We start from the raw sequence: 56,953 nt of genomic DNA, 5'->3' as shown, positions 1-56,953 counted from the left end.
AGCACGCCCCCGCCCGCTCCGAGCAGGAGCACTCCCAACCCGGCGTGGACGCCTGTGTCGCTCGCACCGATCCGCGCGAGTTCGCCGCCCGGACGGCCGCGCTCGTGTTCCATGGGACTCGGCGCGACAGGGTTCGTGCCGGGCTGCGGTTCTCCGCCCTCGGGAACGGACGGCGTCGGAACCGTCGGCGAGGGTGTGGCCGGTCCCGCCGGTCCCGCCGGTCCCGCCGACCCGGCGGGGGAGGGGGCCGAGGGAACCGGAGCGGCCGGTGTGTCGGCCGACGGGTCCGGCTCCGGCGTCTGCCGGGGGACGCAGTCCCTGGTGCCCCCGTTCCACGCGGCGATCAGCCGCTCCTTGATCACTGGCCGGTCGGGCCCCTGGGGCAGCGGGCCGTGTCGCCTCCCGTCTCGGGCGTCGAGGAGCCCGTCGTACACGACATCGTCCCGGTACAGGTCCACCTGCCCGAAGCAACCGGCGTCCGGCACGGCGATCCGAAGCACTCCCGTGGCTTGGCCCGCGACGGTGATCGTGTCCCAGTCGTGGAAGACCTGGAGTCCGGAGGACTTCCAGGTGGCGCCGTGCGTACGGTACGAGGCCAGCGAGGCGACGCAGGTCTGGCGTCCGGCCGAGCGGACCCGGACCCGGACGGTGCCGTCCTTGCCGGACTTCAGGCGGGCGGGCCCCAGCTTCACCTGTCCCCGCCAGACGACGCCGTCCACGGAGAACTCACAGGCGCCAGCGGGGGACACCACGCCCGCGCCGTCTCCCGGTTCGTAGCCCGCCGCGTCCCCGGCCTCCCAGCCCCGGCCCGGCGGGGGGCCGTCGGCCCGGGCGGTGCCGGAAGCGCCGGCGAGCAGGCGCAGAGACAGGCGGCGTCGCGGGTCGTTCATGGACTTCCCCATCCTTTTCTCGTCAGGGTGTTCACCACGACCGATGCGCTCGCCTTCCACACCTCCTGCGGATTTATCGAACCGTTATTCGTTGCCGCCGAGGTGGAAGGAGGTTGCCGGCGCCAGGAGGCGCAGTTATGGGGCAAATAGCCTGAACGCCATGAATCGGTTGAGGTGACGTCGGAGGCGACCATCAGTGACGGCGGCCATGACAAGCGGCTCTGATCCACTTGTTGTGGAGCGGTTACGAAGGGTGATGGCGCTCAGTCTGCGGGGAGGATCCGTCGACGAAGCAGCTCGAACCCGGCCCGACCGTACCCGTCCCTCTTGATCCGCTTCGCTCTGTTGACGTTGCCCTCGACCTTGCCCGAGCTCCACTCCAGGGTGAGTCCGGCGGTGACGGTGTCGAAGTCCTGCCGCAGGCCACGGGCCAGACTCCGTAGCGGCTTCAGCCCGGTGTTCTCGGCGCGGGTGAGCCAGTCGTCGAGTTCGCTGCCTCGACGCTCGGTCACCATCCGGGCGAAGTCCCTCACGCAATCAGCGACAGATTCCAACTCTGGGCAGCGGGCTAGGAGGTGCTTGCGCCTGGGCGCGTTGCTCTCGTCGATCTTGTCGGGGCGCGGTGATCAGCCAGGTGGCTTTCCGGACCGTGAGCTCCTTGGGCTTCTCGGGTGCGGGTTTGCCGCTGGCGCGAAGCTGTTCCAGGTGACGGCGGACAGTCCGCTTGCTGCCGAGGTAGCCAAGCTCGGTGATCTCGGCGTGGAGCCGGGCGGCGTCCGTGCAGCCTTCGTTCCAGCGCCGGTGCAGGTAGGGCGAATAGGCGTGGATCTGGCCGTAGCGGCGGGAGCCGGTGCCAAGGGATGCGTCCTCGGGGGTGGCGGCGTGCGCGTAACGGCGCACGGCCTTCGTGTCGAGGCCAAGAGTCTTGGCGATCACTTTGATCTCAGGCCCTTGTCGTACAGGACGTGCACCGCGGAGTGCCGCTCGCGTCGCTTGATCACGCGGAGCCCCTCCATGACTTCCGGTACGTCGTCGACCTCCGTGATGGCGGTGTCCGCGGTCGAGCCTCCGGTGAGCTCGGCGAGGCACTTGCGGTGCTGAGCGACGCACTTCTCGACGGCCTCGCACAGGTTCTTCCACAGATGGAAGCGGTCACCGCGACCTGGACGGCATCAGGGCAGGCGGAGCGGACGGCCTCCGCGTAGGCGCTGGCGCGTTCCCGACAGACGATCTCTCAGAGCAGCCACCGAGGCCGGGTACATGACGGCTGTCACCGAGGAGCGCATCGAACCCAACGAGCCGGAGCCCGTGCGCAACGACGTGGAGGTCGCGGCTTCGCCAGGGATCAGCGGGAGTGCCATTGCGCGGCTACGGCCGACGAGCGATGGGCACGACTGTGCCGGATCGGTCGGTGAGTTCGGCGCGTAGAGCCTGGTTGTCGTGGTGGAGGGCGGCGATCGCGGTCGCGGCGGCCTTCAGCTTCATCTCCAGCTGCGTGCATTCCTGTGTCTTGGCGGCGAGGCGCTTACGGAGGCGGGTGATCTCGGCGTCCCGGCGGGCCTCTCCTGCCGTGGTTTTGCCCCGCTCGGCGATGTGGGCGTCCCATTCGGTGAGAATCGGCTGGGCGCGGTTCATCGTGGCCCGGCTGACCTGGGCTTCTCGCCACAGGTTCTCTTTGGTGAGCCGTCCGTCGGTGCGCTGGGGCTTGCCGGTGAACAGACGCTGCATCGCGGCCCGCAGGGCCCTCGCCGTCTCGGGTGAGACGCCGTCGGATGTGACGCGGCTTGGGGTGGTCATGCGGATGTGCCTCGAATCTTGTCCAGGACGGCTTGGGCGCGTTCGGCCTCTCTGGAGATCAGGGCCTTGCGGCCGGCGGGCAGGCCCGGTGTCTGTAGGAGTTGGAGCTGGGTGCGGTGGTGGGAGTCGTACAGCGCGACGTGCTCGGTGCCGATCATGCTGTTGGGGCAGCGGTCGGGGCGGCAGCGGTCCTCCAGCGGGCCGGCGTGCCCCTCGGGGACGACCGCGTTCTCCAGGCAGACGGCCCCGGCCGGGTTGCGTTCGTCGAACAGGCAGTTGTTGAGCGTGCCGAACCTGATGGTGATCCGGGCCTTGTGCAACAGGTCGTCCTCGACGCGGGCGTCCCCGTGACGTGCCTTGACTGTCGCCGTGATCTGGTCGAAGGCGGCCTTGAGGCGTTCGGCTGCCGGGCCGAAGCCGATTTCCTCGCCCCTGCTGTGGACCCCGTAGAGGTCCTTGAGCCGACGGAACCGGGCGGCGTGGACCGCGTCGTCAAGGTACTTGGCCCACGTGGCATCGGGCGCGGCGTAACCGCGGGTGGCGCGGTTGGCCAGGGCCCGAGTGGCGATGTGCTTGAGCTGGATGCCCAGCGCGATCTCGGAGCCGGCGAACTGGTCGGTGAGCATCGCCATCGTGCGGCGGAACATGTGGGGACGGACGGTGCCGGCAGGAATCGGCTCAAGCCCCGAGAAGGTGTGTCCGGCGTTGACGGCGGTGATGAACGAGTCGACCATGTGGCCGCCGTTGAGCTCCTCGTTGACCGCCCTCGGCGTGAGCGTCGAGAACACCCTGGTGGGGTGAGGTGAGACGGCCTCGGCGACCGCGATGGCCTCGGCGACCGGCTCGCTGATCCACCAGTGCTTGCGCGGCCGCCCGTCGTGGCCCTTGACGAGGGTGGAGGCGATGGCGGGCGCGTCGTAGTGCTCCACCACGCTCCCGCGGACGATCTCCTGCAACTCCGAGTCCCGCATCATCGACAACGCCGCCACCAGCACGAACGCGGCATTTCGGAGGGTGGTCGCCAGGACGGACAGCTCGTAGAGGTCGAAGCCGGGATGCCACGGCCCGCGGCTGCCGTTCGCACGGGTCACCTCGACCAAGGACATGGGGAAGCCGAGGTGGTAGCAGCCGTCGGCAACGGCGCGCAACACCTTCGCCCGCCGGCTGCGCGACGCTGCCGAAGACCGTCCGAACAGCGCCCCGCAGCGACGCTCGTTCACGCCCAGCAGCAACGCGAGCATCGACCAGTTGACCTCCGGCGGCAGGTCCCCCGGCCATTCCGGGTCGTAGTGGCAGGGCACCTTCCATTCCGGGTCCGTCAGGCAGGCATCCAGCGCGGCGTCCCTCCCGGCAGCCGACGCGGCGGCGGCCTCCTTCAGCTGCTCGACCTGGCGAAGGGCATGGAGGATGTCAGGGGCGAAGGTGTGCACGTAGGTCCAGGCCGCCCGTACCAGCGGAAACCAGATGTCCGGCGGCACGGCCCTCGTGGACAGTTCGCCGTCCCGTACGTCCTCGGCGACCTGTCCCGCCGTCTTGCCCGGCCACGGGTCCTCGGCCGGCCAGGCACAACTCAAGGCCGGGGCGAAGAGGGACAACTTCTTCAGGAACGCGACATGCCGGGTCAGCGTCGGGGCCTTGACCGTCGTCCTCAAAGCTGTGATCCGCCGGCGCAGATCGGCCACGTTCCAGTACGCCGGGTCATCGTCCAGGCCCTCGCTTCGTGCCCACGCGATCAGCCCGCGCAGGCAGCCCATGTTCAAGTTGATGGTGCCGATGTCCCAGGGAGCGAAGCCGAAGTGGAGGCCGTGGGCTTGCAGCGTCTCGTGCTGAGGGTTGGCCAGGATCATCACCACCTCTCGAGCGAGCAGGTTCCAGTGCGGCTCAGCCAGCTCCCCGGCAAGGCGAATGCGCCACCACGCCGGATTGCGGTTGGCCGGCTTGGCCACCACCCCGTTGAAGTCGAGGACTTCGATGTCTCCGAAACGTGGCTGCCGGGCGCCTTCCTTGCGGGCCTCCGGCAGCAGGGCCCGGCCCTGGACGATCGGCTCGTCCGGCCGGAACAGGGACTGCGTACGAGCAGTCGGGCGGGGAATGATCATGCGTCGAACTCCACGTGAGCGGACAGTGGCAGGTCCAATCGGACCAGTCCGTCGTTGATGTGCTGCCGCGCCAGGGCCTTCTCCTGCTCGCTGCGCTCTTCCAGTACGGCACGGAGGTTGACGTAGGACTGGCCCCACCGCAGGGTGAAGGCTCGCGGATCGAGCCGGAGGCGTACCCTCTCCAGGTGCTCGGCGAGCAGCATCAGTTGCGGCAAGTGGCTGGGCAGGACCCAGGCGTTGCGGCACTCCATGCAGCGCAGCGGCGCGACCGCGCAGAGCTCCCCGGGGTTGCTGAACGGTGAGTCCCACGGGTTCTTGCAGTGGGAGACGCCCATGTCGAGTTCGCCCTGGACGATGCCGTCCGCCTGTTCCGCCTCCAGTCCGAATTCCCGCAGTCGCTCGCTGTTCTCGGCGATCTCGGCCGCCTCCGGGGCGATCACGGTCGGCCCGTTCACCGCCCGTTCGAACCAGTGGGCCTGGGCCGTGGTGATGACCTTGCCGGACAGGATCCGCAGTGTGGTGCCCTGGGCGTAGTGGCCGGCGAAGGTTTCCTCAAGGTGGTCGTCGGCGGCAGCGCTGATACGGCCACCGGAGACGATGGCCTTCTCCACCTTCGTGGACTTCCGCAGCCGCCCGATGTGCGCCGGGCCGTCGATCGTGACCCCGACCGAGCCCAGCCAGTCGGTGAACCGCTGCCCTGCGGCGTTGGCGTCCCAGCGTCCGAACCTGAGGTCGTAGTACACCAGTGAGGGGCGCACGAACAGGGTGTCGGTCACCTCCGGGCACTGCCTCCGCGACTGCTCCGTGACCTTCACAAGCCGGCGCACGATCGCGCTCGCCTCACGTCGCGGTCGATCGAGCGTCTCCTCGATCTCCGGCTCGTCATCCCCGGGGGCGTCGCGGAAGGCCCGGTGCCGCACGCGGTGGGCGCGCTCCTTGACCAGCGTCAAACGCACACCCTTCGGGAGGAACTCGATATCCGACAGGCCGAAGCTGGTGACCTCCTCCGAGGCGTGCCCGGTGGCATCCATCAGCAGGACTCTGAAGGCGTGAAGATCCAGGTTCGTCGGGTAGAGGCGGCGCACCAGCTGCCAGATCAGATCCCGCCGGGCCCGCCGAGGCGCGACGGTCCCGTCCTCGCGCTGGATCATCTCGCGCAGCACTGTGGGCCACAGCGCGGTGGTCGGCGGGAGCCTGTCGCCGATCTGCCGGGGCAGGATCGCTCCCCGCGACAGGCCCCACAGCAGATCCGGCACGTGCAGCCAGTCCCCCTTGTCGGGATGCCGTCCCTGCTCCGCCAGGGCCCAGCCCTCGGCCAGCCGCTTCTCCAGTGCGTGCACCGACGACCACGCGGCCTTGAGCAGGGCCTGTTTGTCGGCCCGGCTGAATTCGTCCCGTTCGGCACCCTCACCCCACCCGGTGAGAGTCTGGCCGCGGGAGAACCTCGCCAGCGACTCGTCGACCCGGCGCTCCGCATGGTCGTCCCGCCGCACGATCAAAATCCGCACGCCCGAGGCCGCCATCCCCGGCTGCCGCGAACCCTCCTTGTACGCGGCGGGCAAGGTGCGCTCCCACCGGGCCAGCAGCGGCATCAGATCCACGGACTCCAGTGACAAGGCGGCCGAGTCCTCGGATGCGGCGTCCATGGCCGCGCACACCAGATCAACAGCCCGCACGTAGTCCCGGGACGCCGAGGCCGACAGACCAGTCGCGTTGACGTACTCCACCCACTCGTCAGCCAACTGCGCGGCCAGCTTCGAACACTGGTAGTCCCCGGGATCGATGTACTGCAGCCGCTCCCGCCCCTGGTCATTGACCGCCACCACGTGCACCCCGATCCTGCCGTCCCCACCCGGAGCCCCCAGCGCCTGCCGCAGATGCGCCGTCCACTCAACAGACCTCCGCCGTTTCACGCGCGCCATCAACACGCCCCTGCCGACTGCTTCTCCAACTGGAAGGCCCTGGCGGCGATCTGCGCGTAGGTAGCCTCTTCACCGGGGTCACCAAGCCACCCGGCGAACGCCGCCTCGTACTCGTGCACCAGGTCGTCGGTGTACTCGAGGTACGCGTACGTGGTCTCCGGGCTGGAATGACCGAGCCTGCGGCTGACGATCAGCAGAGGGTTGTAGCGGATGTGCCCGCTCAAGTAGGAGCGATGTCGACGCCGGCGCGCCACCAGGTCCGGCTCGGCCCCATCCATCTGACGCTCCAGATAGGTCAACAGCTGCAAGGCGTACGTGTGGCGCAGATCGTGCCAGCGCCACCTCTTGGCCGGCAGCCGCGGCGTCGTCTCATCGGCCAGCGCCACCATCCGGCGCCACGCGGCGTGCCGGTACCGCTTCCACGAATCCGCCCCCGGCATGAGACCGCCCCGCCCGAGAAACACCGTCATGGCCTCCAGTCCGAACTCGCCCTCCCAGACCGTGATCCGGCGCATTTTCGGCGGAATCGCCTGCATTGCGAACACCTGCCGTTCACCGTCGAGCACGCCGTGAACCCGGCCCGTTTCCGGCTCGGCACGGGAGACGACGAACAGCTCCCGGTGCCGGCGCTCCAGCCGCCGGGCCGCGGCCGCGGTGAACTCCGGCCGTTCCAGCAGGCAGTAGGTCTCCACGGATTGCACGGCCTGCTCAGGGACGAAGACTCTCCGTGCCTTGCCGTACTTCGCACACGCCTGGACGGTGAAGTCGGCCTCGTCGCCGGGGCGGTCCACACCCATGCCGAGCTCGGGCAGCAGCACAGTCGCCCACTCCTGCCACCGCATCCCGCTGCACACCGCCAGATCAGCCCCAGCCCGGTCACGATGCGGGGAACTCCCCCGATAGGACCGGTTCAGCCGCGCGTCCGGGCCCTGTCCGCCAAGCCCGACATCCCGGAAGTACCGGTACTGCTCCAGACTCAGATGCCGGATGTCCATCCCACGCCGCGTCCTCGGACTCAGCGCGTTCCGCCCCCGTGACGCCACCCGCACGGGCCGACGTCGCAGGTACCTCTGCTCCACCGCGAAGGCGAAGAACTGGTCCAAGACCGATGATTCCTTCGACCACGCCGAAGAACCGATCGGCTTCTCCTGCAGCTGCGTGCGCGACTTCTTGTAGGACACGAGGTCGGCCTCGGTAGCCATGAGCACCTCACGGTCACGCTCGACCTGATGGGCGCCGAACCGGGCCATGATCCGCCCGTAGTCCTTCAACGTGCCCTCGGCCAGATCCGCGTACGACATGCTCCGGCCCCACGCGCACAGGGGCTCCACCGGCATCATCGTCTCGTCATCTAGGAAGACCGGCGTGCCGTCGGAGATCCCGTGGAGCTCCAGCAAACGCGCTGCGTCAGTGCCCGTGAGAACTGGGCTGTCCAAATGTCGGCGCACCAGCGCCATGTCAACCGCGAACAACTGCATGCTCGTCACTTCTCGAGATAACTGGGAGAAGAGAGATAGCAGTCAGCGGAGAGCCAAGCGGACACCATCCACCGGCAGGAGGGACGTGGCTTGAGACAAATCTGAAACGCCCCAAGAAATCGATCGCTGGGTGGTGCCCGCGGCACCGGCGCAGGCCAGCTGCAGGAACAGCGCCGCTCCGATCGCAACCTGCCACCGAAGGCCGGGAGAGGCGAGCAGCAGCGGGATCTGGGTCAGCGGGGTGATCGCGAGCGCGGTGAGCATCATCGGCCCCGGGCCCCACCGGCAGGCGAGGGCCGGGGCGGTCAGTGCCCCGGCGGCGGCGCCCAGGGCGCCCAGGCCGAGAACCACCCCGAAGACGGTCGCGCTCACCGCGAGAGTCCGCAGGAGGTACAGCGCCCACAGGGTGTTGAGCAATCCGAGCGCGAAGGAGGTGGTGGCGTTGACCAGGGTCAGGGTCAGCAGCCGCTCATCGCCGTGCACGTACCTCAGGCCCTCGCCGATCTCCTCACGCAGCCGACGGGACTTTGGGCGAGCCCGGGCGGGTTCGCGGGCCTGGATGCGGGCGGTGCATCCGGCGCTGATTAGGAAGGAGGCGACGTCACCGAGGAGGGCCCGGGCGGGGCCGAGTACCGCGGTCAGCGCGGCGCCGAGGTGGCTTCCGGCGGTCGCGGCGATCGCGAACAGCGCACCCACGCGGCTGTTGCTCCGCTGGATCAAGGACCGGTCAACGAGGCTGGGCAGGAGGCTGATGGCCGCCGCATCGTGCAGCACGCTCGCCGCTCCCTGCACCACGGCGACGATCATGAGCTGCGTCAGGGTCAGCGTGCCCAGCGCGGCCGCCACCGGCACCGTGGTGAGCATTGCGGCGCTGACCAGGTCACCGGCGATCATTTGCCGGCGTTTGGAGTACCGGTCGGCGAGCGCGCCGGCGTGCAGGGCGAGCAGCGCGGGCGGGAGCTGTCCGACGAACGCCAGCCACGCGACCTGGGCGGTTGTGGCGTCCAGGTGGAGCACGGCCAGCACCGGCAGCGCCATCTGGGTGATCGAGCTGCCTGCCACGCTCGCGGCCTGGCCGGTCAGGTACCGGCGGAAGTCGCGGTGCCGCCACAGCGAGGCGCCCGGGACGGAGGGGGTCTCAGCGCAGGACGTCATGGAGCACCTCCTCGGCTTCGTCCAGGCGCTCCCACAGCACGCCCGTGGCCTCGTGCCGGGCGCGCCCGTACGCCTCCAGCGCCGGGGTGACCGAGGCGGGATCGTTCAGCGGCTCGGACAGGGGATAGACCGAGCAGGCCAGGTACCCGGCGGCAACCCGCGGCACGGCGAGGAGGTCCTCGGCCGGAAGCTGCGGGTTCGCCGCCCGGTAGGCACCGACCGCGCGGGCCAGGCCCGGGATCCATTCGTCAGGCCGCGCCAGGACGGTGCGCGGGTCCAGCACGATCCGGCCGAGCTCCCAGGCGGCACTGCGATGCCCAGGGGGCCGGAAGTCGATCACCGCGGCGACCGCTTCGCCGCGCAGCAGCAGGTTGGGCGAGGCCAGGTCGCCGTGCACAACCTGCGTCATCAGGGTGGCTGGCAGCTTCTCCAGGCGGGCCGCAACCTCCGGAAGGGCGGCACGACGCTGCTCTGCGGTGTGGGTGCACCAGGCGGCGAACCCGCCGGGCGACGGTGGCGCGGCCTCCCAACGGGCGAGGAGTTCCTCCAGCCGCCGCCCGGCCCGCGCGACGTCGCACACTGCGCGGGCCGCAACAGGGCGCGGCGGGCCGGCCGGGTGGCTGGCCAGGACCCGGTGCATCCGGCCCACGGCCTCACCCACTGCCGCCCACCTGCCGCCGCACAGACCGCCCTCGGCGGTCTGTGCGTCCGCGATGTACTGCGCCACGGACACCGACAGCCCTGCGGCTGAGGCGATCACGTCGCCGCTCACCGTCCGCCGCACGGCCGGTACCGGCACCCCGGCTCGTCTCGCCGTCTCACCCAGTGCCAGCGCCTGACGCTCCTCGGCCACATCAGTGCCGGGCGGGTACGCCTTCACGAACCACCGCCCGCCCTCACGGTCTTCGGCGAGGTAGTTGCGGGTCGCCGTTCCCGCCGGGCCGTGGCTGACCGCCGTCGGCGTGATCCGGTACAGCAGCGCCAGGATCCCGGCCACGACGATCGCATCGGCATCGCCGCTCATCTCGGTACCCCCGGCGCCAGGGCAGCCCTGCGGGCGGCGCCGGGCCGGGCGCCCGGCCCGGGCATGCGGCTGGTAGGTGTGCGCACTCCGTTCACCAGCCCATCTGCGAAAAGGCACGGCCCTCGGCGATGCTGCTGATGGCCGTCCGGGTGTAGGAGACGAGACGGTCCGGAAGCTCGCGCGCCGGCCACCACTTCCAGGTCAGGCACTTGTCCGGCTCGCGTACCTCGGGTGTGCCCTCCCAGCGGCGCGCCCGGAAGACAAGCTGCATCAAGGGCAGGCTGCCCGGGGCGTCGACGACGTGGACGACATGCGCGAGCTCGACGTCCACGGGGTCGATGACCAGCCCCGCCTCCTCCCACGCCTCGCGGACCAGGCACTCGAGGGCGGACTCCTGCTCGCACCGCCCGGCGAGGTAGTGCCAGGTGTCGCCCGCGTACTTCGAATCGGGGTGACGCAGGCCGAGCAGCACCCGGCCCTCGTCGTCTTCGAGGTGGAGGTGGACCCCGACGCCGTTCAGCACCACCCGGTCGCCCCCGTCCCACACGGGAGGAACCCCGGCCCGGCTGTCGTCCGGAGGGTTCTCGGCGGCGTGCCGGCGAATCAGAGCGGCGGTGGCGGGGCTCAGCCGCAGCCGGTCCAGTTCATCGGGCGCGAACCAGCGCAGCAGCACCCCCTCGTGCAGCGCGAGACGGTCGGGATTGCCGCGCCACCGGCCGGCGAAGACCCGGACCGGGACGCTGAGGCCGTGGATGCTGGTGGCGTCCTCCACGGCGTAGGGCGTGAGGTCGTCGAGGCGGAGGTCGGGCACCTCTTCGGACAGCTCCCGCAGCAGTGTGCCCTCAAGGCTCTCGTCGTCGTGCGTACGCCCGCCGCCGAGAAGGGCGAACGCCCCCGATTGCCAGATGACGCCGGGCTTGTGGTCGCGCAAGTGGAGCAGGTAGCGGCCGGTCCCGTCGTGGACCAGCGCGGAGGCGTTCACCGGCTCCGGCCGGCCGTCCAGCCGCGCCGCGAGGAGTTTCGCGCGCAGGGTCGGCGAGGTGACCTCCTGCTGCGGGAGCCACTGGGCACCGGACACCTCCGCGTCCTGCAGCGTGATCGCGGGCGGCTCCTCGCCGGAGAGGTAGAAGACGTAGCGGAAGTCGTAGTGGCGGTGGGCCGGTTCGCCCTTGGCCGGGTTGGCGTCGATGTCGTGGACGTCGATGTCGATCGGAGAGCCGAGCGTTTGCCGGGTCAGGCACAGGGCGCCCGGCACGATCCCGGTCTCCTCCGACACCTCGCGCAGCGCCGCGGCGAGCAGTGTCCGGTCCCCGGGCTCGATGTGACCGCCCGGGGCGAGCACGCGGCCGCCGGTGGCCCGGTGACGGATGTGCAGGACCCGGCGCTTCCGGTCGATCACGACGGCGCTGCACGTGACGTGCCCGGGCAGCGTCGTCCGGGCGGTCGCATCGACGGGCCGGTCCAGCGCGTCAAGGAGCCCGGCCAGGGCGTCACGCTCGCCGGGGTGCCGGCCGAGGTACGCCTCGACGGTCCTGCGGATCGCGTTGGAACAGAGTGACATGGGCGTCGTCTCGCCTTCGATGTAGGGGGCGGGTCGGGCTGGGGGAAGTCGCACCGGTGGATCAGCTCGCCGTCTCGCGGCCGGACGGCTGGGTGCCACGCGGCCGGGGAACCGGGTCGGCCGTGGGCGCGAGCCCGTACTGCGCGGCCTGGGCGGCGAACATCCCCCGATACAGGCCGCCCGTGCGGGCCATCAGGTCCCCATGGGTGCCGTCCTCGACGACACACCCCTGATCGAGGACGTAGATGTGGTCGGCGTGCATGGTCGCGGCGAGCCGGTGGGTGACGAGTACGACCGCGTGCCCCTCCTCAGCCAGGGACCACAGCCCCTCGAACGCGGCGATCTCCGCATGGGGATCAAGCGCACTGGTCGGCTCGTCGACCAGCAGGAACGGAGCCTGTCGATACCTTGTTCGAGCAGACCCCAGCTTCTGCCACTGGCCTCCCGAGAGCTGGACACCGCGCTCGTAGCCCTTGAACACGATCGAGTCCCAGCCGTGCGGCAGGCCCTCGACCAGCTCAAGCACTCCCGCCTCGCCGGCGGCCTTGCGGACGCGGTCCATGTCCCTCGGGCGGTCGCCGGCGCCGATAGCCACGTTCGCGGCCGCCGTCATCTCCCAGCGGGGGAAGTCCTGAGCCAGCAGCCCGATCTCGGCGAAGACCTGGGCGCGGTCCGCCTCACGCAGCTCGATCCGCTCGCCCGACTCGCCCACCCACCAAACCTCTCCCTCCGCGGGAAGTAGCAGTCCGGCCAGCACCTTCGTGAGCGTGGTCTTCCCCGAGCCGTTCGCACCCACCAGGGCCGTCACCTTCCCCCGTGGCACGCGCACGCTCACGCCTTTCAGAGAGGGGCCGTCGGCGCCCGGGTAGGTGAACGACACCTCCTCCGCCAGCACCTCCCGAGTAGGTGTGGGCAGCGGCGTACCGGAGGACGGGATGGCGTTCTCGCCTGCCACCTTGATGGCGTCCTCGGTGTCGGTGAGGAACAGCAGCTCCTCGTACAGCCGGTTGACCTGCTGCACCAGCGAGGTGAGCCGCGCCGTCGACGTACGGATGGCGATTACCGCGGTCCCGCCGACGGCGAGCGGCAGACCACCGGTCGACAGCAGCCACCACAGCACCCCGTAGCAGGCCAGCGACGCCACACCGGCGAACGCGCCCGCGACCAGATCCGTCGATGCCTGCGCCCGAGCGAGCCGCCGCTGCTCCGCTTCGGTCTGCCGCGACATCTCCTCATAGCTGGACAGCAGCTTCGTGCCAGCGGCGTGCACACGGAGCTCACCGGCGGCGTGCGGCCGGGTCAAGTAGGCCAGCAGCGACGCGATCGCCCTGCGGTGGTCGACCCAGTTCATCCGGGACAGGTAGTCCCGGCGCGCGGAACGGACCGCGCCCCACCCCTTGGGAAGGGCGATCGCCAGCAGCATCGGTAACAACGCCGGGTGCAGCGCCGCGAGCACGGCCGCAGCCGCCACCATGCCGATCACCACATTGCCGACGCCGACCGACAGCCGCAGCATGCTACGGGCCGAGTCCGTGCCGAACCGGCCCGCCTCCAAAACCCGCTGGACCTCCGGCCGCTCGGTCGCCTCAACCTCCACACCGGTGACGGCCGTGTAGTACCGGGCGGAGACTGCCCGCTCCACCTGCGGCTCCAGCCGGCCCGACATCGCCGTCGACCACGCCGACAGCACCGCGGTCGCCACCGCCGCGACCGCGAGCACAACCAGGGACGGCAGCGCGTCGCGGAGCTTGTCCACGGTCGGACCGTCGGCGAACAACTGCGCCAGGACGCCGTTGACCGCCACCAGGCCCCACGCGGCCGTCACGCCCTGCCCGAGCTCGGCCGCCACGACCCCCATCAGGGCGCGCCGGTCCGCCTTCCAGCCGGTGCGCAGCACCATGCCGACCATGTGCGGCAGCGCGGCCGCCATGTGCCCGAACTTCAGCCGGGTCAGCGGCCCTTCGTGCCGGACGAAGGACTGGTCGTAGCGCAGCCGGCCACCGTACAGCTCCTGCTCGGCGTCCGAGATGCTGTCCGCGGCTCCGGCCTTCGGGCCGCTCGCGATCGTGTCGCCGCCTGGTTCGACTGGCGTCAATGTGTTCCCCCTCGTGGGCGTGGTGGTGGCGTCGGTGTGTTCAACGACGCCGCACGATTTCGAGCACCTGTTCCTTTCGGACGCGTTGCGCGCCCGGTGATTCAGCGGATTTCCGAACGTGCGCAGTGCACCGACCCTTGCCGCGTAAGGGCACGCGGCCCGGGGGCGGTTGGCCGAAACGCCGACGTTCGGGCGTAGCCCAGTCCGTGGTCAGCAAGAGCTCGTGGCCGGAGCCTCACCCTGTCCGCCTGGGGTGGACGGCAGGCCCAGGCGCAGCGTCATAACGGCGTGGTCGGACAGACCCTCTTCGCGGGCCTGGTGGTGGTAGTCGCAGGCGAGGAGGCGGTCGGCGTGGGCTGCGGAGACGAAGAGGTGGTCGAAGCGGAAGCCGTTGCCGCTGCGTCCGTACCAGGAGTGGGCGACCTTGTCGGGGTGGAGGTGGCGGAAGGCGTCGGTGAGGCCGGCCGTCTGGAAGGAGTCGTAGAAGGTGTACTCCCAGGCGCCGAACACCGTGTGCGGGGGCTGGTGGCCGCGCTCGACGACATTGAGGTCCCCGGCCACGATGACGGGCACGTCCGGGAAGGCAGCGTCGAGCTTCGGCAGGGCCTCGGTGACCGCGTCCTGGAAGGCGCGCTTGGAGACGTTGCGCTGCTCCTTGGGGCCGCGGGAGGGGACGTACAGGCCGAGGACGCCGATGTCGTGGCCGCCGACGGTGACGCGGGCGGCCGGGGCCCGGTGGGGCGTGACGGCGACCGGGCTCTGGGCCGGGTGGGCGTCGGCGGTGCGGCAGGCGATGACCGTGCGGTAGTCGGCTTCCGCCGGCTGCGGGGCGATCACGGTGGCGTACCCGCGCTCGCCGAGCGCGGTGAGGAGAGTGTCGCCACCGTGGGTGGAGGACACCTCGGTGAAGACGGCGATGTCCGCGTTCTCCTGGGCGGCGACCCAGGCGGCCTGACGGCGGGAGCGGTCCGGGGAGGCGTGCTGGGCGTTGAACAGCAACAGCCGTACGGCGTCGTAGGCCGGAGCGTGCGAGGGTTCGTCCAGGTTGATCAGGGAGAGTTGCTCGGTAGGGGCGCTCATCGGGCGGCGCCCTTCTCGTCGAGGAACGCCTCGCTCTGGGGCGTCTGCTGAACGGGTCGTAAGGACGCCACGCTTTCACGGATCACTCCGCTGCTGCCCCGAAGCGCATGGACCAACCTGGCGGCCAAGGTCTGAGGGAGCCCTCCGTCGTCCAGCCCGCAGGCGTGGACCAGGTCGCGGGCAGCGTTCGTTTTCCCGGAGGCGATCAGGTTGGTGAAGCGGGGGTTGGCTAGGCACTCGCGGGCGGCGTAGCCGTCGGTCGCGGCCATGGTTCGGCGGTGGAGTTCCTCGGCGACGAGGTGTGCTGAGGGGCTGTCGGACTGGTCGAGGAGGTCCAGGACGGTCAGTCCGAGGCGTGTATCGAAGACGGTCGTACCGATATCGGGTTCGCGCTGCACGTAGCTGTTCACCAGCTCGGGGAGCAGGTCGTCGACGGGGCGATGGGCGGCTCGGTGGCACATCACGGCCAGGCAGGTGGTGACGGCGTTCTCCCAGGGTTCGCCGGGTGTCGTCTGGGCGACGAGGCCGGTGGCGTGGTCGGGGTCGCCGTGGAGGGTGGCGAGTACGGCGACCTGCCGGCCGTCCAGCATCCGCAGTCCGAGGCCGTGGTGTTGCTCGATGTGGGCCAGGGCCTCGGTCCAGCGGCCGGCGGTGGTCAGGGTGCGGGTGCCGTCGGCGAGGATCACCCGCCACAGCCAGGCGCGTACCTCGTCGCGGTCGGTGTCGCTGGTGGTCAGCTTTGCGGGGATGCGGACGCCTTCGAACTCGGCGGGGGCGACGTTGCTCACGGCGTCGTAGAGGTTCAGGAGGCGGTGGCGGCCGTCGTCGGTGTTGCCGGCGCGGATCTGGAGGCGGGCGAGGTTGACAACGGGTTCGAGGGCTCGGATCGCGGTCATGCCGGGGAAGGGGGTGGCGTGGAGGTAGGCGGCGGCGTGCTGGTGGCACCACTGGCGGGCGAGGTCGGGCAGGCCGAGGTCGGAGGCGAGGAGCGCGGCCTGGTTGTAGACCGCGGACGCCAGGCCCTGGTCCGCCTTCGTCTGGGCCGTGGCGGAGAGTTCGACCAGGGCGCGGACACGCTGCGGGAGCGGCAGGCAGGCGGGGCGGAAGCGGGAGATGAGAGGGAAGCGCCGGGCTATGGAGGCGTACGGGTCCATGGGGACTCCCGGGGAAGGGAACGGTGAGTGGGGCTGCGGGCCAGCCGTCGGTCGGCGGGCCCGCGCCGGGGGGCTACTGCCAGGTGACGAGGACGCGGTTGAGCGGGGTGTCGAGGACGAACGTGCCGGGTCGCTGGTCGACGGGGGGCGCGTCGAGCGGCAGGAGCTCGAAGGCGGCTTCCCGGCCGCGGTACTCGCGGTCCCAGGTGCGGATGGCGTCGGCGACCTGGGAGGTGAGTTCCTCGCTGCCGGGGCCGTGGCCGACGACGCCGAACTCCCAGAGCTTGCCGCCCTCGGGTGTCTTCTCGTCCAGCAGGCGCCGGGTGAGGTAGGTGAGCGCGCCCTTGTCCACGGCGGCCGTGGAGGAGGGGTAGGGGTCCTCGGTGAGCACGGTGCCCTTGGCGGTCTGGGGGAACAGCATGCGGATCAGGCCGGAGGGCAGGGAGCAGGAGACGAAGAGCTCCATCCACTCAGGGCTCTCCATGGCGCGGACCTTCATCCCGGTCCACTGCTCGGTCCGCGGTTGTTCCAGGACGCCGGCGAGGGCGTCGGCGTCGATCTGCTGTCCGGCGGGGGCCTGGAGGCGCACGGTGCTCTGCGTGGAGAGGGGGATGACGCGGCGGTCGTCGTCGGCGATGCCTCGTCGCAGCGGCATGAAGGTGTTCATCTGCGAGCCGGACGAGATCCAGCGGCCGTCGCGCTCTTGGTAGACGATGGAGCGCGAGACGCTGCCCTTGAGGCGCTGGGGGGTGACGAGCCGGCCGCCAGGGGCGAGCTGTTCGAGCCAGGCGGGCGGGATGCCGTGCGCGCCGACGGTGGCGATGATCCGGTCGTAGGGTGCGCCGTCGGCGTGGCCGAGGGCGCCGTCGCGGGTCAGGGCCTGGACGTTGGTGAAGCCGGTGTCGGCGAGGTGGGCGCGGGCGCCTTCGACGAGGTCGTCGTCGACGTCGATGGTGGTGACGTGTCCGTCGGGGCCGACGAGGTGGCCGATGAGGGCGGCGTTGTAGCCGGTGCCGGCGCCGAGTTCGAGGATGCGCTCGCCGGGCTGGGCCTGGAGCTGGTCGAGCATGAGGGCGACGACGCTGGGCTGGGAGGCGCAGGAGATCGACGTGCCGTCGGTGTCGTACTTGATGTTCACCGGCGCGTTGGCGTAGGCGTCGGTGAGCGGCGCGTCGGGGACGAACCGGTGCCTCGGGACCGTGCGCAGGGCGTTCTCGACCTCGGGGGTGCAGGCGTGGCCTTCGGTCTTGATCTGGTCGACCAGGGCGTTGCGCAGGCGCTCGGCGTCGGGTGTGGTGAGCGTGTCGGTGTTCACCGCGCTGACGCTATCGGCGGCGGGGGTATTGGCTTTGGTGGACGCGGTGTTGTCACTCGATCCCATGACTGCCTCTCGTGCGATGTGGAACAGGGTGTGCTGGTCTGCGGCCGGCAGGCCGGCCCGGTTGGCGTGGAAGATGACGTGGTGGGTGATGACGGCGCGCAGGCCGCGGGTCAGTTCGCCCTGCGCGGCGAGGTGGGTGAGCGTCGTGCCCGCCCGTTCGAAGGCGGCGATCCACTGCGTGTGGCCGTCCAGCGGCCCGCCCGCCCGGCACAGCCTGCGTGCCTCGGTGGTCATCAGCTTCCGCATCGCCGGCAACAGGGTCTCGGACAAGCCGGGAGCCGGGGTGCCGGGGCGCAGGGCGGCGGCCTTGCTCCACACGTCGCCCTGCTCGAACCAGTCGAGGTTCGCGGCGCGCATCATGCCGCTCAGCAGCAGGACGGCCATCTCCGGACGGTCCAGGTGTCCGGGGCCTACCTGGTAGGCGAGGAGGTGGCGGCTGTCCTCGTGGAAGAGGTCGTGCGCGGCCGCCATGGCTGCCGGGCCGCCGAAGGCGTCCGTCTCCGGCTCGTAGATCCCGGTCGTCCAGGAGGACGCGACGTCGTCCGCGACCAGGTCGTCCAGCAGCGCCGTTACGGCCGGAGCGGGGTGGTCGGCCAGGTACCGCAGGGGCCAGGGCTGCTTGTTCATGAACCACCAGCCGCTGAGCTGCCGGGAGACTTCCGCCTCGTGCAGGACGGGGGCGAGACGGTCGGCGATGGCGGCGCGCGCGGTCTGCCGGTCGGGGAAGGTGATCTGGTGCTGCTGCCAGTGGTCGGCGGGCATCAAGGTCCTCTCGGAGGTCAGGCGACGAGCAGGAAGGCGTCCCAGTTGGTCCGGGGCGGGGCGGTACCGGAAGCGGCGAGGAGGCCGAGCCCGATACCGGCGGCGCCGTCAAGGAGCCCGGCGCCGCCGGGGCCATCGACGAGTGCCGCGCCCGCGTCCTTGGGTTTCGAGCCGAGCGGCAGCAGGGTGGCCAGCAGGTCGGGCAGAACGGCACGGAGCCGGTTCGCAGTCTCGGGCGCGGCGTCGGCGGCGGTACGGACGGTGAGGTGAGCGAGCCCGGCAAAGCCGTGGCACAGGCCAAAGTCCGTGGTGGCCCACAACTGCTCGGGGTCGGTGAGAGCGTCCAGGAGGGCGTTCTCGGCGACCGCTCGGCGGGCGGGATCGCCGAGCGCGAGGGCGGCAAGCTGCTGGGCGCGCGCCACGCCGGCGGTGCCGTAACACCACGAGGGACGCCGGGGACCGGCGGGCGCGAGCCGATCGGTGCGCAGCTCGTCGCGGATGACCCAGTACGGCCAGGTCCGGTCCTGCGAGCTGGTCGTCTCCCAGCGGTCGAGCCAGGCCAGGATGGTGCGCAGAGCCTGGCGGTGGCCACTGACCGTGGTGCCGCGGCGGGCGCAGAGCGCGAGCAGGGCCAGCACGGAGCCGATGCCGTGGGCCATGCCGGAGTTGCCGTGGCCGCCGGGGAAACGGTCGTCCGGCCGCCCGGAAGGCCCGGTGAGCGTCCACCACCCCGGCAGGGTGTCCCCTTCATGGGTGATCGGTTCGGTCAGGCGTACGCAGTAGTCGAGAACCGATCGCAGGGCCGGGCCCGCCGGGTCGCGGCGCAGGAGGTAGCCGCCGAAGCCGGTCAACCCGCGGATCGCGTCGAACTCGGCGAGCACCGGGAGCTGCCCGGTGTCGATCCGGCGGTGCGCGGCGTCCAGGCGGCGTTGGACGTCGTCGAGGACCTGCCGGTCCAGCAGGGCGAGGTCGCGTGCGTAGGCGCCGGGGAGACCTTCGGCGGCGCAGGCCAGGACGTGCGCGAGCGCGGGCGCGCCGTAGAAGGGGTGGCTGTCGGCGCCGCTGGCGAACGGCCGGCGGGTGGCGGCCGCGAGCCAGTCGTGGGCGCGCTGCCAGGGCCCGAGGCCGGCTGCGGCCCGCTCGATGTGCAGCAGAGCGATGCCGATCGGCCCGAGAGCAAGGTGCTGCCGGACGGTATCTGTGCTCACCGTGGCGGGCGCGGTGTCGGGGTGGGCGAGCCGGTCGGCGATGCCCGCGGACAGGCCGAGGGCGGTGTCGTGGTTCACCGGGTCCTCCCGGGGCGGGCGTTGAAGGCCAGGGCGGCGGCGCGGGCGAGGTGGAGGCAGATCTCCTCCTCGGGGAAGTTGACCGCGACGTGCCGTACGAAGTGGGTGTGCAGCAGGGAGGTCAGGACGTCGTCCAGGGCGATGCCCTCGGTGTCCGGGCCCGGCAGGCGCTCGCGGTAGGCGGCAAGCGCGACGGTACGGTCGGCCCAGCCCGCGACGATCGCCTCGCCGCCGGGGACCGCACGGAGCGCGGCCCAGTTGTCGCGCGGGTCGGCCAGGCGGACGGCCTCGGTGAACTGCGGCCTTGGGATCGGCTTCGGCGCCCGGTGCGGGATGTGGTCGATCAGCCAGCGGGCGCCGGCCTGCGTACTGCCGAGGAACGCCGAGGCGATCGCGAAGGTGTGGGCGGCCACCAGTGTGCGCTGCTGCGGGCGCCGGGGCTGGGAGAGCTGGGTGACGACGGCCCGCGAGTCGGCCCGGAACACCTCCTCGGCGGCGTCCCACGCACTCCCGGAGCCCCAGCGGCCCATCTCCCGGTAGGAGGTGGGGTAGCGCAGGTCCGCCAGCAGCCCGTCCGTGCGCAGTTCGTCGGCCCACGCGCTCACCGTGCGGGCGGCATCCGCGAAGCTGTCGGGGTCCGCCAGAGCGATGCGCAGGCGAAGGTGCTGGTCGGGGTCGCGGAAGCGGATGAACCACCACGGGGGAGAGCCGAGCCGGCCAAGGAGGTCGGGGACGTGCCGGGTCAGCACGGCGTCCTGGCGGCGCAGGTCCCCGTACAAGGCGGCCAGCAGCACCGAGGACATGCCCGGCATCTGCGTCTGGGCCCGCGCGAGGGTGCGGGCCGGGGCCGGCTGGGGCAGCGGCGGCCACTCGGCGGACCGGGTCGCCTTGAGGGGGACGATGATGTCGTGGGCCCGGCCCTGGCTCCAGCCGTACGCCTGCGGCCCCGGCGCCTCGGTGAGCACCACAAGGGAGGCGCGGTCGAGCTGCCGGCGCAGCAGACTGCGGGGGGCGGCCTGGTCGAGGTCGAGGGGGAGTAGCCGGTCGCCCTGGACGAGCTGCACATGCTGCGGCAGGCGTCGGCGGATGCGCCACTCGGAGAGCGCGAGGTTCCACTCTGCCGTGGGCCGGTCCCGGCCGGGCAGGTCGGCCGCTTCCACCCGCCACCGGGCCGGGGAGAGCACGATGCGGCCGTAGCGCAGGCGCGGGAGGAACGGCGCCGTCGCGGCAACTCCCCAGTCGAAGGTGGTCACCTGGGCGCACTGGCCGCGCGAGAGCTCGGTGAGCAGCCGGGCCAGCGGCGGGGTGTGCTCGGTGAGGTTGAGCGCGTGCATGCCCACGGCCTCGATGCGACGGCCGAGACCCGGGGCGGCCAGGTACATCCGGCGGCCGTCGCAGGCCACCGCGAGATCGGCAGGAGTGAGCACGTCCGGGGCGGACGGCCGGTGCTCTTGCAGGCTGATCAGCAGCGGCAGGATGCGGGGGGTCCGGGTGACGTGCGCGGTGTCGGGCAGTAGCGGAGGGAAGGAGAGCTGGGCGGGGTCGGTGCCGAAATCGGCGGTGGGCAGGTCGGCCAGCTCCGCGCACAGCGTCTCCCGCGCGGCGGGATCCAGGACGCTGGCGAAGCGGCCCGTGCTCACCCCGGCGCCACGAGACACGCTTGTGACCTCCACGGTGAACCGGCCGCGCTGTATCTCGTCGATGCTCGCCGCGTGCAGCCGCACGCCGACCTCCAGGTGCGGCGGCACCCGGGGTTCCTTCGGTCCCACGTCCAGCGCGTCCACCATCTCGTCGGTGAGCACGACCTCGTCGTGCCCGTCGAGCGCGGCGGTCTGGGCGAGGCGGACCAGGACGTCGTCCCGGGGGGAGATCCGCCGTCGGCGGGCGCCGGCCGGGGCCCCGGGGTAGCCGTCGGGGTAGCCGATGCCGCTGTCGGCGACGACATCGAGAAGGGGCACCATCGTGCCAATGCCGTACCGCTCATAGAACCGCTGGTGATACTCACCCAGCCCGCGCCCCCCGTACGGGCGGGCACAGAGCCGGGTGAGGATGGTGGCGGCCCGCTCGACCTCGCCCGCCACTTCGCCGGGGAGCCGGAGGTGTGCATCGAGGCGGAGGTCCAGCGCCAAGGGGTGGCGGCGAAGGCCCGGCACCAGTTGCCGCATCCGGGCGGCCACCGCCTCCCGGTCATCTGCCGAGGCGCACTGGTGCAGTCCCGCGCGGACGGCGCGGAGGTCTCTGACCGTCCCGGCGAGCGGGACGAGGGCGCTGGCCCGGGCCGCGTCGAGCTGGGCGAGGACGTAGCCGAGGGCGTCGGTCTCGGTGGCCGGCGCCTGGAGGTTTGTGATCAGCACGCGACGCCGGATCAGCCCTGCCAGCAGTCCGTGGACCCGCTCGGGCACCACGCCGGGAAACTCCGCCCCCAGCTTCCCGGCCAGGTCCTCGAACCGGATCGGTGTCCCCGCCGCGGTAAGGACACTGCGCACCGGGGCGGACAGTTCGATCGACGCCTCCACCGCCCGTCGCCCGTCGTCCTGGTACGGGACGATCAGGTTCCCGTCCCGTACGAAGGCCGTGTTGTTCACCATGACGGACAGCCACGGCAGCAGCTCTCCGCTCCCCTCCAGTTGCTCGACCAGCCGGGACAGCCACTCAGCGCCGGCCCGCGCGACAACCACGTGGTCCTCGCCCCAGACGGCGGCCGTCCTGTCACCGAAGGCGGCGGTGGTCACGCCGGCGAACAGACCGAACGGCGTGGCCCGGTGCCCTGCCCGAAGCAGGTAACGGACCAGGGAGAGCCCGACGCGCCGCACGTCGCGCCCGGAGGGAGCTGGGGATTCGCACAGAGTCTCGACCTGGGCTCCCAGGTCCGGGCTGGCGTGCCGCACGGCCTCGACCAGGGCGGATTTGCTCCAGACGGCGCGCACCCACGCGAGACGGCTGGCGGTGATGTCTTCCTGACCGGCGTCGGGGAGGGGGCGGTCGTCGAAGTCCGGGAAGGGAGCCTCGGCCGGGGCCGGTCGTGCGACGGCGCGCACGAGGGCGGTCACGCCGGCCCGGAATGCCGGTGGTGCAGTCACGAATGCCTCCTTGAGCCGGGTGGGAAGGGCCGCCGGGGCCGCCGCACCATCGGTGTGGCGGCCCCGGCCAGCAGGCCGGATGGCCCAGGTCAGGCGACGTTGGTGGTGCAGGCGCCGCAGGTGGTGCCGCAGTTGTCGTCGGTCAGGTTGGTCAGCCCGGCGGCATCGGAGACCTCCAGCAGGCCGACGTTCAGGGTGAACCCGTCCTCCTGGGCCACGGGCTCCTGGACCTGGGTGGTGCTCTGCGCGATGTTGCGCGTCATGTCAACTCCTTGTTGATGATCGGGTGTTGCTGACTCGGTGGCGCTGCCAGAGACTGGCGGCCGGAGCGCAGCCGGAGGGCTGGCTCCGTCCGCCGGGTTCTGGCCAACCCGACGCGAAGCCGCGGCGGGAAGCTTTTCCGGCCTCACCTGGGCAGGCGGGCCGGGGGGGGGCGGAGGGGTGGCTGCGCAGGGGCAGGCCGTAGGCGCCTACCTCGTAGCGCTGCTGCTAGCCGGACGGGCCGGCGGAGGGAGGACCGGACCCCACAGCCGGGCCCTCGCCACGGCGGCGCGGCCGGGGCCGGGCGGAGCGCCCGCGCCCGGGGGCAGAGCGCGGCCCGGGGGCGGCACGAGTCCGGCCGGGCCGCGTGAGGGTACTCATCGCGCGTCCTCCTCGAGCCCGCGCCGTGTCGCGGCGGGGACTGTGCAGTAGATGAGCGCGGCCAGGCCGGGCGACGGCGCGGCGGCCAGCCGAAGCCGGGCGACCCGATGGCCGTCCGGGTTGCGGCCGGAGCCGAGCACGTCCCAGCCGAGGTCGCGCAGATGCCCCAGGAGCCGGCCGTCGGTTCCGCCGGATACGGTGCTCCGGCCTGGGGCCTCGGCGTACACGCAGTCGATGCCGATGCGGGCCGCATAGGCGGCGAGCCACAGCGTCATCAGCCATCCGACACGGTCTGTGCGGCCAGGGGCGGTGTGGGCCAGTGAGACCTTCAGGGCCGGAGCCGGGTCGTCGACGGCCCACGACCGCAGGTCCGGCTGCCGATGCAGAAGGAGACAGCCGACGAGGACTTCGTCCCCGTCGTCGTCCTCGTACAGGCCGACCGCCTCCGTACGGTGGTCCCGGAAGGCGGTGACGTGGAGGGCGGGCGCGTAGTGGCCGCGCCGGGCGAGCCACAGGCCGCGGTCCTGGACGAGGGCGGCAGCCGCCTCGCGGTCGGCGGCCGTCACGATCGGCCGCATCTCGTACGCCCACGTCGCCCGGCCGTCGCGGACGTCCGCCGTGCTGGCGGGGGCGGTGGTGTCGGAGGTGGTGGTGTTCATCGCGCCGCTCCGGCGGGCTGTGCCGGGGGCTGCTCGGCGGCGGTGGATCCTTCGCCGCCGAGGATGCCGTGGGTGTGGGCCAGCCCGATGAGGTGCGCGGCGTTGCTGGCGCCCGCCCTGCGCGCGAGGCCGTCGGTCCGGGTACGGAGTTCGCCGACCGGGATGCGCGCTGTGCGGGCGATGTCGTCCGGCCGGGAGTGCTCGGCGATGGCGCTGATGAGCAGCTGGTCGTCCGCGTCCGGCTCGAAGGCGCGGCGCAGCAGCGAGGGCGGGGGCGGGGGCACCTGCTGGTGGCTGAGGAGGGCGTGGGCGAGAACCGCGCGGGAGGAGCGCGGAGGGCAGTGCAGGTTCTGGCGCATCACCCGGACGTGGGAGCTCACCGTGTCGCCGGACAGGTGTTCCTCGCCCGCGATCTCCGGGTTGGTGAGCCCGCACACGAGGTGGGCGGCGACCCGCTTCTGAGCCCGGGTGAGCGGGGTGATCGGGGTTGCGACGGTGGAGGTCATCTGGGGTTCCTGGTCGGGTGATGGTCAGGCCGCGGTCGGGCGGAGGCGGACGGGCAGCTGCTCGTGGCCGTTGCTGATCAGGGAGCTGAGCGGCTTGAGCTGGTGGGCGGGGACGGCGAGTTCGAGGTGGGGAAAGCGGGCGAAGAGCTTCCGCAGGCTGGTGGCGAGCTCCAGTCGGGCGAGCGGGGCGCCGAGGCAGAAGTGCACGCCGTGCCCGAAGGCGAGGTGGTTCTTGATGGGCCGACGGATGTCGAAGTCGTCGGCGGTCTCGCCGTGCCAGTCCGGGTGCCGGTTGGCTGCGGCGTAGGCGGCGAGGATCGCCTCGCCCTTGGCGATGGTCTGGCCGTCGGGCAGCACGATGTCGTTGACGGCGTAGCGCATGGGGAGGTGCTTGACGGCCGGTTCCAGGCGCAGGGTCTCCTCGACGACGTCCGCCCAGTCGGCGTGGCCGGCGCGGAGCTGGCCGAGCTGGTCAGGGTGGGTCAGCAGGAGGCTGATGGCCTGGTCGAGGACGTTGGCGGTGGTCTCGTATCCGGCGCTGATCATCAGCAGGAGGGTGTCGCGGAGCTCGGCGTCGGACAGGCCGCGCCCGTCTCCGTCGTCGTCGCGGGCGGCGATGAGCAGGGAGGTCATGTCGTCGCCGGGGTCGGCGCGCTTGGTGGCGATGAGCTGGTCCAGGACCTTGTACAGGGCCTGGGTGTTGGTCGTGGCCTGGTCGGCGGTGAGGGTGGTGTCGAAGACACCGTCGACGACGCCGCGGAAGTGGGCACGCTGGTCGGCGGGGACACCCATGAGGTGGCCGATGACCGCGATCGGAAGCGGGTAGGCCAGGTGCTCGCGCAGGTCGATGCTCTGTCCGGTTGGCAGCGCTTCGAGATCGTCGAGGATCGCCTCCACGATGGTCTCCACGACAGGGGTGAGGGTGTCAATGCGGCGCGCGGAGAAGGCGGGGGCGATCATGCGCCGCAGCCGCCGGTGGTCGTCGCCGTAGGCGGTGAACATGTTCTCGACGGCGACCCACAGCACGAGCGGCCAGGTCTGTATCGCCTCCTCGTAACCGGGCCAGTGGGCGCGGGCGTCCTTGGAGACGTCGGGGTTCTTCAGCAGGCTCTTGAGCAGGGCGGGGTCGTTGATCGACCAGGCGGTCACGCCGAGGACGTCGACGCGGACCGCGGTGCCGTGGCCGCGGAGCTGCTCGTGCTCGCCATGGTGGTCGGCGCCGGTGGGGTCGAGGACGATCGGGGTGGTGGACTGGGACATGGGAGGACTTCTCCTTCAGGCTGCGGTGGGGGCGGGGAAGCGGACCGGAAGGCGGGTCAGGGCGCGATGGAACGGGCCGGGGCGCCAGGTCAGCTCGTCGGCAGGGCAGTCGAGGTCCATCTCGGGCAGCGCGTCGAGCAGGTCGGTGACGGTTGTCTCGGCGATGAGGTAAGCCAGGGAGCGTGCCGGGCAGGCGTGCGGGCCGGTGCTCCACGACAGGTGAGCCCGGTCGCCGGACCCGCCTCCTTCCAGGGCGGGGTCGTTGTTGCACGCGGCCATGGAGATGACGACCGGCTGGTGGGCGGGCAGCAGGATGCCGTCGAGGTGGACGGGCTGCGGCGGGTAGGTGATGGAGTAGTTGGCCAGCGGCGGGTCGCGGTAGAGCACGGTGTCCAGCACTTCGCGTACGGAGGCGCCGGCGGAGTGCACGGTCGCGGAGAAGTCCTCGTCGGTGAGGATCTTCAGGAGCGTGTTGGTGATCAGGTTGGTCAGTGGTTCGATGCCGGCGCCGTAGAGGGTGACGAGCTGGTGCGCCATCTCGGTGTCGTCGAGCCGGGCCGGGTCGGCGATGAGCCGGGAGGTGATGTCCTCGGCGGGCTGGCTTCGGCGCAGGGCGACGAGCTCGGACACGGCCTGGGCCAGCATCTGGTTGCCGGCCGCCGCGTTCACCCCGTCGAAGATCTTGGCCATGCCGTTCGCGATGCGCAGGCCGAGCTCGTCCGGGCAGCCCAGCAGCGCGCTCAGGATCCGGAAGCTGAGCGGCCACGCGAACTGCGCCAGCAGATCGGCACGGCCCGCGGAGTGGAACTCGGCGATCGTCTTGACGACGACCCGTTGGACGAGGGCGTGCAGGCGGTGTTGGTCGACGGCGTCGAGGGCGGAGGCGTTCGCCGCCCGGTACCGGGAGTGCGCGGGGCCGGCCGAACGCAGCGCGTTGGGGCGGTACTCCATCATGGGCCGCACGGGACAGGTGTCGGGAACCGCCTGCTCCCACACCCGCGGGTCGGCGGGGAAGCGCAGCTCGTCGTTGAGGATGCGGCGGGCCTGGTCGTAGCCGATGACCAGGGTCGCGGGCACGCCGGGCGCCAGGTCCACGGGTACGAGCGGCCCGTACGCGAGGCGCATCGCCGCGTAGGCCGTGTGCGGGTCGGCGGCGAACTCGGCCTCGTAGAGCGCGATACGGGACGCCGGTGGGGCGGTGCCGGGGGCGGTGGTCACGGGTGGCGCTCCAGGGGGCGGAGGTGGCGGGCGGTCAGGTAGGTGACGAGTTCGATCAGGGCCAGGTAGCCGGAGCGGCCCACACGGGCATCGCAGTCGGTCAGCGGGGTGTCCGGATCCAGGGCGAGGGCGTGGCGTATCTCCTCGCGCGGATGGTCGGGCGCGCCGTCGAAGCGGTTAATCGCCACCGCGTACGGGATGCCCTGCTCTTCCAGGAGGGTCAGATGTTCGTGGGAGGCGTCGAGGTCGCGGGTGTCGGCCAAGACCAGCGCGCCGAGCGCCCCCTCGGTCAGGCTCTGCCACAGCGGACGGAACCGTGTCTGGCCAGGGGTGCCGAACAGGTACAGCACGCGGGAGGGGCTGATGTGGATGCGTCCGAAGTCGATGCCGACCGTGGTGGTCTGCTTCCCCGGGGCGCCGGCAAGATCGTCCACCCCGGTGCTGGCCTGGGTGATCGGCTCGTCCATGTGCAGGGTGGGCACCTCGGAGACGGCACTGACGAGGGTGGTCTTGCCGACACCGAACCCGCCCGACACAACGATCTTCGCGGAGCGGACCGCGGCGGTGGGGTGGATCTCAGACCTTGGCCCGTAGACCACGGAGTACCTCCCTCAGGATGTCGATATCGGGCTCGTCGTCGAGGGCAGGGGCGGGGCTGCTCAGGTGGCCGCTGTCCATCAGGTCGCAGACGAGGATGGGGACGGTGGACGGCGGCAGCTCCAAGGCGGCGGCGATCTCCGCCACGGCCAGACCGCCCCGGACACCTTGGACAAGGGCCAGGACCCGGCGGTGGTCGAGCCGCAGCGTGTCGGCCGGTCCGGTCGCGGCGAGGACCAAGGACTCCAGGCGCACCTCCGGCCGGCTGGGGCGATCACGCCCTCCCGTCCGTACGAAGGGCCGCACCATGTCCGGGTCCCGCCGCGGCCCGCTCACCCCGCGGCCTGCTCTTGCGAGACCGGCGTGCGCGCCTCCACGTCCATCTGGTCACCCACGCTCACGGCGAGTTCGCCCATCTGGTGAGTGATCATGGCGATGTCGGCGTCGGGTCCGCTGGTCTACACCAGGAGGAACACGTTCTTTCCGGCCTGCGTGATCAGGCACACGGACTCGGGCAGCTCCAGCAGGAGCTGCCGCATGCCGCCGCCGTCGAACTCCTGGCTGAACGTACGGGCGGCCCCGTGCAGGCCGGCGAAGATGGCCGCGTACCGCTCGCCCTGGTTCTGGTCGATGGAGGACGTTCGGGAGTGCAGCAGACCGTCGGTGCTGATCAGGACCCCGCAGCGGACACCCGCGAGGGTGCCGAGCTGCTCTTCGAGCAGCCAGCCGAGCGTGTTGGAGTGCGTGTCGGCGAACATCAGGCTCCTTCGGAGGTGGGGGTCTGGCGGGCGCGACGCGTGCCGTCCGCCCAGGCGGCGGCCACGTCGGGGCGGCCCGGCCCCGACGTCGGCTCGGGACTCGTGTCGGGGCGGGGGGCGAGAGCAGCACCGGGCTGGCGGACGGTCAGCCCGGTGGAGGTAGTAGCCGCTGCGGTCAGCGGGGCTGCCGACACTGAGGCCGGCGTCGGCGTCTCGGGGACTCGTGTCAGCAGGTCCCGCGGGAAGAAGACCTGCGCGCTCGTACCCCGGTAGGCGTTGGGAGCCTCCACATCGACGCTGAAGCCGTACTCACGGGCCAGGACCGCGGCTACGGTGAACCCGGTCTGCGGGTGCGCGCCAAGGCGGGTGACCGGCTCCGTCCGCTCACCGCCCAGGACTCGGCGGGCGGCCACCACGGCCTCGCGGTTCATCTGCAGCCCAGCGTCGTCGATTCGCACGGTCAGGCCGTGGTGGCCTTCCTGTAGGCGCACCTCCACGAAAGACGAGCGGGGCGAATACCTCAGCGCGTTGTCGAGCAGCACCGCGATCGTGTGTATGGCCGGGCCGACCGCCCGGCTGACCACGGCGACATCGGACTCCTCGAACTTGACCCGCTCGAAACCATCAAGGTGCCCCATGGCCGCCTGCACCACGTCGGTGAAGCAGGTTGCCTCCCAGCGACGGGACAGCTTCCCCCCGCCCAGGATCACGTAGCTTTGCGCGTCCAGCAGCAGCTGCTGGACGAGACGGTCGATGGTGACGAGCGCCTCGTACGTCTCTCCGCCCGCGTGCTGGCGTACGCCCTGGCTGATCTGCTTGCTCACCCTTGAGGCGGTGACCACCAGGGACGTGGCGAAGCTGCGCACGGCCGCCTGGGCGGCCGCGTCGGCCACACGTCGAGCTTCGGCGGCCGCGGTCTCGGCTTCCTGCTTGACCTCGGACACCTGGGCACCCGTGGCCGTGTCCGCGTCGTACTGCACCTGCCGCAGAGCCCGGGCCACGGAGTCAACAACGGCCCGCACTCGCTCGGCCACCCTGGCGCCTAAGGCGTCCGGCAGGGCGAGGTCGACGCCCTGCCCGGCACCCGGCCGGACGGCGGCCGCCTGCAGAGCTGGCACCACCTCATCGGCGATCTGCCCCAGGATCAGCTCGGCGGCGCCAAGCTGCCGGGCTAGGGTTTCGGCGTGCCGGTTCAGACGGTCGGACCGGCGGCGCTCCGTGCGCAGGCACCCTCTCAGATGCCAGGCGGTGCATCCGCCCGCCAGAGCCAGCGCCGACGGCACGGCGACCAAGGCGACTTCTATCAGAATGCTCATCAGATCCTCACGGGCGTACCGTCGAGTTGGCCGATCACGGCCGACAAGTCGAAGTCAGGCAGGCACCGCCAGTCGACCGATTCGTTTCGGCACACCAGAACGAGGCGGTCCGGCGCCTGGAACGTCGTGGTGGGCGGTGCCGAGACGGCGTGGAGCATGACAGCGGCTCTTTCTTGCGAGGTTGGCCTTTGCTCGGTGCGGCTTGATCGGACAGTGCAATGAGGGCACGGTCACGAGGGGCCTTGCGGAACGGAAGGGCGCGGTTGGTCAGGAGTTGGCCTGTGGGCGGGATGGGACGGCCGTGGCCGGTGCGGTCGCGTCCCGAATTGGACGAGCAGGCCCATAGCGGTCACCACCAGGACGGTGATGACCAGGCCGGTGACGGTTACCACGGTCTCGGTCCGGAGCCGGCGTAGATCACGGTGACCATCGCGAGGACGAAGACCACGGCGCGGACCACGTCGAGGCTGGGGCGTCGGCCTCGGAACGGCTTGGCCGACGGCGGCTCAGGCATGCAGCACCTCCCGCTGGCACGCGAGCAGCCGCTGCTCCCGGGGCCACCGGCGCAGGCCGAAGAACTGGCGCCGAGCGTCGGCATCCATGCCGGCCGGTACCGGTTCGCCCCAGGACACGTGCGTTCCGCCGGCGGTGACACCGTGGAAGCCGGGTCGGCCGCGAAGTGCCCGCGCCGTGAGTTCCGCGAAGGCCGGGTCGAGCATGCCCATTCGGCCGCCGCGCCGCCCCGCGCCGGCCGGGACCGCGACGAAGGCCAGCCGGTGCAGCGCCACCGCCACCGCGCCGAGCATCAGCTCGATCCGGACGAGCCGCGCGGCCACGTACTCGTAGTCGCACGCCTCCTCCGGGGCGAGGATCCGGACTCCCAGGGCCGGGCCGGCAGGACTCGGGCAGGGGAGGATCGCGAGGCCGCTGCCGGGCAAGATCACGAGTCCACCGCCTTCGACTCGGATCCGGTCCGAGGCAGAACCCGTCGCGGGGCGACGACGGCACCGGACGGCATGAGGCATCCCGTGTCGAAGATGAGCACACCGTTGCACAGCTCGCTGCATCCGATCTCGGGACGGCTCACCCGAACGCGAGCGGCTTCGCAGTCGTCGGCATCGGCGGAAGGGCACTCGGGCAGGTGGCCGCACACCAGACCGGCACCGGCCATTTCCCTGATCACCACGTCCACCGCCTCAGCCAGTCGCCGCAGATGTACACGGGCCCCCACGTAGTCCCCAGGCCCGTCGATGTCCGCGACGTGCCGAGCCTCGGCGAGCACCTTCTCGACCGTCGGACAGGGCGAGTCGGGAGCCGTCAGGCCCAGTTCCATGAGATGGCCGCGCAGTCGGAGGAGCAGGTAGTCCACATCGTGGTCGTGCTCCAGCGGCGGGGCGTTCTCGTCGAGGACCAGGGCAAGGGTCTCCCGGGCCGAGGCGACGACGGAGCGGCCGCCTTGGGCCATGTGCGCCGGGCTCCGTCGTGCGGTGCGAGGCAAGCGGATCTTCACGACCCGTCCTCCTCACCGAAGGCGTCCAGCTCCATCCAGACGGTCTTCCCTCCGCCCGGACCAGGCTGGACTCCCCAGCGCGAGGCCAGGGCGTCGACCAGGACCAGACCGCGGCCCCCTTCACAGTCGGCGCCGGCCTCCCGCAGAACCGGCCGGACGGCCGACGGATCCTGTACCTCGACCCGGAATCGCCCACGTCGGCAGGTCGCCTTCACGGTGAACTCCCTCGCTCCCCGACCACGGCAGCCATGCGTCACCGCGTTCGCCATCAGCTCCCCAGCCCCGAGTACGACGGCGTCCGCGATCGAGGACAGCCCGGACCGATGCATCAACCGGTGCAGGTCCCGCCGGGCCCGGGGCACAGCGGCCAACTCCGCCGGGAACACAGCCACAGCCTCGAAGGCGCGCCCCTCGCACGATGTCCGCTCCACGGGGCCGGCTGGGGCATCGAGCCCTATGCCGCCGTCGTTGCGTACCTGCGAGCGGTCGGGCAGCACCGTTGCAGAGCCCGGTTGATGGAGGCCGGCCGTGGGATTGTGCACGTTCATCAGCTCCCCTTCTCGGCCCCGGCAGGGGCCAATTCCGGTCACTGTCCGAGCTCGTAGGCGTGGCGTGGCCGAATCCGTTGCAGCGCAAGTGGGTTGGAGGAATATCGTCTTCACGAGACAACCGCGTTCGAAGGCCACTCGGTATCCCGCAGGGACCACGGACCCGATGAACGTGATGAAAGATCGTTTCGGGGACAGGGGCGCACCATGGGGCGCACACGCAACCTCAAGCTGGAAGCCGTCGTACGGGAGTTGGGCCTGCCGCAGAGCCGTCTGGCCGCGCGTATGAGCTCCGTAGCGGCCGAGAACGGAGCCAGCGAACTGCAGAACGTGACGCAGTCGCACATCGCTCGCTGGATAGGAGGAACGCGTCCCACCGGGCGGGCACCCGCTATTTTGGCCGAGACGCTCTCGCGCGGCCTGGGCCGCGTCATCACGCTCGCCGACATCGGGCTGGAACCGGAAGACGATGCTGCGCCGCAGGCTCCAGGGTGGAGCGTCGACACCCTCACGACGCTGGCGACCCTCGGGAGCACGGACATGGACATAGAACGGCGCCGGGTGCTGGTGCAGTCGGCCTACTCGGTCGCAGGTCTGGCGCTCCCATCCGAGACCTGGTGGCAGGAAGCTGCGGAGCGCGCCCGCACGAGGAAGCCCCTCTCGCAGCACACCGTCACCATTGCCGACGTCGACAGCGTGCGCGAGATGACGGTGTTCCTCTCGCGCCGGGACCAGGAGCGCGGCGGCCGCGGCGTAGGGCGGGCAGCCCTCGTCGCATACCTGCGCACCGATGTCGCCGAACTCCTCGCCGGCCGGTTCCCGACTGACGAGGTACGTCGGGCCATGACCTCTGCCGCAGCCGAGCTCGCCTACCTCGCGGGGTGGACATCCTTCGACGCGGGCGAGCACCCCATCGCCCTGCGGTGGCTGACCCTGGCGACCGAGCTCGCTGAGGAGGCCGGCGACGCCCCGCTCGCCGGACACGTGCTGCGGGCCATGGCCCACCAGGCGGTCGATCTGAAGCAGCCGGCGGAAGCCGTATGCCTGGCCGAGGGGTCGCTTTCCGGTCGCCGCTACGCGGAAGCGTGCTGGCGGGAGAAGGCACTTCTGGGCGTTGTTCACGGCCGCGGCCTCGCGGCCGCCGGGTACAAGAAGGAGGCTGCAGCCGCGCTCCTCCAGGCCGAGAGTGATCTCGACCGGGCCACTGACGGCGACGAACCGGCCCGTGTCTGGTTCTTCGGCGAGGCAAGCCTCGCCCACGAAACGGCTGCCGCACTGAGGGATCTCGGCGACATGAAGGGCGCCGAGCGCGAGTTCAAGCGCAGCGTCCGCACCCGCCGGGAGCAGTTCAAGCGGACGCACTCCGTGACACTGGGGTACCTCGGCGACGTCCAGGTCCGGCAAGGACAACTCGAGGCGGCCTGCTCCACTTGGTCCCAGGCGCTCGATGCGATGACCGGAGTGCAGTCCGGCCGTGCTCGGGAGACCGTCGTGCAGATGCGCCGTGCCCTGAGCCCGTTCCGCAACCGGGGCGGAAGCCCGGCAGACGAACTCGACGCAAGGGCCCGAGCAGTGCTCCAAGTCGGCTGACCCGTACCGTAAGGAAGCCCGGTTCAGGGAGTATCCGCCCCCGAACTGCAGCCATCTCAGGAGAGGCAGCGCGTGTTCAACGAGTACATTCAGGTGCCCGTGATCGCCACCGTCGTCGGAGGCCAGACCGGCCGCCTCGACGACTACAAGGGTGGCGTCGAGTCGATCATCCGTCTCGTCCCGAGCATCCCCGAGAGCGCCCTGGAAGGCATTGACGAGTTCAGCCACCTCGAAGTGATCTGGCACTTCAGCCTGGGCTCGGACAGCGACATCGAGTTCGAACCGCGAAGCCCGCGAGGAAACCCGGACTGGCCGGCCACCGGCGGACTCGTGCACCGAAACCACCGCCGCCCGGCCCGCATCGGCACTTCGTACCCCCGGCTGCTGCGAGTGGAAGGCCGAGACCTGCACGTCACCGACCTCGACGCCGACGACGGCACTCCGGTCATCGACCTGGCGCCCGTCTTCCGTGAGATGCTGCCCCGCGGCCCTATCCACCAGCCCGAATGGCCTGGCGACATGCTGCGGAGCTACTGGAAGGATGCCCGCGAGCGGTCCTGAGCTGTACACGGCTGGTGCGGGAAGCTGCGCGTGGGTGGCAGGGGGCGGGAGGGTGACGTTCAGCATGCCTGGCCTCCCGCCTTGGCGGTTGCCCGTACGGTCTTGCCGCCCGAGTGCCGGTCGCGGGTGCGGAACTCGCCGTAGGCCGGTGGCGGTATGGGGCACCTGGCGGCGATCTGCGTCGGCACGACGGGGTCGGGTGGTGTTGGGCAGGCTCATGAGCGACATCCGCTGGCATCCTGAAAGGTCGAGACCGGCAAACGCACCTGCATCAGCCGGGCGCCCGCGTCGCGGATGATCCGCGCGCGTTCGGCGGCGGTGCGGCTGGGGCCGAGATGGCCGAGGGAAGGGATGACGACGCCGTAGGCGTCCGGCGAGGCGAGGGTGTCGAGCAGCCTGACGAAGGCAGGGGAGTAGAGGTCGCCGGGGGCGTGCTCGACGAACAGGGCGGCCATCTTCAGCTCGTGAGCCCGGCAGTATTCGTCCAGAACAGCCGACAGGGCGCGGCGCCGGGACAGTGTGGTGCGTGTCAGCCGCAGGAAGCCGTAGACGTCCAAGCCAGATACAGGGTGGCACTCGGTGAGGGTGACCACGCGGATGACCTCCACAACGGTGTGAGCGGACGGACTCTCCGAGACTGACGCACCACCAGTCGGCCGGGAATGAACGGCTGTTGCACCTTTGTGGCACTTCCGTGGCCCCTCGCCCGCCGTCCGTGCTTCCATGGCGGCAGGAGGGAGGTGCCCCGTGGTGAGCGTGAGGCGATGGACCGGACGCGAGGCCGGCTTACTGCGCCAGGCGCTGCGCATGAGCGTGCGCACCTACGCAGCGCACCTCGGCGTCGGCATCCGCACCGTCTCCAAGTGGGAGAAGCACGGCACAGCTACCTGCCCCTGGCCCGACACGCAGGCGATCCTCGACACAGCCCTAGCCCGCGCCGATGCCACCGCCCAGGCCCGCTTCGAGCAACTCCTCACCCAAGGCCCGCTGAGGCGGCAACCGAGCCGAACACCGTCGCCCGCGATCGCCGACCACGAGACCTGGACGGAGGATCTGGAGCGGATCGTGGTGTGTCTCGACCGTCAGGACTTCGCATTCGCCGCCACCCTGCTCGAACGCTGGCTCGGCCGCGGCCAGCCCCGCGACCTCGACGATCGCGGCCTGTACCTGTACGGGCGCTCTTTGGTCCTGTCTGGCGACCTGCGACGCCTCCAGGGAACCCTTCAGGACTTGATGACCGCCAAGCGCCTCTACTCCGACGCGCATGACGTCTTCACGGAACTCGATATCCCCCGTCGAGCCGCGCAGATCGAACTGTCCCTCGCCGTGGTCACCGAAATGGCCGGACGCCTTGCCTTGGCGGCCACCCGCTACCAGCAGCTCACCGGCGACGAAAGACTCAGCACGACCGACCGAGCCCGGGCCCAACTGTGGATCGGCACCGCCCTGGCCAAGGACGGCCGCAACGAGTTCGCCATCCAGGTCATGCGCCAGGCCGCCGAGCGGTTCGAGGAACTGGACGAGCCGGAGGACTGGGCGACCGCCCAGCAGAAGCTCGCACTGGCTCACCGCGGCGCTGGCGATCTCACCCGGGCCCTGGCCTACATCGACACTGCCCGCAGCAACGGCCGCTTCGAGACCCCCCTCCAACGCGTCCAGATCGACACCGCACACGCCCATATCCTGCTCACCGACCCTGCCACCCGCAGCGAAGGGCACGCCATACTCGACCGGGCATCGGACATCGCCACCCAATACGGCCTGAAACACCAACTGCGCAGCATCAAGACCGTTCGCAACAGCCAGGAGAGCACGTGACCGACCGCCAGGAGAACGCGATCAGTGACGCGGACCGCGCCGACGCCCGCACCATCTGGGACTTCCACCAGATGGGCCACGAGCTGCGGCCCTGCTCCGCCGCGATCGCCCTCGGCAGCCTCGATCTCGGTGTGGCCGGCACCACTGCCGACCTCTATCACGCCGGCATGTTCCCGGTCGTGGTGTTCACTGGCGACACCAGCGCCGCCACCAAGGAGCGGTTTCCCCGAGGCGAGGCCATCCACTATCGCGAGCACGCACTCTCCCTCGGAGTCCCGGACGAGGCGATCCTGCTGGAGCCGAAGGCCAGCAACACCGGTCAGAACATCGGCTTCTCCCGCGAGGTGCTGGAGAACGCGGGTATCGCGGTGACCACTGTGCTGCTGATCTCCATGCCCTACATGCAGCGCCGGGCCTACGCGACGTGTCGCCAGCTGTGGCCCGGGGTGGAGCCGGTCTGCGTCTCCCAGCCGCTGGCCTTCGACGAGTACGCCAAGACGCACGACGATGAGAAGCAGTTCATCGACATGCTCATGGGCGACATGGAGCGAGTGATGGAGTACCCAAAGCGCGGTTTCGCCATCGAGCAGCACGTCCCGGAAAGAGTCGGCGATGCCTTCGAACGCCTCCGCGCCCGCGGCTATGACAGCTGGCTCCTGCCGGCCTGACCGCGCCCCGCTCGTGAGCGGTCGGCCGGGGCACTCGTGCGCGATCCATCAGCCCAACCTCCTGCCTCGCCTTTCCACTCTGGCGAAGCTGTACGCGGCTGACATCTGGGTGGTCCTCGACGACGTCCAATTCGTCCGGCGCGACTACCAGCACCGCGCCCGCCTCGCCGCACTCGCTGATCCGGAGCGGCGGCAGTGGCTGTCCGTGGAAACCCATCTCCCGCACGGCCGCGCAACGTTGATCCGCGATGCTCAACTCGCCGCGCCGCAGCGCGCAGCCCGCCGCCTCGGCCAACTGCCAGCGCAGCACTACCGCGCCAGTCCCCACTGGCAGTTGCTGCACGCTGCCCTCGAACCCGCCGTCCACGCCGTCGCCGAGGCCACCGGGACAGCGGCCGTCGCCGAGGCGACCACCCGCGCCCTACTGAACCTCCTGGGCTGGCGCGGCACTATTTGCGCAGCAGCGCCCTCGCCGCTTCCTCGGGCCGCTCGGAACGTCTGGCCGACCTCACCACCGCCGTCGGCGCCGACACCTACCTCTGCGGCACCGGCGGCCTCCGCTACATCGACCGCCGTCCCTTTGCGGAGCGGCACGTCAACGTCCACGCCTTCCGCCCGCCCGCAGTCGCCGAGGGCCTGTGGACCGGGGCGGCGAGGATCACTGCTCTGTGGGCACTCGCCGCGTACGGACCTTCCTCGGTGGGAGCCGCGTTCGGCGCCCTCCGCGCGGTCGCCTAATTCGACGCGAGGTGGTAGGGCCTTCCGCTGGCGATACGGACAGGCCGGGCGGCGCGCGAGCTTCTTGAGATCATCGATCTTCCGCCAGGCCGGATGTGACAGGACGGGCTCTTGTCGGTAAGCCTGTGCGACATGACAATCACGCCGGCCCCGGGTGGGTTCGACGAGTTCGAGATGTACCGGGTACTAGAGCGGGCCTGTACGAAGGCTGGCCTCGACAGTCATGATGCGCGTCTCCTGCGCGGTCACACCAACGCGGTTCTCCTCCTGGAGAAGGAGCAGGTGGTGGCCAAGATCGCTCGGAAGGGAACGGACGTCGAGAGCGTCGCGCGCACAATTACCTTCGTGCGCTGGCTCATCGAAGCGGGCTTTCCTACCGTCCCACTTCACCCTTGCGGTCAGCCGCTGATCGTCGATGGGCACGCTGTCACCTTCTGGACCTACCTGCCACAGCCTGAACACCCGGTGGCAGCCGGGCAGCTGGCCGGGCCCCTCAAGGCGCTCCACTCGCTGCCTCCACCTCCGGTCGCCCTTGCCGAGCACGACAACATCCGTGCGATCCGCCGCTCACTGACCGCGATCACATGTCTCCCTGCCGCAGCCATCCGATACATGGAGGAGGAGGCAGACCGACTCGAAGAGGAACTGCGGGATGTCCACCTCGCGCTTCCCCCCGGGCTGATACAGGGCGATCCACAGCACCGAAACGCGCTGCACACCACCGACGGATCCGCGGTGCTGTGCGACTGGGACACAGTCGCCCAAGGCCAGCCGGAATGGGACCTCGTCACAGTAGAAGTTCACTGCCGGCGGTTCGGCTACGGTCAAGCCCACTACCAAGCGTTCGCAGACGCCTACGGGTGGGACGTCACGAAGAGCGCGAACTACCTGGTGTTGCGTGATATTCGCGAACTGCGCATGATCACAACTAATGCCCGTAAAGTCCGACATGCTCCCGAGTCTTTGAGCGAGATCCAGCGACGAGTCGATGGGCTCAGAAGGCGTGACAGCCAGCTCCTCTGGAACATCCTCTAGCGTTCCCGCCTGGACCTCTGTCGCTCGGTTGCCGTCGGACCGACTGCGGAGCTCGTAGGGGCCTCGGAGCGTTATCGCGTCATTCCCGTCACTTGGTCTTGACCTCGTCCTCCCGCAGCGGAAGCCTGCGCAAGAGTTGGCAACTGGCTTGCTGCTGGGAGGAATCGTGGCTCTACAGTTCGTCGGGAAGGACCCGGATTCACCGCACGGCGGCTCGCCGACGGTGTGGGTCGAGGACGAGACAGACGAGGTCGTCATCCAGGGCTGGCTTCCGGACCTGGAGATGATGTCGAAGATCGACAAGACGGAGTGGGTGCCGGGACACCCTGCCGGCGTACCCGACCACGAGGGCGTCGTGCGTATCCCGGCACGGATGATTCCGTTTCTGAGGGAGGCGTGCGATGCCGCAGAACGACGTGCCGGTAGTACCGGACTTCACGGCCCTGTTGAGGAGCGCTGAGCGCTCGGCGGTTCACCTGGAGATGCGCGACTCGTACATGGCGGATCCGGTGTTCGACGCATGGCGGGAGGGCCGTCAGATCGACCTCCCGGATGGGTACGGAGAGTGGGACGCTCTGGTTGAGGAGACCGTCGCGCGGGGGGTGATCCTGCGGCGGGCCCGGATCGTCTCCGAACCGGTGACCGACTACATCCGCTGGGAGCACTCGCTCACCGGTCCGCACAACATCGCGGCCGGCGAGACGGTCCGCTGGTTGCCGCGCCGGCTGGCTTCCGACCTCATGCTGCCCGGCAACGACCTCTGGCTGATCGACGACCGCCTCGTGCTGTTCCACTGGTTCACCGGAGACGGCGAGTGGGCGGGACACGATTTCAACGAGGACCCGGCCACGGTCAAGGCGGTTGCCGCCTCGTTCGAGGCCGTCTGGGAGCGGGCCATCCCGCACGAGGAGTTCGCGGTCTAGCCAGCACCTTCCCACCCTCACCGGACTCCAGCATGTCGTCTCCGTCGTCCAGCGTCGTCGAAGCACGCAAAGCCCTCGCGCGCCGCCTCAAGGACATCCGTAGCGAGGCCGGCCTGACCGGCGACGAGCTGTCGGCCCGGTGCGGGTGGGGCCCCTCGAAGACCAGCCGCATCCAGAGCGCATCCAGGGCACCGTCCGAGTCGGACATCAGGATCTGGTGCACCGCCTGCGGAGCCGAGGACCAGATTCCCGACCTCATCGCTGCGGCCCGCGCGGTCGACTCGATGTACACCGAGTGGCGCCGGATGGAGCGCACTGGGCTCCGTGCCGCACAGGACTCCGTCGCCGCCCTCTACGAGCGCACCCGCCTCTTCCGCGTCTACGCGAGCAGGGTGCTGCCGGGGATGGTGCAGACTCGCGAGTACACCGCCGCCGTACTGCGCTCGATCCAGCGTGACCGTGTCGACGTGGACGATGTTGACGAAGCTGTGCAGGCCAGGATGGAGCGACAGAAAGCTCTGCTCAGTGGTCGGCACCGCTTCGGGCTGCTCATCGAGGAGTACGTCCTGCGGGCCGCCGTCTGCAACACCGAAGCGATGGCCGCGCAGCTCGACCGGCTGATGTCGGTCAGCGCCCGTTCCTTCGTCAGCATCGGCATCATCCCGCTCGGTGCCGGCCGCGCGCACCTGCCGGCGGAGGACTTCTACATGTTCGACGAGGCCGAGGTCGCCGTCGAGCTGACGTCCGGCTACCTCCGGATCACCCAGCCGAGCGAGATCGCCGACTACACCCGCGCCTTCACCAACCTCGCGAGCATCGCGGTCCACGGTGCCAAAGCCCGCTCCCTCATCCTGTCCGCGATCGACGCCCTGGGGTGAGCCTCGGCAAGAAGTGGCAACTTCGTTGAGGCCAGCTCCGGCGCCTCCTTAGCGTGGTCATCGTTCAGAGACCGACGCACTGTCTGGACAGCTCCCTCCACGCACTGGCCGTTGCCACGCCCCGTGCCGCACACCATGAGGAGAAGCCGTTGCCCGCGACGCCCCTCCCTCGCCCCGCGCCACCGCACGAATCCCAGCCGACTGCCCTCGGCGCGCCGCCGAGCGGCGTGACGTCGTTCTTCCACGAGGGTCGCCACCCCTGGTTGGGCAAGACGGTGCGCGACATCGCCAGCCGAGGCGAGGGGACACTGACTGCGATCGTCCACGAGGAGTACTGAGGCCGGACTGTACGGGTTGCGCACATCCGGCCCGCGTCGGGCATCGAGTGGACCACGGCGGCGGACAACATCCAGCCCGTCTCCTGACTCAGCCCGCTCGAACCCGATCGAGAGGAGCACGATGCCCAGCAGGTCCCGTCTTGCCCCCAGACCGCGTGCGGTGATCATGCAGCCCACCACGCAGTGCATGCCGATGGACTGCACCTACTGCTACCTGCCGTTCCGGAAGACGAAGCACCTGATGCCCGCCTCCGTCGCCCAGGCCGCCGCGAAGTCCGTCAACCGGTGGGCGGCTGACGACCCCGCGTTCGAGGTCGTCTGGCACGGCGGTGAGCCGCTGGCCACCGGCCGCGAGCACCTGGCCGCCCTCATGGCCCCCTTCCAGGGCGTGAAGCACTCCGTCCAGACGAACGCCGCCCTACTCGACGACACGTGGTGCGAGTTCCTGCGTGAGCACGAGGTGCACGTGGGCGTCAGCATCGACGGCCCCGAGGACATAAACGTCCATCGCGTCACGCTTGCCGGCCACCCCGGGTTCCACGTCGCGATGCGAGGTATCGAACGCCTCCGCCGGCACGGCATCGCGTTCTCCGCCATCGCCGTCGTCTCCGACCCCGACCCCGCGGACGCGGCCCGCTTCTACGAGTTCTTCGCCGAGCTCGGCGTCACGAATCTCGGCGTCAACGTCGAAGAGACCGAGGGCGTCAACCACCACGAGCCCAAGGTCGACCCCGCCCGCTCTGCCGAGTTCTGGGCCGCCCTCGCCGACGCCTGGAGGAGCAACCCCGTCGTACAGCTGCGGGAGATCACGAGGGTAATGAACTTCGCCAGCGCCGTTCTTCACGGCCACGCAACGGCGTCGGAGCCCGCGAGCATGCCGTGGGACCCCCTGCCCACCATCGCCTACGACGGCGGCGTGGTCATGCTCTCGCCCGAGCTGGCCGGCTTCACCGACGAGCGGTTCGGCGACTTCACCACCGGCAACGTCCTTCGCGACGGCCTCGACGTCCTCGTGGCCGAAGCCGAGAAGCGCACCCCCTGGATCACCGAGTTCTGGAAGGGCGTGGACGCCTGCCGCGCCACCTGCCCCTTCTTCGCCTTCTGCGGAGGAGCCCACCCGGCCAACCGGTACTTCGAGCACGACGGCCGGTTCGACGGGACCCGGACCCGGTACTGCACCACCGCCAAGATCGCCCTACTCGAAGGAGTCGCACGCCATGCTTCCGCCCACGGCCACTGACCTCGTGATGAACTCGGCCCAGGGCTTCCAGGGCCTCCTGGACGCCACCCACCCCCGCCCGCTCGCCACCTTCGATAACCGCCCCACGTGGGACAACCCCACACCCGCGTTCGACAACCGTCCCACCTGGGACGACTGGAGCAAGAAGTCCTAGCCCACGCCGACCCCGGGGCGGCCCGACGAACCGGGCCGCCCCGGAGCACCACCAAGGAGCACCATGAGTACCCGTACGTTCGGCACCGCCACCGTCACCACGCCCGACCTCGACGAGCCGGGCCTTTACCTCACTCGCGTCGACACGCTGGACAACCCTCGCGGTGCCGTCCAGGACTTCGCCTTCGGCGACGCGGACCTCCGCTCCCTCGAACTCGCCGACACCCAGCTCGTCACCGGCCGCATCCACGGCGTCCGCGCACAGCGCGTCGAGTTCGAGTCCCTGAACCTGCACGGCGTCGAGATCACCGGCAGCGACCTCGGCGCGGCGCGCTGGAGCGAGAGCAAGCTGACCCGCGTCGTCATCCGGGACACCAGGCTCCTCGGCGCGACTCTGGACGGCCTTGTCCTGGACGACGTGCTGTTCGAGAACTGCAAGCTCGACTACACGACCTTCGCGAAGGTTCGGGCCACCGGCCCCGTCGCCTTCGCCGGCTGCGTCCTCACCGAGGCCATGTTCACTGACTGCGACCTTTCCGCCGTGGCCTTCTCCGAGTGCACGCTCCGGCTCACCGAGTTCGGCCCAGGCCGCTACCGCGATACCGACCTGCGCGGCAACGACCTCTCCACCGTGCGCGGGGTCGCCAACCTCGCCAAGGTTCGCATCGACACCAGCCAGCAGCACGACCTCATCCAGGCCCTGGTGAACGAACTCGACATCACCGTCGGAGACGATTGAGCCCGGAGAGCCACGTGCCCCTTCACATCGCCTTCCATAACCTCGACGCCCTCCGCGAGCGCTGCGACATAGCCACCGTCAGCACGGCGTCCGACACCGAAGCCGCCTACGAGCCAGGGGCCGTGATCCCCTCCGGCCCCTGGCGCCCCCTGCCCGACACCGCCGGTCACGCGTTCACCCCGCCGCCCGAGACGCCGGCGAACACGCTCGTCGAGATCGTCCGCCCGCCCGTGCCCGCACACGATCGCCTCGACGACCTCGCGCGGCCCCTCGGTGACGACCAGGCCCAGTACATCGGCCAGGCCCTTGCGAAGCCCGACATGCTCACCACCACCGACAACTACCAGGACGGCCGCCTCATCGGCCTCCACCTAGACAACTGGGACAAACTCGCCTACGAGCAAAAGCCGCTCGGCCGACGGCGCCTCGCCCTAAACCTCGGCCCCGGAACTCGTTACATCATCCTGGGAGCCCTCGACGCCCAGGCCGTCTGCCACGCAGTCCACCCCAACGACTACACCAGCCGGTACCCCCACACCGACGACTACCGCACCCATGTGGCTGCCGGCCATCCCATCCAGGTCATCCGCATCCGCCTCAGTCCCGGGGAGGGATACATCGCCCCTACCGAGTACCTGCTCCACGACGGCTCCACCGAAGGACAGGACTCATCTGCCGTAGCCTTTTGGCTCGGTCGGTGGCCGCGTGCGGCCCTGACCACGCTGATTTGACGGCTCGCCCTGAGCCATAGAGCCGCCCGCCAGTTGATGGTGGGACGAGGCGGGCTCAGTCGTCTTCTGGCTGGCGATGACGGGGAGGCCGCAGACTGCGACGCGGCCCCCCGAGCGGGAAGTAGGTGCCCACCCCGGCCGGCAGCAGGTCTCCGCCAGGATATTTAGGGGTATACCTGACACATCGGGTGTGAAGGCCGCCGAGCATTGATCGATGCCGGGGCGGGGCCGCCGGGAGCATCATGGCCGCCTTCTCTGCGCATTGCACAGATGACGGAGAGCTGTCGATGGAAGGGGCATCAGCCGATGGACCATGCTCTTGCCGCCGAGCTTCACCGCCGCGCCGAACAGGACCAGGCCGCCCGCTGTCGCCTCTTGGAGACCGGCGACGGGCAGGACCTTGTCCGGATCGACGCCGACAACACCCATTGGCTCAAGGAGGTCGTCCTCCGGCGCGGTTGGCCGGGTATCGCGCTCGTCGGTGAGCGCGGGGCCGACGAGGCGTGGCTCCTCGCGCAGCACGCGGACCGGGATCCCGACTTCCAGCGACAGATCCTCCGTCGCCTTCAGGATGCCGTCGCTGTCGGAGACGCCCCGCCCCGTCACCTCGCCTACCTCACCGACCGCGTTCTGGTCGCCGCCGGCGAGCCCCAGGTGTACGGGACCCAGTACACGCAGGACGCGGACGGGGGAAACCTGCGCCCTTACGCCGTGACGGATCAGGCAGGACTTGATGCCCGGCGTGCCGCGTTCGGTCTGGAGCCGGCCGCGGAGTACGACCGTCTGATGCGTGTCAGCTACCCCGGCAGGGCCAGCTGACCTCGGTCACGGCCGCCGTCTGAGCCTCACCTCCGTCCAATGCCCGGGGACCTCGTTCGGCAGAACGACGCTGGGATCAGCATGGCGTTGGCACGTCGAGCCGCGCGCAGGGCCGATCTTTGCCGTGGGGAACGCTCCAAATTCCCGGCGCTTTAGCCATCACAGTCACCGTCTGCCTTATTCGCGTACGGCAGAAATGAGATTCCGGTCTACGGCTGGAACCTTCCCTAAATGCATGTCAACCTTCAACGTCCCACGAAGAGACACCGCGCGAGGCCCGCAGGGAAGGAGGAGCGGCGGAAGAGGAGGTTACGTGGGGGTGGCTCGGTTTGGATCTCGACGCACGCGGTCCCGTAGTCGCCACTGCACAGAGTGTTGTTGCGGGGGGCTTTCCGGTCGGTGCGGGGACGGGCTTCGACGCTTGGCAGCTACACCACTCCAGGAGCGGGCGGCATATATACCACCGAATCGCCGGTTAGGTAAACCGGCGATTCTGTAGACCATGGATCGTGTTCGCGCTGACAGCACCTGGCGGTGGAGTCGGCGGGAACCCGGGGCGGCCCGTCGGATGAGGCGGGCTACCGGTTCCAGGAGGCCGACGCTCTGCCAAGGCGGCACTCGCGTTAGTCGAGACCGCACGTAGGGACGGCCTCAAGTTGAGGCGCCGCTCTGCGCCGTGAACCGAGGAACTTCCATGGCGAACGAGAAGCGAACCCACGCTGCCGGCCGCGGCACGTCAGTCAGGGTGCATTGGAGACCCCGCGCCTTCAGTGCGGCTGAAAGGCGGCGTCTTGCTGCGGTGCTGTTCGGGCCCGATGTCCGGCGGCAGGGTGGGTGTTCGCGATAGGCAGTGCCTCCCGTGGGGTGGGGCCGGGTCTTGAGGCGTGTCTGCAGGCTGGTGCAGGCCGCCCGGTGCAAGAGATGGGGGGAATGCGGGAATGCGTAGGGCTGCGCTGCCTAGGCGATCGGGGAAGATCCGCGTCGCCATCTACTTGCGCGTCTCCACGGTCAAGCAGCTCAAGGGATACGGGCTTCAGGTTCAGCTCGACGAGTGCATCGCCTGGCTGGACTACAAGCTGGGAAAGGGCTCGTACGTCTACGAGGTCTACACCGACGGTGGCATCTCGGGAAAGCTGGCGCACAGGCCGGACCTCGATGCCCTGAACGCAGACCTCGCGGCCCTGCGCTACGACCTCGTGGTTTTCGGGAAACTCGATCGTATCGGCCGGACCATGCGCGACATTCACCGCTGGGTCTACGACACCACGGACATCGAAGTGGCCGGCGGGGTCAAGGTGCGCGTTGCGACGGCGGACGGCCGGATCGACAGCGAAGACGACATGTTCGGTATCCAGCTCAGCCTTCTGGCATATATGGCCGAGCTGGAGCATGCCATGATCCTCGACCGAACGATGGGAGGGCGGGAGAAGAAGCTCGCGCAGGGCGGATGGCCTGGAGGTGTCGCTCCCTTCTGGCTGGAGCTCCCGAAGAAGGGTGTGAGCGGGCCCCCCACTCTCCGTGAGCATGGAGTTCGCTTCCTCGAAGTCTCGGCCCGGCTCTTGGCTGACGAGTTGCTCCGTGCTGAAGAAGCGGCCACAGCGCTCAACGCGTTGGGTTACGAGACCGCGCGGGGGCTCCCTTGGACAGGTGCGAACCTCATCCGGACGTGGATGCAGACGGCGTTGGACGGATACATCATCTACCGCAACGTCGAGAGCGGACGAGGCTCGGTGCGCCTTGGTCCCGATGGCAAGCCGCTCTATGGAGAGACTGTTCGCATACCCGTACCAGTGCCGCTGCCGGCCTCTCGCGTCCGAGAGGTGAGGAAGGCGCTCGCCAGGCGTTCGTTCACCAAGGAGAATCACAAGGACTATCTGCTGTCGCGACGTGTCACCGCACTGTGTGGTGCCCACTATGTCGGGGCCCATCGCGCAGCGCGAGACAGAACCTCCTACCGGTGCACCGGGCGCCGTTCCGATCCGCCCTGTGACTGCCAGGAGATCCTGGCCTCGCCCTTGGAGGACGTGGTGTGGCGTGAGGTGGTGCGCACGCTGGGGGACCCGGAGAAGCTGAGGGCCCTCGCTGAAGAGTGGCTTGGGGACGTGCCCGGTGAAGCGCAGAAGTACGAGGAGCGCCTTGCCGCTCTCGACGAGGAGCTGGAGCGAAGCCAGCGCATGCGGAAGAAGAAGCTCGTCGCCTTGGCCGAAGTTCTGGCTGCGGATGAAAGCGACGACGCCGAGACGGAATTGGAGATCAAGGCGTCCATCGCAGAGGTGAAGGATGAGCTTCAGAGTAAGGAGCGCCGGCTTCGTGATCTGAGGGCGGAAGCGGCTGAACGCCTCTTGGAGGTTGAGCAGCGGGAAGAGCGAGTTCACGAGGTTATCGAGCAGGCACTTGATGTGACTCCCCGACTCGATGCTCTGGAATTCGCCGAGAGGTTGGATCTGCTTGATCTTGTCGACATCGAAGTTCGCGTTACCAGCCACGTTCCCGGAATGCTGCGAAACGCTGGTTGCCCCTTCGAGGGATGGTTCCAGGAGCAAGGGCTGCTCGTACCTCCGGAGCTGACGGACGATGAGTGGCAGCGTGTTGAAGCGTGTTTTCCGGTCCCCAAGAAGAAGACCCGCATCGTTCCGCCCCGGGTGGCGTTCGAGGCGTCCCTCTACAAGGTGCGCCATGGGTTGCAGTGGAAGGACCTGCCCGAGGAGGTTCTGCAGGGCCACCGGCCCAACAGCGTCTACCAGCGGGTCCTGGGGTATCTGAAGGACGGCTCCTGGGCAGCCGCGGTGCGCGAGCTGGGTGACTATGAAGGAACGCCGGTGCCGCCGCTGTACATCCTTCCTGACCTCGACATCACCGGTACGTTCGATCCGGCCCTTGCAACCCTGCCGGAACCGCCCGTGACCTGCGACGATGACGAGACGACGTGTGAGGGGGTGGCGGAAGGAACGTCAAACTGTTCATGGCGTACCCGGGGGTCTTCTACAGCGACGACGGCCGCATCCTGCGCGCCATGCAGCGGTCCTCCCTCAACGGCGGGCTGGTCATGATGCACGCCGAGAACGGCATCGCCATCGACGTCCTCGTCGAACAGGCCCTCGCCCGCGGAGAGACGGACCCCCGCCACCACGGCGAGGTCCGCAAGGTCCTCCTCGAAGCCGAGGCCACGCACCGCGCCATCCAGCTCGCCCGCGTGGCCGGGGCGCCGCTGTACGTGGTGCACGTGTCGGCGGAGGAAGCCGTCGCGGAGCTGGCCGCCGCCCGGGACAAGGGCCTGCCGGTGTTCGGGGAGACCTGCCCGCAGTACCTGTTCCTGTCGACCGACAACCTCGCCGAGCCCGGTTTCGAGGGCGCGAAGTACGTGTGCAGCACACCGCTGCGGCCGCGGGAGCACCAGGCGGCGCTGTGGCGGGGCCTGCGGACCAACGACCTCCAGGTGGTGTCCACCGACCACTGCCCGTTCTGCTTCAAGGGCCAGAAGGAACTGGGCCGCGGCGACTTCTCCAAGATCCCCAACGGGCTTCCGGGCGTGGAGAACCGCATGGACCTGCTCCACCAGGCCGTGGTCGACGGCCACATCAGCCGCCGCCGCTGGATCGAGATCGCCTGCGCGACCCCGGCCCGCATGTTCGGGCTCTACCCGAAGAAGGGCACCATCGCGCCGGGCGCCGACGCCGACCTCGTCATCTACGACCCCGACGCCCGGCAGACCCTGTCCGCGGCCACGCACCACATGAACGTCGACTACTCGGCGTACGAGGGCAGGACCGTCACCGGTCAGGTCGAGACCGTCCTCTCCCGCGGCCGGGTCGTCATCGACCGCCGCACCTACACCGGCCGCCCCGGGCACGGCGTCTACACGCCGCGCTCCACCTGCCAGTACCTGGACTGAGGGAACCTCATGGACTTCGGACTCGTCCTGCAGACCGACCCCCCGGCCTCCCGGGTGGTCAGCCTGATGAAGCGCGCGGAACGCAACGGCTTCCGCTACGGCTGGACGTTCGACTCCGCCGTGCTGTGGCAGGAGCCGTTCGTCATCTACAGCCAGATCCTCGCCCACACCCCCAGGCTGCACGTCGGCCCCATGGTGACGAACCCCGGCACCCGCACGTGGGAGGTCACCGCCTCCACCTTCGCCACCCTCAACGACATGTACGGCAACCGCACCGTGTGCGGCATCGGCCGCGGCGACTCCGCGATGCGCGTCGCCGGCCGCCGGCCCAACACCCTGGCCCGCCTCGGCGAGGCCATCGACGTGATCCGCGACCTGGCCGAGGGCCGCGAGGCGGAGGTGGACGGTGAACCCGTCCGCATCCCGTGGATCCGCGACGGCCGCCTGCCGGTGTGGATGGCCGCGTACGGGCCGAAGGCGCTCGCCCTGACCGGGCGGAAGGCGGACGGGTTCATCCTCCAGCTCGCCGACCCGTTCCTGACCGAGTGGATGGTCAAGGCCGTCCGCCAGGCAGCCGCCGACGCCGGCCGCGACCCCGCGTCGGTCACCGTCTGCGTCGCGGCACCCGCGTACGTCACCGCCGACGACTCACCGGCCGCGCTGGCCCACGCCCGCGACCAGTGCCGCTGGTTCGGCGGCATGGTCGGCAACCACGTCGCCGACCTCGTCGCCCGCTACGGCGAGCACTCCGGCCTGGTCCCGGAGGCCCTCACCGCGTACATCAAGGACCGGCAGGGCTACGACTACAGCCACCACGGCCGCGCGGGGAACCCCTCCACCGACTTCGTCCCCGACGAGATCGTCGACCGCTTCTGCCTCCTCGGCCCCGCCGAGGCCCACGTCGACAAGCTGCGCCACCTCAAGGACCTGGGCGTCGACCAGTTCGCCGTCTACGACATGCACGACGCGAAGGAGGCCGTCATCGACGCGTACGGCGCAGAGATCATCCCTGCGTTGGGCTGACGAGGTCGCGGGCGCGGGCTCCGACCCCTCCGCGGCCGAGTCGACGCCGCAACCGGACCGGCGGAGAGTGCCGTGCCCCACGACCGGGACGGCTCCTCGGCACCGGAGACCGTCATGAAGCGGCGACAGCGCCTGACCGGGGGGCCGACGAGAGGACGGTCCCGTCCGCTGCCAGGGGCCTGGCACCCGGCGGTGCGGGGAGGGGCCACACGGTGGTGAGCACGGGGCACGGGTCCTGGCTCGCCAGGGCGGCGACGGCCGCGCGGGCGGGGTCCGTCCACTCCCGCAGGTGGAGACCGGCCCGATCTCCGTCCGCCCGCCCTGCCTTGACCAGGGCCTCCCGGCGCACCCAGGCCCGCAGCAGGTCCTCGCCGTCGTGCCGGTCGGCGTCGGGGAGCAGGCGGCGCAGCACCGGCAGCGGGCCGGGGCGGCGGGTGCGGGGCTCGACGTCGATGCCGAGCGGGCCCGGTCCGGCCGCCGCCGCGACCACGCCGTCGGCGTGGCTGAGGCTGACGCGGACGGCCGGGAGGCCCGGCAGGTACGGGCGGCCGTGGCCGTACCGGTCACAGTCGGCGCAGTGCTGGGCGAGCACCGTCGCGCCCGGTGGCCGGCCCGTGCAGCGGGCGACGCACAGCCGGAGCAGCAGGCGCGAGGCGAGCACGTCGTCGCGGCGCGCCGGGATCCGGATCCGTGCCAGGCGGTGGAGCTCCCACGGTGCGAGCATGTCCGCGGTGAGGTCGGGGCGCGAGAGCACCTCCGCGGTGGTCGCGACCGCCGCGACGGCGGCCTCCGCGACCGGGTCCGCCGCGGCTGCCGCCTCCGCGCGGGCCGTTGCCCAGACGGCGGCGGGCGTACCCGTGGCCTCGTCCGCCGTCGCCGCGAGCGAGGTGAGTGCCGCTTCCGCGTCCACCGTGTCCGGGACCGCCGTCCCTGCGCCCGCCGTCCCCGCGACCGTGGCCGCCGCGGGCGCCGCCGCGCCGGTGCTGGTCACCCGGCGGTGCTCAGGAAGCGCTCCTGGACGCGGGCGAGCGTGCGGAAGTCGTCGATGGTGACGTCCTCCAGGTCGATGGAGCGGCCGCTGATCTCCTCCAGGAGGTCGACGAACTCCAGGAAGTCCATGGAGTCGACGAGCCGGGCCTCGATGAGGTCCTCGTCGCTGTCTATCGGGCCGTCGAGGCCCGGGTTCTTCTCACGGAGCCAGGCGGCGACACGTTCCATGGGGCGGTTGCCCTCCTCTCGTCTCGGGCGGGTGCGGTCAGGCGGCTGCGCGCAGGCGGTCCAGCGCCTGCCGGGGACCGCCGTGGGTGAGGATCATGGCGTGCACCCAGCGTTCCAGGCCGAAGGCGACGCAGGCGCTGTAGGCGGGGCCGTGGGCGCCCGCCCGGATGCCGAGCCGTTCACCGAAGAAGTTGCGGTGACGGTTGACGGACGCGATGGCCGTGCCGTCGGGCGCGCTGAACTCGTGCTTGACGGGGTCGAGTGCCGCCAGCCGGGCACGGGAGCCGCCCCGGTCGTAGAACGGGTCGTCGGCCGCCGCCCGGGTCAGGGTGAGGCCGAGTCGCCCGGCGGCCTGCTCGATGAACTCCGCGCCCCGGGCCAGATGGTCGAGTGCGCCCTGCCTGGTGCCGACGTACAGGACCTCCCGCATGTGGAAGCCCCACAGGCGGCGCAGCCCGTCGTAGTGGGTCTCGTTGCGGAAGCAGCGGCCCGACGCGGACAGCAGCAGCCCCTCGTCGCCGAGGTCCCGGTCCTCCAGGGACAGCAGCAGTCCGTAGCAGGTGGCGGACGGCAGGAGGTACCCGGTGGGCTCCAGCGGCAGGTCCGCCGGGGCGGCGCCGGCCGCGAGCCCGTCGAGTGCCTCCGGCGGGAAACGGCCCGCCGCCACGCCGAGGTGGGGGAAGTTGCTGAAGTAGTCGAGGCGGGCGAGGCCCGCCGCGGGCAGCAGCGGCGGGCCCACCACCTCCGGAGCGGCGAGTCGCGCGGCGAGACCGCCGAGCAGCTCGTCGAGCCCGCGGAGCAGGGACGTGCGGACCGGGTCCAGCGTGACCAGGCCCGCGCCGGGACTTCTCAGGACGCCGTCCGGCAGGGCGGTGGCGCTGGGAGTGCTCAAGGAAACCCGTCCCCTCTGGGCATGGTGGATCGGTTGCGTGAGGCCGCCTGAAGGCCGCGTCTGCGGGTGCGCCGTGCGGGCGCGGTCCCCGCGCGGGGCGTGCACCGGCGGTGCGCGGCCGACGCGGCTCGCGGGGTCGAAGCCGCACCGCGGACGCTATGCCAGCCGACCGCCGGATGTCTAGACCAATCAGATGACCATCTGGTGCACCAAGGTGGGTGCGGCGCGGTGCAGTTGGCCGAGGGTCCTTTCAGGTGCCGGGAAGTGGGCGGGGGCTTGACAGCGCACATGGTCTACACCAATTCTGCTGCCACGGGGCGTGCCCGCACCGCTCCGCCGTCGGCCCGTGCCACCGGCCACCCGTCCGAGCACCCCGTCCGAAAGGGCCCCATGACCACCCCCGCCCCCGGCCCTCGCCGCCGCCCGTACCTCCACCGCGCAGCCTCGGACCGCCCGTACTTCAGCGCCGACGGCGAGTCCTACCTCGCCGAGACCACCCTGCGGGAGCTCACCAAGTCCCGCCCCCTGCGGGTCCTCTCCGAGGACGACTTCGCGCACTGGCAGACGTACGGCTACGTGATCGTGCGCGAGGCCATCACCCCGGACGCCGCCCGCCGCCTGCTCGACTTCACCTGGCAGTTCCAGGGCCTCGACCCGGACCGGCCGGACACCTGGTACGAGGACCGGCCCTTCCGCCACCAACTGGACCGGCAGCTCCACGTCTACGGCTTCGTGGAGGCGTACCACCACCAGCTGCTCTGGGACAGCCGCCAGACCCAGCGCGTGTACGACGCGTTCGTGGACGTCTGGGACTGCGAAGAGCTGTGGGTGACGCTGGACCGCCTCAACCTCAACCCGCCCAACGTCCGCAACCGTGACCGCGCCCTGATCGAGCCCACCGAGCGGGGCTTCGACATCGAACTCCACTGGGACATCGACACCGTCCTGGGTGTCCCGCCGCAGCGCGTCCAGGGCATCATCGCCCTGAACGACACCCGCCCGGAGACCGGCGGCTTCCAGTGCTGCCCCGAACTCTTCCGTCGCTTCGAGCAGTGGAAGACCGGCCAGCCCGCGGACCGCGACCCGCTCCGCCCCGCCCTGGACCGCGAGGAGTTCCCCGTCGTACGGCCCGACCTGTACCCCGGCGACCTGCTCATCTGGAACGGTCTCCTGGCCCACGGCGTGGCCCGCAACACCTCCCAGAACGGCGTACGCGCCGTCCAGTACCTGTCGATGATGCCCGCCCTGGAGGAGCACGAGCGGCTGCGGCGCTCCCGCGTCGCATCCTGGCGCCACCTGCGCACCCCGCGGTGGAACCGCACCCTGGTCGGCGACCCCGTCCAGCACGAGTCCCAGCGCTACCCCACGGCGGAGCTCACCGCGCTCGGCAGCCGGCTGCTCGGACTGGCCTCCTGGCAGGACGCCCCGGAGCCGCACGCGGGTCCGGGCGGGCAGCGCAGCGGGGAGACGGTGTGCGCCGCGTCTGCCTGACCCTCCCCACGCACCGCGCCTGCGCGCCGACCATCGCGGCCGTCGCGGAGGAAGCCGCCCACGGAGCCCGGCACTTCGGGGTCGAGGTGCGGCTGCTGATCCTCGACTCCTCCGACGCACCCGACCGCGCCCGGCACCGCGCGGCCGTCGCGGACCTCCCCCCGGCCCCCGGAGTGGTCGTCCACCACCTCGACGAGGACGACCAGCGCGCCTTCCTGCGCGCGGTCATCGCCCGCGCAGCGGTACCGGAACCCGAGCGGGTCCTCGACCTCATGCTGCCGTCCGCCGTCTCCTACGGCGCCTGCACCAACCGCGCCTTCCTCCTCGCCGAGGCCCTCGGGTGCACGTCCGTCCACCGCCGCGACTCCGACAGCCGCTACCCCGACCGGGGCGGCACGCCGGTCTTCCCCCTGCACCACGAACTCACCGCCCTCGGCCGCCCGGCCTCGGAGGTGGCCGGACTCGTGACCCGCAGCCGCCTCGACCCCGCGTGCGCCGACCGGCCGGTCGCCCTGGTCGGCGGGTCCTTCACCGGAGCGATGTCCGTGGACCTGGCGGAGATGGAGCGGCTCGACCCCGCCCTGTACCGCGAGGTCGTCGGCCTGTCCCTGCCCGACGGGGTGCCGGACGTGTGGCGCCGCGGCCTGATCGAGCGCGCGTTCCGCGGCGCCGGGGCCACCCCCTCCACCGAGGACCGCACCACCCTCACCCACGTCGGCGCCGACCGCGTCGACATGTGCAACATCGCCCTCGACCGCTCCGTGTACGGGCGGGTGCCGCTCCCGCCGGCCACCGACACCATCGGCAGCGACTACTTCCTCCTCCACCTCGTCCACGACGCCCGGCTGCCCGGCGTCCTCCACAACCGGCACATCGTCAACTACCACACGGAGAACCGCCGTTCCGACGCCGGCTTCCTCGCGTACCAGTGGCGCTTCGCCAAGTTCCTGCTGTCCGTGCCCCACTTCGCCCACGTGTACGCGCGCACCGCGGCGGCCGGCGACGCGCTCCTCGACGCCGACGGCCGCCTCCGTCCCGGCGCCGTCGCCGCGTTCGCCCGGGAGAGCGCGGACACCGACCCGGCCGGCAGCGCCGCACGCCTCGCCGTCCTCGACCGCTCCTACCGTGCGCTCGGCGGCCGGTACGCCGACGCCGCCGACCTCTTCGCCGCCCACCGCGACCGGCTCCTCGCCGCAGCACGCAGCGACATGGCGGACTTCGCGGTCCTCGTCGACGCCTGGGCCGCACTGACCGAGCAGGCCGGGCACACTCCCGTACGGGTCACCCGGACCACCTCCACCGTCCGCGCCGAGGCGGGCGGGCACGAGCGCCGCGGCCCCGTCACCCTGGGCCAGGCCAACATGATCCGCTGCATCCTCCGCGACGAACCCGACCAGATGAACATCCACGACGTGTGGCCCGTCCCCTCCGACGCGACCACACAGGACGTCCTGGACGCGCTCCGCGCCCTCGCCGTACGGCACGACGCGCTGCGGACCACCTTCCCCCATCCCGCCGGCACCGCCCCGCGCGAACAACGGGTCGCCCCCGCCGCCCACTTCACCGTCACCGTCCTCGACCACGACGAACTCCCCACCGACGACGCACGGTACGCCGAGGAACTGGCCCGGGAGGCCCGCCGGACCCCCTTCCGCCTGGACCACGACTTCCCGCTCCGCGCCGTCCTCGTCACCCGGCGCGGCACGCCCCTGTGGCTCGCCCTCGCCGCCTGCCACGCCGCCACCGACGGCAGCGCGCTCGCCCTCCTCCGGGAGGAGTGGCTCGCCCTCCTCGCGGGCGGTGCACTCCCGGACGTCGCCGTCACCCCGCTCGCCCTGGCGGCAGAGGAAGCGGGACCGGCGGGGACCAGGATGTCCGAGGCGTCGCTGAGGCACTGGCAGCGGATCCTCCGCACCGGCCCGCAGGCGATGTTCGCCGAGCCCGCGGCGCACGGCACCGAGACCCACGCGCCCTGCCTCACCCTCCGCTCCCGGCGCGGCGCCCACGCCCTGGCCCGCACCGCCGAACGCACCGGCGCCCTGCCGTCCACCGTGCTCCTCACCGCCTGGTGCGCCCTCGTCGCCCACCGGGCGGGGCAACCGGTCTGCGTCGTGGCCCTCCCGACGTCCAACCGCTTCCGGTCCCGCCTCGCCCGCACCATCGCCCCGCTCTCCCAGGACGCCCTGCTCGCCCTCGACACCAGGGTGCCCACCTTCGACGCCCTGCTGCGCACCGCGTGGGGAGCAACCCTCAACGCCTACCGGCACAGCCGGTTCGACGCGCAACGCCTCTGGGACATGATCGGGAAGACCACCCGGGAACGCGGCAGCCACTTCGCGCGCGACGTCGTCTTCAACGACATCAGCGCCCTGCCGGCCACCCTCGCCGGCGCCGCGCCACCGGACACGGCCGCACCGGACCTCGAACTGGCCTGGGGCCCCGCCCAGACGCTGCCCAGCCGCCTCCTCACCTTCGTCCACGAGACGGCCCCCGTGCTGCGCCTCGCCACCTGGGCCGACCCCGCCCTCTTCCCACGGGACCGGGCGGAGGACCTCGCCACCGGACTCGTCCACCTCCTGGAGGCGGCCGCCGACAAGGACGTGCCCCTCGCCTCCCTCACGGAGGTGACCGGCGTCCTGCCCGCCGCACGCGGCGCCGAATGGACCCGGGTGGACGGCTGCTGGGTCTCGCCCGCCGCCGTGGCGGACACCCTGAGCCGCGCCCTGGACGGCCGGCCCGTCCACGTCACGGCCGACCCGGACGCCGGCCTCGTCGCGTACCTCCCCTCCGGCGCGGAGCCGCTCACCCCGGCCAGGGCCCACGCCGCGCTGATGGCGGCCCTCCCAGGCCACCCCGGCGTGCTGGCACCCCGGCGGTACGTGATCGTCGCGGACCCGCCCGCGGAAACGGACCGGACCGGCGCATGGCTCCGGCAGCGGACACTCACGGAAGGGACCGGCCGGGAAGCGGCCGACACGACATGACGACGCACGACGAAGCGGGTCCCACGACCGCGCCGCCCACCCCCGGCACCCCGCCCAGCCCCTGGCGCTCCCGGCGGTTCCGGCTGTTCTTCACCGCCCGCAGCACCTCGCTCCTCGCCGACGGCATGCTGATGGTCTCCCTCACCACCGCCGTGCTCGGCGCGGGCCACGGAGCCGGCGGCGTCGGCTACGCCCTCGCCGCCTGGATGGCGCCGATCGTCCTGCTCGTGCTGGTCGGCGGGGTGCTCGCGGACCGGTTCACGCCGCAGCTGATGATGATCGGCGCCGACGTGGTGCGGATGCTGGCCATGCTCGCCATGGCCGCCCTCCTGTGGGGCGGCGGCTCCGGGGTGCCGCTCTGGCAGATCATGGCGCTGATGGCCGTCAGCGGCGCGGCGACCGCGATGTTCCAGCCCGGCCTGGCGAGCATCGTGCCGCAGGTCGCCGAGGACATCCAGCGGGCCAACGCCCTGCTGCGGGTGGCGGAGGCCATGAGCGCCCTCCTCGGTCCGGGCCTCGCCGGCTTCCTCGTCGCCTACTGGCAGGTGGCCGGCTCCTACGTGGTCATCGCGGCCGCCTACGCCGCCAGCGCCCTCGGCCTGCTGCCGCTGCGGAGCCTCGCCACCGCACGCGACGAGAGCGACGCGCCCCTGTGGAGCCGGCTCGCCGTGGGCTGGCACGAGTTCCGCGCCAGGTCCTGGCTCTGGGGCGTCATCTCCCTGTGGGCGGTGTACGGCCTGTTCGTGTTCGGCCCGGCCCTGCCGCTCGGCGCGGCGCTGCTCACCGAACAGCACGGCGCCGCCGGTTACGGCTGGATCGCCTCCGCCGACGGCGCCGGCACCATCATCGGCGGACTGCTCGGCATGCGGGTACGGCCCCGCCGACCGCTCGTGGCCGGGGCCTGCGCCATGTTCTTCTTCGCGCTCAACCCGCTGGCGCCCGCACTCGGCTGGTCCTTCACCGCCACCGCGGTCACCGGCGTCCTGGCCGGCTGCGGCTTCGCCTTCTGGGGCGTGATGTGGGCGACCAGCGTCCAGTCCCACATCCCGGTGGCCGTGCTGAGCCGCGTGTCGGCGTACGACGTGGCCGGCTCCATCATGGTCATCCCGGTGGGCCGCGCCCTGGCGGGCCCGGCGGCAGCGGCGTTCGGCGCCGACCGGGTGCTGTTGTTCTCCTCGGCCGTGTCCGTGCTCCTCCTCGCCGCGATGCTCTGCGTCCCCGCCATCCGGCGCCTCGGCCGGACACCGGTACCGCCCGCGGAGAAGGGCGCGGCCTGAGGCAGGTGTCCCGGTGCGCGCGGGGGCGGCTCCGGCCGGTGCCGGTGCACCGGCCGACGGGACGGCAGTGGAGGGCCGCAGGCCGTCGGGCGGCCCGGCCTCCCGTACGCGGGACGGGCCGAACGGCGCGGAAGGCCGCGGGTCGGCGGGGGGCCGGCCGTCCGTAC

52 protein-coding genes and 3 pseudogenes (1 of these 55 cut by a window edge) are annotated in these 56,953 nt (G+C 71.0%); 21 read left to right on the top strand and 34 right to left on the bottom strand.

All coding sequences use genetic code 11. The features are described from left to right. The 30 genes from BJP40_RS03365 to BJP40_RS03235 all read right to left on the bottom strand — a co-directional run. On the bottom strand, window positions 1–890 hold the 5' portion of the coding sequence (locus BJP40_RS03365; RefSeq protein ID WP_071278457.1) for a hypothetical protein. Its footprint begins 49 nt before the window's first position; the window shows 890 of its 939 coding nt (coding positions 1–890); its start codon is at window positions 888–890; its stop codon lies beyond the left edge, outside the window. A gap of 263 nt (window positions 891–1,153) precedes the next feature. Further along, window positions 1,154–1,498: a transposase gene (locus BJP40_RS03360; protein WP_079170882.1), complete on the bottom strand. Its 345-nt coding sequence runs from the start codon at window positions 1,496–1,498 to the stop codon at window positions 1,154–1,156. Continuing rightward, window positions 1,428–1,826: a hypothetical protein gene (locus BJP40_RS33485; RefSeq protein WP_143065877.1), complete on the bottom strand. Its 399-nt coding sequence runs from the start codon at window positions 1,824–1,826 to the stop codon at window positions 1,428–1,430. Before BJP40_RS33485 ends, BJP40_RS03360 begins: the two co-directional genes overlap by 71 nt. Before the next feature lie 432 nt (window positions 1,827–2,258). Next, a complete protein-coding gene (locus BJP40_RS03350) occupies window positions 2,259–2,687 on the bottom strand; it encodes a hypothetical protein (protein ID WP_071272000.1) in 429 nt (142 codons plus the stop codon). Next, window positions 2,684–4,786 carry an integrase gene (locus BJP40_RS03345; RefSeq protein WP_071278451.1) on the bottom strand — a complete coding sequence of 701 codons (2,103 nt, stop codon included), beginning with the start codon at window positions 4,784–4,786 and terminating at the stop codon, window positions 2,684–2,686. Before BJP40_RS03345 ends, BJP40_RS03350 begins: the two co-directional genes overlap by 4 nt. Beyond that, complete coding sequence (locus BJP40_RS03340; protein WP_226962769.1) at window positions 4,783–6,612, bottom strand: hypothetical protein; 1,830 nt, start codon at window positions 6,610–6,612, stop codon at window positions 4,783–4,785. Before BJP40_RS03340 ends, BJP40_RS03345 begins: the two co-directional genes overlap by 4 nt. Window positions 6,613–6,707: 95 nt before the next feature. Continuing rightward, the gene (locus BJP40_RS03335) at window positions 6,708–8,186 is read right to left on the bottom strand and encodes a hypothetical protein (protein ID WP_071278447.1); all 1,479 of its coding nucleotides are present in this window, start codon (window positions 8,184–8,186) and stop codon (window positions 6,708–6,710) included. Between the two features lie 42 nt (window positions 8,187–8,228). Continuing rightward, window positions 8,229–9,341: an MFS transporter gene (locus BJP40_RS03330; RefSeq protein ID WP_071278445.1), complete on the bottom strand. Its 1,113-nt coding sequence runs from the start codon at window positions 9,339–9,341 to the stop codon at window positions 8,229–8,231. Then, window positions 9,325–10,365, bottom strand: a complete 1,041-nt coding sequence (locus BJP40_RS03325) for a phosphotransferase enzyme family protein (RefSeq protein WP_071278443.1) — start codon at window positions 10,363–10,365, stop codon at window positions 9,325–9,327. Before BJP40_RS03325 ends, BJP40_RS03330 begins: the two co-directional genes overlap by 17 nt. Window positions 10,366–10,456: 91 nt before the next feature. Continuing rightward, window positions 10,457–11,926 carry an NUDIX domain-containing protein gene (locus BJP40_RS03320; protein WP_071278441.1) on the bottom strand — a complete coding sequence of 490 codons (1,470 nt, stop codon included), beginning with the start codon at window positions 11,924–11,926 and terminating at the stop codon, window positions 10,457–10,459. A gap of 61 nt (window positions 11,927–11,987) precedes the next feature. Further along, window positions 11,988–13,955: an ABC transporter ATP-binding protein gene (locus BJP40_RS03315; protein ID WP_177204294.1), complete on the bottom strand. Its 1,968-nt coding sequence runs from the start codon at window positions 13,953–13,955 to the stop codon at window positions 11,988–11,990. Window positions 13,956–14,231: 276 nt separating this feature from the next. After that, window positions 14,232–15,101 carry an endonuclease/exonuclease/phosphatase family protein gene (locus BJP40_RS03310; RefSeq protein ID WP_071278439.1) on the bottom strand — a complete coding sequence of 290 codons (870 nt, stop codon included), beginning with the start codon at window positions 15,099–15,101 and terminating at the stop codon, window positions 14,232–14,234. Then, window positions 15,098–16,255, bottom strand: a complete 1,158-nt coding sequence (locus BJP40_RS03305) for a hypothetical protein (RefSeq protein ID WP_079170880.1) — start codon at window positions 16,253–16,255, stop codon at window positions 15,098–15,100. The genes BJP40_RS03310 and BJP40_RS03305 overlap by 4 nt, the downstream gene beginning before the upstream one ends. Before the next feature lie 73 nt (window positions 16,256–16,328). After that, window positions 16,329–18,398: a methyltransferase, FxLD system gene (gene fxlM / locus BJP40_RS03300; protein WP_071278437.1), complete on the bottom strand. Its 2,070-nt coding sequence runs from the start codon at window positions 18,396–18,398 to the stop codon at window positions 16,329–16,331. Window positions 18,399–18,415: 17 nt separating this feature from the next. Further along, entirely contained in the window at window positions 18,416–19,684 is a 1,269-nt protein-coding gene (locus tag BJP40_RS03295; protein ID WP_071278435.1) for a lanthionine synthetase C family protein, read from the bottom strand. Beyond that, window positions 19,681–22,611 carry a lantibiotic dehydratase gene (locus BJP40_RS03290; RefSeq protein WP_256220625.1) on the bottom strand — a complete coding sequence of 977 codons (2,931 nt, stop codon included), beginning with the start codon at window positions 22,609–22,611 and terminating at the stop codon, window positions 19,681–19,683. The genes BJP40_RS03295 and BJP40_RS03290 overlap by 4 nt, the downstream gene beginning before the upstream one ends. Before the next feature lie 242 nt (window positions 22,612–22,853). Continuing rightward, window positions 22,854–23,027: an FxLD family lanthipeptide gene (locus BJP40_RS31305; RefSeq protein WP_079170879.1), complete on the bottom strand. Its 174-nt coding sequence runs from the start codon at window positions 23,025–23,027 to the stop codon at window positions 22,854–22,856. Window positions 23,028–23,402: 375 nt separating this feature from the next. After that, on the bottom strand, window positions 23,403–24,065 hold the full coding sequence (locus tag BJP40_RS03285) for a hypothetical protein (RefSeq protein WP_079170878.1): 663 nt from the start codon (window positions 24,063–24,065) through the stop codon (window positions 23,403–23,405). Continuing rightward, a complete protein-coding gene (locus tag BJP40_RS36065; RefSeq protein ID WP_071278433.1) occupies window positions 24,062–24,571 on the bottom strand; it encodes a LuxR C-terminal-related transcriptional regulator in 510 nt (169 codons plus the stop codon). The genes BJP40_RS03285 and BJP40_RS36065 overlap by 4 nt, the downstream gene beginning before the upstream one ends. A 24-nt stretch (window positions 24,572–24,595) precedes the next feature. Then, window positions 24,596–25,831, bottom strand: coding sequence for a cytochrome P450 (locus BJP40_RS03275; RefSeq protein ID WP_071278432.1), 1,236 nt, complete (start codon window positions 25,829–25,831; stop codon window positions 24,596–24,598). A gap of 15 nt (window positions 25,832–25,846) precedes the next feature. Further along, window positions 25,847–27,049 carry a cytochrome P450 gene (locus tag BJP40_RS03270; RefSeq protein ID WP_071278430.1) on the bottom strand — a complete coding sequence of 401 codons (1,203 nt, stop codon included), beginning with the start codon at window positions 27,047–27,049 and terminating at the stop codon, window positions 25,847–25,849. Beyond that, a complete protein-coding gene (locus BJP40_RS03265) occupies window positions 27,046–27,648 on the bottom strand; it encodes an ATP/GTP-binding protein (RefSeq protein WP_079170877.1) in 603 nt (200 codons plus the stop codon). Before BJP40_RS03265 ends, BJP40_RS03270 begins: the two co-directional genes overlap by 4 nt. Further along, a complete protein-coding gene (locus tag BJP40_RS03260; RefSeq protein ID WP_071278428.1) occupies window positions 27,626–27,955 on the bottom strand; it encodes a DUF742 domain-containing protein in 330 nt (109 codons plus the stop codon). Before BJP40_RS03260 ends, BJP40_RS03265 begins: the two co-directional genes overlap by 23 nt. A 149-nt stretch (window positions 27,956–28,104) precedes the next feature. Then, window positions 28,105–28,404, bottom strand: a complete 300-nt coding sequence (locus tag BJP40_RS03255) for a roadblock/LC7 domain-containing protein (protein ID WP_079170876.1) — start codon at window positions 28,402–28,404, stop codon at window positions 28,105–28,107. Continuing rightward, on the bottom strand, window positions 28,404–29,720 hold the full coding sequence (locus BJP40_RS03250) for a hypothetical protein (RefSeq protein ID WP_071278426.1): 1,317 nt from the start codon (window positions 29,718–29,720) through the stop codon (window positions 28,404–28,406). Before BJP40_RS03250 ends, BJP40_RS03255 begins: the two co-directional genes overlap by 1 nt. Next, window positions 29,720–29,878: a hypothetical protein gene (locus BJP40_RS33920; RefSeq protein WP_177204289.1), complete on the bottom strand. Its 159-nt coding sequence runs from the start codon at window positions 29,876–29,878 to the stop codon at window positions 29,720–29,722. The genes BJP40_RS03250 and BJP40_RS33920 overlap by 1 nt, the downstream gene beginning before the upstream one ends. Window positions 29,879–30,105: 227 nt before the next feature. Further along, window positions 30,106–30,234 (bottom strand): hypothetical protein, encoded by a 129-nt coding sequence (locus tag BJP40_RS35160; RefSeq protein WP_256220613.1) that lies wholly within the window; start codon window positions 30,232–30,234, stop codon window positions 30,106–30,108. Next, window positions 30,227–30,664, bottom strand: coding sequence for a DUF6302 family protein (locus tag BJP40_RS03245; protein WP_071278424.1), 438 nt, complete (start codon window positions 30,662–30,664; stop codon window positions 30,227–30,229). The genes BJP40_RS35160 and BJP40_RS03245 overlap by 8 nt, the downstream gene beginning before the upstream one ends. Next, window positions 30,661–31,185 (bottom strand): DUF5999 family protein, encoded by a 525-nt coding sequence (locus BJP40_RS36200; protein ID WP_371258592.1) that lies wholly within the window; start codon window positions 31,183–31,185, stop codon window positions 30,661–30,663. Before BJP40_RS36200 ends, BJP40_RS03245 begins: the two co-directional genes overlap by 4 nt. Before the next feature lie 41 nt (window positions 31,186–31,226). Beyond that, window positions 31,227–31,778 (bottom strand): ATP-binding protein, encoded by a 552-nt coding sequence (locus BJP40_RS03235; protein WP_079170875.1) that lies wholly within the window; start codon window positions 31,776–31,778, stop codon window positions 31,227–31,229. A gap of 207 nt (window positions 31,779–31,985) precedes the next feature. On the opposite strand from BJP40_RS03235, the gene BJP40_RS03230 reads away from it, so the two are divergent. Together BJP40_RS03230 and BJP40_RS03225 are read left to right on the top strand one after the other, a co-directional pair. Further along, a complete protein-coding gene (locus BJP40_RS03230) occupies window positions 31,986–33,368 on the top strand; it encodes a Tat pathway signal protein (RefSeq protein ID WP_079170874.1) in 1,383 nt (460 codons plus the stop codon). Window positions 33,369–33,440: 72 nt separating this feature from the next. After that, a complete protein-coding gene (locus tag BJP40_RS03225; RefSeq protein ID WP_071278422.1) occupies window positions 33,441–33,929 on the top strand; it encodes a TrmO family methyltransferase in 489 nt (162 codons plus the stop codon). Window positions 33,930–34,144: 215 nt separating this feature from the next. Here BJP40_RS03225 and BJP40_RS03220 read toward each other — a convergent pair whose 3' ends face one another. Further along, a complete protein-coding gene (locus BJP40_RS03220; protein WP_143065876.1) occupies window positions 34,145–34,486 on the bottom strand; it encodes a hypothetical protein in 342 nt (113 codons plus the stop codon). 250 nt (window positions 34,487–34,736) lie between these two features. On the opposite strand from BJP40_RS03220, the gene BJP40_RS03215 reads away from it, so the two are divergent. The 15 genes and pseudogenes from BJP40_RS03215 to BJP40_RS03145 all read left to right on the top strand — a co-directional run bounded on the left by BJP40_RS03215 (window position 34,737) and on the right by BJP40_RS03145 (window position 48,924). Continuing rightward, window positions 34,737–35,747, top strand: coding sequence for a hypothetical protein (locus BJP40_RS03215; protein WP_256220612.1), 1,011 nt, complete (start codon window positions 34,737–34,739; stop codon window positions 35,745–35,747). Beyond that, window positions 35,744–36,415, top strand: a complete 672-nt coding sequence (locus BJP40_RS03210; RefSeq protein ID WP_071278418.1) for a YdcF family protein — start codon at window positions 35,744–35,746, stop codon at window positions 36,413–36,415. The genes BJP40_RS03215 and BJP40_RS03210 overlap by 4 nt, the downstream gene beginning before the upstream one ends. Continuing rightward, window positions 36,360–37,153 (top strand): annotated as a pseudogene (locus BJP40_RS36195) (WbqC family protein). The gene BJP40_RS03210 and the pseudogene BJP40_RS36195 overlap by 56 nt, the downstream one beginning before the upstream one ends. Window positions 37,154–37,285: 132 nt before the next feature. Further along, the gene (locus BJP40_RS03200) at window positions 37,286–38,188 is read left to right on the top strand and encodes a phosphotransferase (protein ID WP_071278552.1); all 903 of its coding nucleotides are present in this window, start codon (window positions 37,286–37,288) and stop codon (window positions 38,186–38,188) included. A gap of 166 nt (window positions 38,189–38,354) precedes the next feature. Further along, the gene (locus BJP40_RS03195) at window positions 38,355–38,648 is read left to right on the top strand and encodes a hypothetical protein (RefSeq protein ID WP_071278416.1); all 294 of its coding nucleotides are present in this window, start codon (window positions 38,355–38,357) and stop codon (window positions 38,646–38,648) included. Then, window positions 38,590–39,111 carry a DUF6879 family protein gene (locus BJP40_RS03190; protein ID WP_071278414.1) on the top strand — a complete coding sequence of 174 codons (522 nt, stop codon included), beginning with the start codon at window positions 38,590–38,592 and terminating at the stop codon, window positions 39,109–39,111. The genes BJP40_RS03195 and BJP40_RS03190 overlap by 59 nt, the downstream gene beginning before the upstream one ends. Before the next feature lie 32 nt (window positions 39,112–39,143). After that, window positions 39,144–39,989, top strand: a complete 846-nt coding sequence (locus tag BJP40_RS03185; protein ID WP_071278412.1) for a helix-turn-helix transcriptional regulator — start codon at window positions 39,144–39,146, stop codon at window positions 39,987–39,989. Between the two features lie 504 nt (window positions 39,990–40,493). Next, window positions 40,494–41,567, top strand: a complete 1,074-nt coding sequence (amcB, locus tag BJP40_RS03175) for a cyclophane-forming radical SAM peptide maturase AmcB (RefSeq protein WP_256220624.1) — start codon at window positions 40,494–40,496, stop codon at window positions 41,565–41,567. Then, on the top strand, window positions 41,545–41,721 hold the full coding sequence (gene amcA, locus BJP40_RS33915) for a multiple cyclophane-containing RiPP AmcA (protein WP_177204287.1): 177 nt from the start codon (window positions 41,545–41,547) through the stop codon (window positions 41,719–41,721). The genes amcB and amcA overlap by 23 nt, the downstream gene beginning before the upstream one ends. Before the next feature lie 63 nt (window positions 41,722–41,784). Beyond that, window positions 41,785–42,459: a pentapeptide repeat-containing protein gene (locus tag BJP40_RS03170; protein WP_071278406.1), complete on the top strand. Its 675-nt coding sequence runs from the start codon at window positions 41,785–41,787 to the stop codon at window positions 42,457–42,459. A 14-nt stretch (window positions 42,460–42,473) separates the two neighbouring features. Beyond that, a complete protein-coding gene (locus tag BJP40_RS03165) occupies window positions 42,474–43,190 on the top strand; it encodes a hypothetical protein (RefSeq protein ID WP_071278405.1) in 717 nt (238 codons plus the stop codon). A gap of 306 nt (window positions 43,191–43,496) precedes the next feature. Beyond that, on the top strand, window positions 43,497–44,009 hold the full coding sequence (locus tag BJP40_RS03160) for a DUF6624 domain-containing protein (protein WP_071278403.1): 513 nt from the start codon (window positions 43,497–43,499) through the stop codon (window positions 44,007–44,009). A gap of 938 nt (window positions 44,010–44,947) precedes the next feature. Continuing rightward, window positions 44,948–47,059: a recombinase family protein gene (locus BJP40_RS03155; RefSeq protein WP_071278401.1), complete on the top strand. Its 2,112-nt coding sequence runs from the start codon at window positions 44,948–44,950 to the stop codon at window positions 47,057–47,059. Then, a pseudogene (locus BJP40_RS03150) lies at window positions 46,948–47,901 on the top strand (amidohydrolase family protein); the annotation flags it as partial. The gene BJP40_RS03155 and the pseudogene BJP40_RS03150, both read left to right, overlap by 112 nt. A 9-nt stretch (window positions 47,902–47,910) precedes the next feature. Continuing rightward, window positions 47,911–48,924: a TIGR03842 family LLM class F420-dependent oxidoreductase gene (locus tag BJP40_RS03145; RefSeq protein ID WP_071278399.1), complete on the top strand. Its 1,014-nt coding sequence runs from the start codon at window positions 47,911–47,913 to the stop codon at window positions 48,922–48,924. A gap of 112 nt (window positions 48,925–49,036) precedes the next feature. Here BJP40_RS03145 and BJP40_RS35140 read toward each other — a convergent pair whose 3' ends face one another. The 3 genes from BJP40_RS35140 to BJP40_RS03130 are packed head-to-tail and all read right to left on the bottom strand — an operon-like array spanning window position 49,037 to window position 51,034. Then, window positions 49,037–49,915, bottom strand: coding sequence for a 4'-phosphopantetheinyl transferase superfamily protein (locus BJP40_RS35140; RefSeq protein WP_226962372.1), 879 nt, complete (start codon window positions 49,913–49,915; stop codon window positions 49,037–49,039). Beyond that, the gene (locus BJP40_RS03135) at window positions 49,912–50,142 is read right to left on the bottom strand and encodes an acetyl xylan esterase (RefSeq protein ID WP_071265812.1); all 231 of its coding nucleotides are present in this window, start codon (window positions 50,140–50,142) and stop codon (window positions 49,912–49,914) included. Before BJP40_RS03135 ends, BJP40_RS35140 begins: the two co-directional genes overlap by 4 nt. Window positions 50,143–50,179: 37 nt before the next feature. Next, a complete protein-coding gene (locus BJP40_RS03130) occupies window positions 50,180–51,034 on the bottom strand; it encodes a hypothetical protein (RefSeq protein ID WP_071278397.1) in 855 nt (284 codons plus the stop codon). A gap of 390 nt (window positions 51,035–51,424) precedes the next feature. Here BJP40_RS03130 and BJP40_RS03125 point away from each other — a divergent pair, with 390 nt between their 5' ends. The 4 genes and pseudogenes from BJP40_RS03125 to BJP40_RS03115 all read left to right on the top strand — a co-directional run bounded on the left by BJP40_RS03125 (window position 51,425) and on the right by BJP40_RS03115 (window position 56,786). Then, window positions 51,425–52,525, top strand: a complete 1,101-nt coding sequence (locus BJP40_RS03125) for a phytanoyl-CoA dioxygenase family protein (protein WP_071278395.1) — start codon at window positions 51,425–51,427, stop codon at window positions 52,523–52,525. After that, window positions 52,507–53,742: pseudogene (locus tag BJP40_RS35135) on the top strand (DUF6271 family protein); the annotation flags it as partial. The gene BJP40_RS03125 and the pseudogene BJP40_RS35135, both read left to right, overlap by 19 nt. 30 nt (window positions 53,743–53,772) lie before the next feature. Further along, window positions 53,773–55,509, top strand: a complete 1,737-nt coding sequence (locus BJP40_RS32640) for a condensation domain-containing protein (protein ID WP_071278550.1) — start codon at window positions 53,773–53,775, stop codon at window positions 55,507–55,509. After that, window positions 55,506–56,786, top strand: coding sequence for an MFS transporter (locus tag BJP40_RS03115; protein WP_071278393.1), 1,281 nt, complete (start codon window positions 55,506–55,508; stop codon window positions 56,784–56,786). Before BJP40_RS32640 ends, BJP40_RS03115 begins: the two co-directional genes overlap by 4 nt. Window positions 56,787–56,953: the final 167 nt, after the last annotated feature.

Origin of the sequence: Streptomyces sp. CC53, assembly GCF_001865245.1 — a bacterium.
Lineage (GTDB): Bacteria > Actinomycetota > Actinomycetes > Streptomycetales > Streptomycetaceae > Streptomyces.
This window is presented reverse-complemented; position numbering and strand designations above follow the sequence as displayed.

Excerpts from the sequence above, each read along its gene's own strand:
- BJP40_RS03235 (WP_079170875.1), bottom strand. The coding sequence starts at position 31,778 with ATGAACGTGCACAATCCCACGGCCGGCCTCCATCAACCGGGCTCTGCA.
- BJP40_RS03305 (WP_079170880.1), bottom strand. The coding sequence starts at position 16,255 with ATGGACCCGTACGCCTCCATAGCCCGGCGCTTCCCTCTCATCTCCCGC.
- BJP40_RS03200 (WP_071278552.1), top strand. The coding sequence starts at position 37,286 with ATGACAATCACGCCGGCCCCGGGTGGGTTCGACGAGTTCGAGATGTAC.
- BJP40_RS31305 (WP_079170879.1), bottom strand. The coding sequence starts at position 23,027 with ATGACGCGCAACATCGCGCAGAGCACCACCCAGGTCCAGGAGCCCGTG.
- BJP40_RS36200 (WP_371258592.1), bottom strand. The coding sequence starts at position 31,185 with ATGGCCCAAGGCGGCCGCTCCGTCGTCGCCTCGGCCCGGGAGACCCTT.
- BJP40_RS03335 (WP_071278447.1), bottom strand. The coding sequence starts at position 8,186 with ATGCAGTTGTTCGCGGTTGACATGGCGCTGGTGCGCCGACATTTGGAC.
- BJP40_RS03230 (WP_079170874.1), top strand. The coding sequence starts at position 31,986 with ATGGGGCGCACACGCAACCTCAAGCTGGAAGCCGTCGTACGGGAGTTG.
- fxlM (WP_071278437.1), bottom strand. The coding sequence starts at position 18,398 with ATGCCCGCCGACCACTGGCAGCAGCACCAGATCACCTTCCCCGACCGG.
- BJP40_RS03170 (WP_071278406.1), top strand. The coding sequence starts at position 41,785 with ATGAGTACCCGTACGTTCGGCACCGCCACCGTCACCACGCCCGACCTC.
- BJP40_RS03325 (WP_071278443.1), bottom strand. The coding sequence starts at position 10,365 with ATGAGCGGCGATGCCGATGCGATCGTCGTGGCCGGGATCCTGGCGCTG.
- BJP40_RS03345 (WP_071278451.1), bottom strand. The coding sequence starts at position 4,786 with ATGATCATTCCCCGCCCGACTGCTCGTACGCAGTCCCTGTTCCGGCCG.
- BJP40_RS03275 (WP_071278432.1), bottom strand. The coding sequence starts at position 25,831 with ATGTCCCAGTCCACCACCCCGATCGTCCTCGACCCCACCGGCGCCGAC.
- BJP40_RS03135 (WP_071265812.1), bottom strand. The coding sequence starts at position 50,142 with ATGGAACGTGTCGCCGCCTGGCTCCGTGAGAAGAACCCGGGCCTCGAC.
- BJP40_RS03115 (WP_071278393.1), top strand. The coding sequence starts at position 55,506 with ATGACGACGCACGACGAAGCGGGTCCCACGACCGCGCCGCCCACCCCC.
- BJP40_RS03215 (WP_256220612.1), top strand. The coding sequence starts at position 34,737 with ATGAGCGTGCGCACCTACGCAGCGCACCTCGGCGTCGGCATCCGCACC.
- amcB (WP_256220624.1), top strand. The coding sequence starts at position 40,494 with ATGCAGCCCACCACGCAGTGCATGCCGATGGACTGCACCTACTGCTAC.
- BJP40_RS03255 (WP_079170876.1), bottom strand. The coding sequence starts at position 28,404 with ATGTTCGCCGACACGCACTCCAACACGCTCGGCTGGCTGCTCGAAGAG.
- BJP40_RS35160 (WP_256220613.1), bottom strand. The coding sequence starts at position 30,234 with ATGCCTGAGCCGCCGTCGGCCAAGCCGTTCCGAGGCCGACGCCCCAGC.
- BJP40_RS03160 (WP_071278403.1), top strand. The coding sequence starts at position 43,497 with ATGGACCATGCTCTTGCCGCCGAGCTTCACCGCCGCGCCGAACAGGAC.
- BJP40_RS33920 (WP_177204289.1), bottom strand. The coding sequence starts at position 29,878 with ATGCTCCACGCCGTCTCGGCACCGCCCACCACGACGTTCCAGGCGCCG.
- BJP40_RS03320 (WP_071278441.1), bottom strand. The coding sequence starts at position 11,926 with ATGTCACTCTGTTCCAACGCGATCCGCAGGACCGTCGAGGCGTACCTC.
- BJP40_RS03125 (WP_071278395.1), top strand. The coding sequence starts at position 51,425 with ATGACCACCCCCGCCCCCGGCCCTCGCCGCCGCCCGTACCTCCACCGC.
- BJP40_RS03310 (WP_071278439.1), bottom strand. The coding sequence starts at position 15,101 with ATGAGCGCCCCTACCGAGCAACTCTCCCTGATCAACCTGGACGAACCC.
- BJP40_RS03155 (WP_071278401.1), top strand. The coding sequence starts at position 44,948 with ATGCGTAGGGCTGCGCTGCCTAGGCGATCGGGGAAGATCCGCGTCGCC.
- BJP40_RS03185 (WP_071278412.1), top strand. The coding sequence starts at position 39,144 with ATGTCGTCTCCGTCGTCCAGCGTCGTCGAAGCACGCAAAGCCCTCGCG.
- BJP40_RS03350 (WP_071272000.1), bottom strand. The coding sequence starts at position 2,687 with ATGACCACCCCAAGCCGCGTCACATCCGACGGCGTCTCACCCGAGACG.
- BJP40_RS36065 (WP_071278433.1), bottom strand. The coding sequence starts at position 24,571 with ATGACCTCCACCGTCGCAACCCCGATCACCCCGCTCACCCGGGCTCAG.
- BJP40_RS03250 (WP_071278426.1), bottom strand. The coding sequence starts at position 29,720 with ATGAGCATTCTGATAGAAGTCGCCTTGGTCGCCGTGCCGTCGGCGCTG.
- BJP40_RS03330 (WP_071278445.1), bottom strand. The coding sequence starts at position 9,341 with ATGACGTCCTGCGCTGAGACCCCCTCCGTCCCGGGCGCCTCGCTGTGG.
- BJP40_RS03145 (WP_071278399.1), top strand. The coding sequence starts at position 47,911 with ATGGACTTCGGACTCGTCCTGCAGACCGACCCCCCGGCCTCCCGGGTG.
- BJP40_RS03260 (WP_071278428.1), bottom strand. The coding sequence starts at position 27,955 with ATGGTGCGGCCCTTCGTACGGACGGGAGGGCGTGATCGCCCCAGCCGG.
- BJP40_RS03285 (WP_079170878.1), bottom strand. The coding sequence starts at position 24,065 with ATGAACACCACCACCTCCGACACCACCGCCCCCGCCAGCACGGCGGAC.
- amcA (WP_177204287.1), top strand. The coding sequence starts at position 41,545 with ATGCTTCCGCCCACGGCCACTGACCTCGTGATGAACTCGGCCCAGGGC.
- BJP40_RS03190 (WP_071278414.1), top strand. The coding sequence starts at position 38,590 with ATGCCGCAGAACGACGTGCCGGTAGTACCGGACTTCACGGCCCTGTTG.